We start from the raw sequence: 57,180 nt of genomic DNA on the forward strand, positions 1-57,180 counted from the left end.
GGCGTCCTGGCGCTTGAGGCGCGCCGTGGCCCGGGCCCGGGACTGGGCGTCGAGCTCGACCTTGCGGATCCGGACGGCGTCGGGGGTGACCTCGACGCACTCGTCCTCGCGCGCGAACTCGAGGCACTCCTCGAGCGAGAGCTGCCGGGACGGCGTCATCGACTCGAACGTGTCGGCCGTGGACGACCGCATGTTCGTGAGCTTCTTCTCCTTGGTGATGTTGACGTCCATGTCGTCGGCGCGCGAGTTCTCGCCGATGACCATGCCCTCGTAGACCTCCTCGGTCGGGTTGACGAAGAACGTCATCCGCTCCTGGAGGTTCGTGATCGCGAACGGGGTCACGACGCCGGCGCGGTCGGAGACGATCGAGCCGTTGACGCGCGTCTGGATGGGGCCGGCCCACTCGCCGTACCCGTGCGAGATCGCGTTCGCGATGCCCGTGCCGCGGGTCTCGGTGAGGAAGGCGGTGCGGAAGCCGATGAGCCCACGCGACGGGACGATGAACTCCATGCGCACCCAGCCCGTGCCGTGGTTCGTCATGTTCTCCATGCGACCCTTGCGCGCGGCCATGAGCTGCGTGATCGCGCCGAGGTACTCCTCGGGCGTGTCGATCGTCATGTGCTCGTACGGCTCCTGGAGCTTGCCGTTCTCGTCACGCCGGGTGACGACCTGCGGCTTGCCGACCGTGAGCTCGTAGCCCTCGCGCCGCATCTGCTCGACGAGGATCGCCAGGGCGAGCTCGCCGCGGCCCTGGACCTCCCACGCGTCGGGACGGCCAATGTCGACGACCCGGAGCGAGACGTTGCCGACGAGCTCGCGGTCGAGGCGGTCCTTGACCATGCGCGCGGTGAGCTTGTGCCCCTTGACCTTCCCGACGAGCGGGCTCGTGTTCGTGCCGATCGTCATGGAGATCGCGGGATCGTCGACCGTGATGGTCGGCAGCGGGCGGACGTCCTCGGGGTCGGTCAAGGTCTCGCCGATGGTGATGGTGTCGAACCCGGCGACGGCGACGATGTCACCCGGGCCGGCCGACTCGGCGGGGAACCGGTCGAGCGCCTTCGTGATGAGGAGCTCCGTGATGCGGGCGTTCACGACCGAGCCGTCGTGCTTGACCCACGCGACGGTCTGCCCCTTCTTCATGGTGCCGTGGAAGATGCGGAGCAGCGCGAGACGACCGAGGAACGGCGAGGCGTCGAGGTTCGTGACGTGCGCCTGCAGCGGGTGGGTGTCGTCGAACGTCGGCGCCGGGACGTGCTGGAGGATCGCCTCGAACAGCGGCTCGAGGTCGTCGTTGTCGGGCAGGGTGCCGTCGGCGGGCTTGTTGCGGCTCGCGGCACCGTTCCGGCCGGACGCGTAGACGACCGGGACGTCGAGGATGGCGTCGAGGTCGAGGTCGTCGACCTCGTCCGAGAGGTCCGACGCCAGCCCGAGCAGGAGGTCCTGGGACTCGGCGACGACCTCGTCGATGCGCGAGTCGGGACGGTCCGTCTTGTTGACCAGCAGGATCACGGGGAGCTTCGCCGCGAGCGCCTTGCGGAGCACGAAGCGCGTCTGGGGCAGCGGGCCCTCGGACGCGTCCACGAGCAGGACGACGCCGTCGACCATCGAGAGGCCGCGCTCGACCTCGCCACCGAAGTCGGCGTGGCCCGGGGTGTCGATCACGTTGATCGTGATGCGTCCGCCGTCGTTGAACTCGGCCGCGTGGATCCCGTTGTAGAGCACCGAGGTGTTCTTCGCGAGGATGGTGATGCCCTTCTCGCGCTCGAGGTCGTTCGAGTCCATCATCCGGTCCTCGCCCTCGAAGTGGGCGTCGAACGAGTTGGTCTGCGTGAGCATGGCATCGACCAGGGTGGTCTTGCCGTGATCGACGTGTGCCACGATGGCGACGTTGCGCAGGTCGGACCGGGTGGCGAGCGCCATACAGGACTTCCTTAGAGCGTGAGGGAGAGGATCGGGCAGAATGCCCGGCGTCCGAGTCTACCGGGCGCGGACGACCCGGAGGGACCTTGGACGAGGACGTCGACACGCCCACCGCGAACACCGCTCCGCCGACGTCCCGCGGCCGGCTCGCCGCCGAGGTCGTCATCGTCCTCGCCCTGTCACTCGGGGCGAGCGCCGTGTACTCGATCGTCGAGATCGTCGACGACCTGACGAAGACCACGGCGCTGGCGTCGCAGACGACGACGCTGAACACGTCGCAGGACGACCGCTCGCTCTTCGACCTGCTCGACCAGCTCATCGGCGTCGCCGTGGACCTGGCGCCGGTCGCGCTCGTCGCGTTCCTGCTCTGGCGGAGCGCGCGACCACACCTGGCGCGGCTGGGGATCGACCGCTTCCGCCCGCGTGCGGACCTCGGGGGCGCCGCAGGTCTGGCCCTGCTCATCGGCGTCCCGGGGCTCGGCCTGTACTTCGCCGGACGGGCGCTCGGCATCACGGTCGACGTCGTGCCCACCGCGCTCGGCACGTACTGGTGGACGGTCCCGGTGCTCCTGCTGTCGGCGATCCGCTCCGGCCTGCAAGAGGAGGTGATCGTCGTCGGTTACCTGTACGAGCGCCTCGGCCGGCTCGGGTGGGGCCGCTGGACGGTGATCACGTCGACGGCGGTCCTCCGCGGCAGCTACCACCTGTACCAGGGCTTCGGCGCGTTCGTCGGCAACGCCGTGATGGGCATCGTGTTCGGCTGGGTGTACACGCGGTGGGGGCGGCTCCTGCCGCTCGTGATCACGCACTGCCTGCTCGACGCCGCGGTGTTCGTCGGCTACCCGTACGTCGCGTCGGCGTTCCCACACCTCTTCGGTGCGCACTGACCGCTCCGTCGATCGGTTCGGCGCCCACCGACCGCGCATCGGATCGGCCGAGACACCGGCGACGGCCCCAGATCGAGGGGGTTTCGCAGGTCAGCGGTCCAGTGAGCGCCCGAGGACGCCTACCGTGGAGGCATGGCGATCCCCGGCGTCGGCGAGCTGGCTCCCGACTTCACCCTCCCCGGCACGCTCCTGCGCCGCGGAGAGCGGACCGACGACGCCTACTCGCTGCGCGCGCAGATCGGCCGGACCGTCGTGCTCGCCTTCTACCCCGGGGACGCGACGCCCGTGTGCACGGCGCAGATGTGCAGCTACGAGCGTGACCTCGACGAGTTCCTGGAGCTCGGGGCCATCGTCTGGGGGGTCAGTCGCCAGGGACTCGACTCGCACGAGTCGTTCGCCCGCGGGGCTTCGCTGTCGTTCCCGCTGCTCGCCGACACCGCGGGCGAGGTCGTCCGTGCGTACGGTGTCCGAGCCCCGGGCGTCGGTGTCCGGCGCTCGGTGTTCGTGATCGGCCCGGACGGGGTCGTGCGGTGGCGCCACGTCGGCCTCGTCGGCATGCGGTTCCCGAAGGCCTCGACCATCCGCGAGCACGTCGAGGCGCTCGTCGCCTGAGGGCCAGGACCGGAACCCGCGACCCCCGTTCCGGCGCCCACCGCTCCGCCGGGGCGGCACCGCCGACGCGCGGTGTTCCACTGGACACGGCGCGCCCGGGATGACGTCTTCGACCGGGGGGCTTGACACCCGAACGGGGGGTACCCGTTAATTGGTATCGGAGAGTCATCCTCCTTCAGGACTGTCTCCCCGGGGAATCGGGTCTTTCTCCGGTTCGCGGTGCGTGTCACGCCCGCTCGGCAGAATGTCCCCGGGGAGACCTCTCCCCACTCAGGGACCCGCACCGCATGCTCCACCGCAACACGCAGCACTGCAAGGAGGAATCCGCAGACCGCTGCGGCCCCCGCCGACGGGTACGGCAGGAACCGCAGCTGTCGGCTCCGTTCCCACGACGACCACGGGTAGGTCGTCCGGGAGCGTCCGGCGCAGCACCGGCGATGACGACGGGTACGTCATCGCCGGTGCAGCGGCCACTCGTGTCTGCGACCATGGGAGCGTGAGCGTGCCGCACGACGACCCCGTCCCGTTCCGGCTCGTCGCGCCCGGGATGCGCCGCTTCGCCGTCGCCCTCTGGATCGTCGCCATCGCCCTCGTGCCCATCGGGCTCATCACCGACGGCCCCCGCGCACTGCTGCTCGTCCCCGCCCCGTCCGCGTTCACGGCGTGGTTCGCCTGGACCGCTCTCTGGCGTCCCCGCGTGCTCGCGACCGCCGACGGCGTCGTGGTCGTCGACGTCCGTCGCACGACGCGGATCGCGTGGGGCCGTGTGCTCGAGGTCCGATCACGGTTCGGCCTGGAGGTCGTCACGAGCGAGGGTGACCGCCGCACGTGGATCGCCCCGCGGCCCACCGCGCGTCTCCGCCTGACCCCCGTCGCACCGCTCGGACCGGGAGGCCCGGCGCAGGCCGCGGAGACCACCCTCACCGTCGCCGAGGCGGCGGACCGCCTCCGGGCCTTCGTCCCGTCCCCGGCGCCCCTCGAGGGCCCGCCGCCCGCCGAGGTCACGCCCGCTCGGATCGAGCACCGCGTGCACGGCTGGAGCGTGGTGGCGCTCATCGCGCTCGGCCTGCTCGGGTCGATGGCTGGCGCGCGCATCTGAACCGGGCCTCCCGGTCCGGCCCGGTGCGCCACCGGAACCGGCCGGGGAGGCCCGACCAGGGCCTCCCGTCAGGCGTCCGCGCCGGCCGCCAGGATCGCCCGGCGCAGCTCGCGACGCTCGCGCTGGACCTCCGGGTCCGGCAGCGGGACGGCGGCGATGAGGCGCTGCGTATACGGGTCCTGCGGGTCACGCAGGATCTGGTCACGCGTGCCGAACTCCGCGAGCTTGCCGTGGTGCATCACCGCGATCCGGTCCGCCAGCACGTCGATGACGGCGAGGTCGTGCGTGATGAAGAGGCACGCGAAGCGGAACTCGCGCTGCAGGTCCTTGAGGAGCTCGAGGACGGTCGCCTGCACGGACACGTCGAGCGCGCTCGTCGGTTCGTCGGCGATGAGGAGTGCGGGCTTCAGCGCCAGTGCCCGGGCGATGCCGATGCGCTGCTTCTGCCCACCCGACAGCTCGTGCGGGAAGCGGGTCGCGTAGGCGCGCGGCAGCCGGACGCTGTCGAGCAGGGACTCGACCTCGCGGTTGAGCGCGCCGCCCTTGATGCCCTTCGCGAGCAGCAGCGGCTCACCGATCGACTGCCCGATGGTCATCCGCGGGTTGAGCGACGACGCCGGGTCCTGGAACACGATGCCGGCGTTCTTGTGCACCTGACGGACGAGCGACCGCGTGGACTTCGACAGGTCCACGCCCGTGACGTCGAGACGGCCCGAGGTGATCGGCAGCAGCCCGATCGCCGCGCGACCGAGCGTCGTCTTGCCCGAGCCGGACTCGCCCACGAGACCGACGACCTCGCCCTCGTGCACCGTGAGGTCGACGTGGTCCACCGCACGGAACGCCTTGACGCGCCCGCGGCCCGGGTACTCGATCACGACGTCGTCGAACGCGAGGACCGGCTTGCCGACCTCGGGCACGTCGTGGTGCACGGGGTGCACGACGGCGACCGGCTCGTCCGACTCGACGACGTGTTCGAGCGTCTCGGTCACGTCGATGGCCTCGCCACCGGCCTGCCCGAGCCGCGGCACGGCGTCGAGCAGCGTCCGGGTGTACTCGTGGCGGGGGTCCGCGAAGACCGTGGCGACCGTGCCGGTCTCGACGGCCTCCCCCTGACGCATGACGACGATGCGGTCCGCCAGGTCGGCGACGACGCCCATGTCGTGCGTGATGAGCAGGACCGCGCTGCCGAGCTTGCCCGCGAGGTCACGGATCAGGTCGAGGATCTCGGCCTGCACCGTCACGTCGAGCGCGGTCGTGGGCTCGTCGGCGATGAGGAGCTTCGGATCGCACGAGATCGACTGCGCGATCATCGCCCGCTGACGCTGACCGCCGGAGAGCTGGTGCGGGTACGAGTCGAACGCCTTCTGCGGGTCGGGCATCTCGACCATGGCGAGGAGCTCGATCGCGCGGTCGCGTGCCTCGTTCGGCGAGATCCCGTAGTGGATCCGCAGCGTCTCGACGATCTGCGAGCCCACCGTGAACACGGGGTTCAGCGCGGTCATCGGCTCCTGGAAGATCACCGCGATCTCCTTGCCCCGGTAGTCCCGCATCTGCGCCGGACGGAGCCCGAGCAGTTCGGTGCCCTGGAAGCGGACCGAGCCGTTGACGCGGGCGTTCCTGGGCAGCAGCCCCAGGATGGACATGGAGCTGACCGACTTGCCCGAACCGGACTCGCCGACGAGCGCCAGGACCTCCCCCGAGCGGATCTCGTAGCTGAGGTGCTTGACCGCGGGGGTCCAGTAGTCGTCGACGGCGAAGTCGACGTCGAGGTCGGTGACCTCGACGATCGGCGCACCGACCGTGGTCCGGGTGGCAGTCGCGGAGGCGGGCGTGCTCGTGCTCATCGACGTCCGGTCCTTTCCCGGCCGCACGAGGCGACCGCGTGGTTGGTGTTGACGATGTGCGGAGCGCTGTGGCGACCTGCGACGATGGCCGCATGGTCTCCCCCGCGCCGGATCCGCGCACCGTGTTCGTCTCGAGGTTCAACCGCGTGCTGGCGATCGCCCTCTGGGTCATCGTGGCGGCGCTGCTCGCCGCTGGCGTGGCGAACGGCCACGACTGGCACCGCTGGCTCGGCCTCGTGCCCGCGGCGTTCGGCGGACTGCTCGGCTGGACCGCGCTCTGGCACCCGCGCCTGGTCGTCGACGACGACGGCGTCGAGGTGGTCAACGTGTTCCACACCGCCGACGTCCCGTGGGCGGCGCTCGTGCACGTCGACACCCGCTTCGCCCTGACGCTCGTCACGCCGCACCGCAAGGTCGCCGCCTGGGCGGCCCCCGCGCCCGGCCGAGCGGGCGTCGCCCTCGCGCGGCGCCGCAACCAGCGCCACGGCCGAGTCGGACTGACCCCGACCACCGCGCCCGGCGAACGCAGCGCCGGTGACCTGCTGTCGACGGAGTCCGGCGACGCGGCGTACCTGGTGCGTGAGCACTGGGACGGCCTGCGCGAGTCCGGTCGGATCGAACTCGGCGTCGCCGACACGGTCGCCGTACCCGTGCGCCTGCACGTCGTGACGATCGCCCTGCTCGTGGCGACGGGCGTCGGCGGCTGGTTCGCGATCGCCGCGCAGTGACACTCGCGCGGCTCCGCGCCCGCTGACGGTCAGGACCAGGGCGGTCACGCGCTGATCATCTCCGACTCGGAGGAGTTGTGGAGCTCGCGCTCCTTGGTGCGACGGATGCTGAACCGCTTCGAGCGCGGGTCGAACGCGTCGCGCAGGCCGTCACCGACGAAGTTCACGCACAGGGCGAGCAGCACGATGAACGAGGCCGGCCACCAGAACAGGTACGGCCGCGTCTGGAACGCCGACTGGTTCTGGCTGATGAGGAGACCGAGCGACGAGTCCGGCGCCTTGATGCCGTAGCCGAGGTAGCTCAGGGCGGTCTCGAGCAGGATCGCGGTGGCGATGAGCAGGGTCGCGGAGACGATGATCACGCCGATCGCGTTCGGCAGGATGTGCCGGAAGATGATCCGGATGTCGGACGCGCCGGCGACGCGGGCCGCCTCGACGAACTCACGCTCGCGGAGCGACAGGAACTCGGCGCGCACGAGTCGGGCGATGACCATCCACGACACGAGTCCGAGCAGCAGCGCGAGACCCCACGCCCCGAGGCCGTTCGCCGTCTTGCCGACGACGGCGCCGATGACGATCGCCGGGATCACGATGAAGATGTCGGTGATGCGCATGAGGATCGCGTCGGTCTTGCCGCGGAAGTACCCCGCGACCGCGCCGACGACCACGCCGATGAAGGTCGCGAAGACGCCGATCACGATCATGACGAGCACCGAGTTCTGGATGCCCCGCATGGTGAGCGCGAAGTAGTCCTTGCCGATGCGGTCCTGGCCGAACGGGTGGTCACTGCTCGGGGCGCCGCCGCCGACGAGCGGGTTGAGCGCCTTGTACGAGTAGTGCCACCACCCCGGGATGGGACCGAGTCCGATCGCCGAGATGCTGAACAGGATCACGAGCACGTAGACGACCAGCGAGATCACCGCGAGCTTGTTGCCGAGGAACCGACGCAGGATGATGCGGCCCTGGCTCTCGCCGGGCTCGTGTTCCTGACCGGAGGCCGCGTCGTCGAAGCCGTCGCTGATGTTCGGCTCGAGCGGGGCGCCGCCCTGCAGGGTGCTCATCGCATGTCCTCCGTGTTGGTCGTTGCCGTGCTCATCGGACGCGCACCCGCGGGTCGAGCACCGAGTAGGCGAGGTCGGCGAGGAAGTTGAAGACGATCGCGGTGATGGCGATCACGAGGAAGTACCCCATCACCGGATTGACGTCCGTGATCGACAGCCCGCTGTTGAACAGGGCGCCCATGCCGGAGATCGCGAACACGGTCTCGGTGATGATCGCGCCACCGAGCAGGGCGCCGATGTCCGTCGCGACGAGCGTCGCGATCGGGATGAGCATGTTCCGCAGCGCATGCCGGACGATGACGGTCCGCTCCGGGAGGCCCTTCGCACGGGCCGTCCGCACGTAGTCCTGCTCGAGGACCTCGAGCATGCCGGACCGCGAGTAGCGCGTGTACGACGCGAAGCTGATGAGCAGGAGGCTGATCGACGGCAGCAGCAGGTGCGTGTAGGTGTCGAGACCCGTGATCCAGAAGTCGGCCTGGAGGCCCGGGGTGCCCGATCCGACGGTCGCGATCGGTCGGCCGCCCACGAAGTTGATCGAGTAGTTGTGCCACGAGCGCATGAAGCGGTCGAGCACAATCACCCCGGCCGTCAGGAACGCGGTCAGCGCACCGATGCGCATCATCAGGCCGCGGTCGTGCCCACCGACGAAGTACCCGGAAGCGAGACCGACGACCACCGCCGCGACCGCGAGGATGAAGATCGTGCCGCCGGACGAGACGTTGAGCAGGCCCTGCAGCGTGAAGTAGCAGATGATCGCGATGAGGACGTTGATGCCGCCGACGAGCCAGGCACGGTTGTTCCTGGTGCCGGCGAGCATCGTCACCATCGCGAGTCCGAGACCCGCGCTGAACAGGATCACGAACACCGGACCCAGCGACGGGTCGTTGAACCAGCCGGTGGCCTCCATGAGCAGGAGCATGCCCGCGGTCACCACGGCCGTCAGGCCGAAGACGATGGCGCGGCGGCGGGCGTCGCCTCCGACGACGAGTTGCACGATCGCCCCGAGCACGACGGCGATGACGATGAGCGTCGTGACGGCGATGTGCGGCTTCGCGAGGAAGTTGTTGTAGTCGAGCGCGACGAACGACTTGAGCAGGACCGCCATGAGGAACGACGGCAGGGAGTACAGGAAGAAGCTGACGAGCGTGACGCCGTAGTCGAAGCCCGAGTAAGCGCGGAGCGCGGTGACGATCCCGAGCCCGATGCCGAAGATGATCGCGAGCACGAACGAGAAGGTGACGAGCTGGAGCGTCGACTGCATCGCCTGGGGCAGGAGCTGGGTCACCGGCTGGTTGTGGAACGTCGTGCCGAGGTCGCACTGTCCGATGACGCACTTGCCCACGCCACCGATCCAGATCCCCCAGCGGAGCGGCGGGATGACGTCGAGGTGCTGCGTCGCGACGCGCGCGGCGATGAGCGCTGCGCGGTTCGGGGAGTTGCTCCCCTGGAGGTCCTGCAGGGGGTTCCCCGCGATCGCCGCCAGGTTGTACATGATGAACGAGGCGGCGATGAGGATGAGGACCGAGACGAGGATCCGTCTCGCGATGAAGCTCACCATGGGCGAAGGGGCCTCTCCGGTGTGGGAAGGGTGCAACGGTCGATCACGTTCGTGACGCGCCGACCAAGGGTAACGGGTGCCGCTGAGCCCGACGAGCCCGGTTGGGGCGCCGGACGGGGCGGTGCTGCAGGGTCGCTCAGGCGGGGGGCCGCCGGAGTGACCGACGGGGCGGGGCGGGGATCGCAGGGCGTCCCCGCCCGCCCACACGGGAGGGCGCCGGACTCGTCGAGCCCGGCGCCCCCGCCGCGGTGGTGCTCAGGATGCGGTGGTCCTGGGGATCAGCCCTTGGTCCAGTCCCACACGTTCCAGAAGATCCCGTTCTGGCCGCCGAAGTACTTCACGCCGTGGAGCGTGGAGTTCGTGGCGAAGATGCCGGGGAGCTGGAACAGCGGCAGACCGTAGGCGTCGTTGAACGAGATCTTGTCGATGTCGACCTTCATGGACTGCAGCTTCGACGCGTCGAGGGTCGTCTGCGTGTCGACCGCGAGCTTCGAGGCCTTCTCGTCCGCGAACCGGTTGTAGTTGCCGGAGTTGCCGGTCTGGAACAGCTGCGGGACCGCCGCGTTGCCCGCACCCGGGTTCACCCAACCGAACAGCGAGGCGTCGTAGTTGCCGCCGGTGAGGAGCGAGCTCCAGTCGGGCGAGCCACCGTCGACCACCTTGAAGCCGGCCTTCGCCGCCGAGGCCTGGATGGCCTGGAACGTGTCGACACGGTTCGGGTTCTCGGTGTTGTAGAGGATCTTGACCGTCGGCGTCGCGCCGTTGAGGAGCTTCTTGGCGCCGGCGATGTCGACCTTGTTGTACTCGTCGGAGTTGTTGTTCTTGACCGCCTCGTCGTAGCCCTTCTGACCCGGCAGGAACAGCTGCGAGTTCAGGACCTTGGCGCTCTTGTTGATCGGGGTGACGATCGAGTCGAGGATCTGCTGACGCGGGATGGTCATGAGGAACGCCTTGCGGACGTTCTCGTCCTTGAACACGCTCGAACCGAAGTTGAGGTCGAGGTGGTCGTAGGCGACCTGGCTGCCCTGCTGGATCGTGATGCCGGACGCCTGCTTCAGCGCCTTGACCGTGTCGGCCGAGGCCTGCGGCTGGATCGCGTCGACCTCGCCGTTCTGCAGGGCCGTGACCTGGGCGTTGGCGTCACCGATGAAGCGCATGACGAGCTTGTTGAACTGGACCTCGTGCTTGCCCTTGTAGTACGGGTTCTTGCTGAAGGTCATCGACTGCTTCGGCGTCCAGGCGCTGACCTGGAGCGGGCCGCCCGAGACGAGGAGCTTCTTGTCGCTCGGCAGGCTCGTCTGGTCGTAACCGGTGTTGATGAAGCTCGCGACCTTCTTGAGGGTGTCGTTCGCCGGGGCCGGGCTCGCCGTGTTGCCGGCGGGGGTGTCCTTGAGCGCCTTGACGAACGCGGACTCGGAGACACCGGCCTCCTGCGACACGACGTGCGCGGGGAACTGGATCGGGTTCACGAGGTTCCAGTCGACGTACGGCTTCTTGTACGTGATGGTGATCGACTGCTTCGTGATGTTCGTCGGGTAGTCCGTCTGGAACGGGTAGCCGGCGGCGGACGCGAAGTACTGCGTGCCCTTGGTGACGTTGCCGTCCGCGTCGGTGGTGGCGGACTCGTAGTAGCCCGACGACTGCGCCCATCCGAGGAGGAGGTCGTCCGAGGTCATCGGCTTGCCGTCCGACCACTTGGCGTTCTTGTTCAGCGTGTACCGGACCTTCAGCGGGGAGCTGCTGATCTTCTTGTACGTGCCGAGGTCGGTGTTCGGCTCGACCTTGTAGTTCGTGCCGAGGGTCATGAACTGGGGCTGCGTGAGCTGCCAGATGAACCCGTTGGTGTCCAGGTTGCCCTGCGGGGTGTTGTAGTTGAACGAGGTCGCCTCGTTCACCTCAGCGACCGTCACGGTGCCGCCCGAGCTCGACGTCTCGCTGTCGCTCGACGTCGAGGTGGTGCAACCGGCAAGCACGACGGCAGCCGAGCCCGCGATCGCGACGGATCCGATGACCTGTCGCCACCGCCTCTTGGTGATGTTCACTCTGTGATCCTCCTGGATGGAATGTGATCGAACCGCTGGCGGCAGGGCGCACCGGCGCGTTCGCAAAGAACCATAGGTGGGCCTCGCGAGCACCTCAAAATCCAGCGGGAACTTGTTACACACCGGAAATGACGGCGCAGGATCCATGCACCGGCCGCCGTTTTGTTGCTTCTGGTTCACCGATTCGCAATGATTCTGCTTGCGCTCACGCGTCCGCGCGGCACGTCGCAGGACCGATCCGCACGAACCGCACCGCACGCCGTCCGTCTCCTGCCGTCCGGGAGGACCGGGGTACGCCCCCACCCCCCCCCTCCCGCCGACCGGTGATTAGCGTTGCACCATGCACCCCTCCGACATCGCCCACCTCGTCATGCCGTCCCGCGCCGCCGCCGTCGCCGACCCACGCTCCGGGGCCCCGCTGCTCGTGGGCCTCACCCGTCCCGACCTCGACGCGGACGAGAACGTCGGCCACGTCGTGCGTCTCGCGGCCGCCGACGGGCGGTGGACCACGACCGACTGGACCCACGGCCCGCACGACGGCGCCCCGTCCATCTCGCCCGACGGCCGGTGGGTCACGTTCCTCCGTCGCGTCGGCGGCACCGGCCCGGACGCTCACCCGCAACTCGTCGTGATGCCCACGGCCGGCGGGGAGGGCCGGGTGGTCACGGCCCTGCCGCTCGGCGCCGAGGCCCCGGTGTGGTCCCCCGACTCCACACGGATCGCCACGACGGCCCGGATCCCCGAACCCGGCCGTTACGGCACCCCGACCGCGAACGGCACCGCCGCGGACGCCTCGGCCGAGCCACCGCGGCACATCACCCGGCTCGACTACCGCCAGGACGGCGTCGGGTTCCTCCGCGACCGTCTGCGGCGTCTCGTGGTCGTCGACGTGGCCGCCGCCCTCACGGGAGACCCCGTCGACACCGCGATCACCGATGACACCACCGCGGTGAGCGACCCCACGTGGACGCCGGACGGCACCGCGCTCGTGGTGAGCGCCCCGCGTGACGCCGGCGCCGCCGAGACGACCGAGAGCGACCTCTACCGGGTCGACGCGGTCTCGGGCGCGATCACGCTGCTCGTCGAGTCCGACGGCACCGCAGCCGCACCGCAGTTCGGACCCGACGGCACCCTCTTCTTCCTCGGGACCGACCGGACGCAGGGGATCGTCGCGGTCCCGACCGGGCTGTACGCGGCGCGGACCACGGACGACGACCCCGTCCGTGCCCGCCGCCTGACGGATCACCGCACCGTCGACCTCGAGGTGGGTCCGGGCCTCCTCGTCCCGCGCAGCGGTGACGTGCTCGTCGGGGTGCTGCACCGCGGGGCGGTCGAGCTCCGTGCCGTCCCGTGGACCACGGACGTCACCGCGAGCGCCGCGGACGACGACGCGAGCACCGGCGCGGAGCCGCTGCCCCTCGACGCCCTCCCCGTGCTGCACGGCGGCGAGGTCGTGGTGCGGGCGATCACCGCGATCGGCGAGGACGTCGTCATCGCCACGGTCGGCCTGCCGGACAGCGCCGGGGAGGTCGTGCTCATCGACACCGCGGCGGGCTCCGTCGAGACCCTGAGCGATCTCGGCGCCGGCCTCCGCGCTGTGGGACTGCGGCCCGTCGAGGAACTCGTCGGCACCGCTCCCGACGGACACGAGGTGCACGGCTGGCTCGTCCTGCCCGAGGGCGAGGGCCCCCACCCCGTGCTCCGCGTCGTGCACGGCGGCCCGTTCGCGCAGCAGGACCGGGCAGTGTTCGACGAGGCGCAGGTCTACGCCGCAGCCGGGTACGCGGTCGTCCTCGGCAACCCACGCGGGTCGGCCGGGTACGGCTTCGACCACGGCCAGGCGATCATCGGACGCCTCGGCACCGTCGACGTCGACGACGTCCTGGCGCTGCTCGACGTGGCGCTCGAGCGGAACGACCTCGACGCCTCGCGGGTCGGGATCATGGGTGGCTCGTACGGCGGGTTCATGACGAGCTGGATCGCCGCCCGCGAGCCCGAGCGGTTCACGGCTGCCTGGAGCGAGCGGGCCGTCAACGCCTGGGACTCGTTCGCCGGCAGCTCGGACATCGGATGGTTCTTCGCCGAGGCGTACGTCGGCGCGGACCCGGAGGACCAGCGCCGCCAGAGCCCCCTGACCTACGCCGCGGACGTGACGATGCCGTTCATGGTCGCGCACTCCGAGCAGGACTGGCGGTGCCCGCTCGAGCAGGGGCAGCGCCAGTTCGTCGCCCTGCGCCGGGCAGGGGTGGAGGCCGAGTTCCTGCTGTTCCCGGGCGAGGGCCACGAGCTGTCCCGGTCCGGGCGCCCGAGCCACCGGGTGCAGCGGTTCGACCACGTCCTCCGCTGGTGGAACACGCACCTGCCGGTCGTCTGACGGCCGCCCCTGTCCGGCGAGAGCGCAGAACACGCCGCTCACCTCGCGAGGTGAGCGGCGTGTTCTGCACTCTCGGCGCCGAGCCGAGCCGGGCCAGACCGGCCGACCGGACGGGCCGGACGGCCGGCCGGGCTGATCAGGCCTGCGCGAACGCCTCGATCGGCGGGCAGGCGCACACGAGGTTGCGGTCCCCGTACGCCTGGTCGATCCGGCGCACGGGCGGCCAGTACTTGCGACCGGCGATGCCCGGCAGCGGGTAGACGGCCTGCTCACGCGTGTAGGCGTGCGCCCACTCCCCCGCGATGACGCTCGACGCGGTGTGCGGCGCCCCGACGAGCGGGTTGTCGTCGGCCGGCCAGGTGCCCGCGGCGACCTCGTCGGCCTCGGCACGGATCGCGAGCATGGCGTCGACGAACCGGTCGAGCTCCGCCAGGTCCTCGCTCTCGGTCGGCTCGACCATGAGCGTGCCCGCGACCGGGAACGACATCGTCGGTGCGTGGAACCCGTAGTCGATCAGGCGCTTCGCGACGTCGTCCACGGTGATGCCGGTCGCCTCGCGCAACGGCCGGAGGTCGAGGATGCACTCGTGCGCGACGAGGCCGTCGTCGCCCGTGTAGAGGACGGGGAACGCGTCGCGCAGCTTCGCGGCCAGGTAGTTCGCGCCGAGCACGGCCGACTCGGTGGCGCGCGTGAGCCCCTCGACGCCCATCATGCGGACGTAGGTCCACGTGATGGGCAGGATGCTCGGGCTGCCGTACGGCGCCGCCGAGACGGGTCCGCCACCGTGCGCGAGCCGGTCCGCGCCGTCCGGCGTGACCGAGCCGGGGCGACGGTCGGCGTCCTGCGCGAACGGATGGCCGGGGAGGAACGGGGCCAGGTGTGCCCTGGCGGCCACCGGTCCGACACCGGGTCCGCCGCCGCCGTGCGGGATGCAGAACGTCTTGTGCAGGTTGAGGTGCGAGACGTCGCCGCCGAAGTCGCCGAAGCGCGCGTGCCCGAGCAGCGCGTTGAGGTTCGCGCCGTCGACGTAGACCTGCCCACCCGCGTCGTGCACGGCGTCGCAGATCGCACGGATCTCGTGCTCGTACACACCGTGGGTCGACGGGTAGGTGATCATGAGCGCGGCGAGGTCGTCCCGGTGCTGCTCCGTCTTGGCGCGGAGGTCGGCGAGGTCGACGTTGCCGTCCTCGTCGCACGCCACGACGACCACGCGCATGCCCGCGAGCACGGCGCTCGCGGCGTTCGTCCCGTGCGCGCTCTGCGGGATGAGGCAGACCGTGCGTGCGGTGTCCCCGTTGGCGCGGTGGTACCCGCGGATGGCCAGGAGTCCGGCGAGCTCACCCTGGCTCCCGGCGTTCGGCTGCACCGAGACGGTGTCGTACCCGGTGACCTCGGCGAGCCACGACTCCAGGTCGGCGATCATCGACAGGTACCCGGCGACGTCCTCACGCGGCGCGAACGGGTGGATCCCCGCGAACTCCGGCCAGGTGACGGCGGCCATCTCGGTCGCGGCGTTGAGCTTCATCGTGCAGCTGCCGAGCGGGATCATGCCGCGGTCGAGCGCGTAGTCCTTGTCGGCGAGGTGCTTGAGGTAACGCATCATCCGGGTCTCGCTGCGGTGTGCCTGGAACACGGGGTGCGTCAGGTAGGCCGACTCGCGCCGCAGCGCGGCCGGGAGGCCCGGGGCGGCGTCACGCACGGCGGCCTCCGCCATCGGGACGGTCATGGTCGACGCGGCCGACTCGGAGGCCTCCGAGTCGGCTGCGGCGACGTCGCGGAACACGGCGGCGAGCGCTGCGACGTCCTCGGGCGTGGTCGTCTCGTCCGCCGAGAGCTGGAGGGTGTCCGCGTCGACGAGGTGCAGGAGGTACCCGCGGTCGCGCGCCGCGTCGACGATCGCGGCGGCCCGGCCGGGGGCGCGGAGCGTCAGTGTGTCGAACCAGGCATCGACGGGCACGCCGATCCCGGCGGCACGAGCCGCGTCGGCGATCGCGGCGGTGGTGCGGGCGACCCGGTCGGCGATGAACCGCAGGCCCTCGGGGCCGTGGTAGACGGCGTACATCGAGGCCATGACGGCGAGGAGCACCTGCGCGGTGCAGATGTTGCTCGTCGCCTTCTCGCGCCGGATGTGCTGCTCGCGGGTCTGCAGGCTGAGGCGGTAGGCCATGCCACCGTCCGCGTCGAAGGACACCCCGACGAGGCGACCGGGCAGCTGCCGCTCGAGGCCCGCGCGGACGGCGAGGTAGCCGGCGTGCGGTCCACCGAAGCCGAGCGGCACGCCGAAGCGCTGGGTCGTGCCGACGGCGACGTCCGCGCCGAGGTCACCGGGCGACGCGAGGAGCGTCATCGCGAGCAGGTCCGCCGCGACGACGGCGATGCCGCCCCCGTCGTGGATCCGCTCGATCACCGACGCGGGGTCGACGACCCGGCCGGACGCGCCCGGGTACTGCACGACGAGTCCGAAGGCGCCCTCGACGTCGACCTGGTCCGGTCCCCCGGCGACGTCGAACGTGCGCAGGGTGATGCCGACGGCCTCGGCCCGGTGCTCGAGCAGCGCCATGGTCTGCGGCAGGACGTCCCGGTCGACGAGGAACACGTCCCCGCGGACCTTCGAGGCCCGGCGGGCGAGCAGCATGCCCTCGACGACCGCGGTGCCCTCGTCGAGCATCGAGGCGCCCGCGGTGGCCATGCCCGTCAGGTCGGCGACCATCGTCTGGAAGTTGATGAGCGCCTCCAGCCGGCCCTGCGAGATCTCCGGCTGGTACGGCGTGTAGGCCGTGTACCAGCTCGGGTTCTCGAGCACGTTCCGCTGGATGACGGCGGGCGTGTGGGTGCCGTGGTAGCCGAGTCCGATCATCGGGCGGCGCACGGTGTTCCGTGCCGTCATCCGACGGAGTTCCGCGAGCGCCTCGGTCTCGCCGACGGCACCGGGGATCACCGAGTCGACGACGGGCTCGGCGTGGATCGCGGCGGGGACGGCCGCGCGGACGAGCGCGTCGAGGGAGTCGTACCCGACGGTCTCGAGCATGAGGCGCTGGTCGGCCGCGCCCGTGCCGATGTGGCGGTCGGCGAAGGTGGTCTGCAGGTTCTGGTCGGCCTGCGGGGTCCGGTCGTGCTGGGTCATGTCCTCGTCCATCCGATCAGCCCGCGAAGGCGGCGTACGCCTCGTGGTCCATGAGGTCCTCGGGGAAGCTGGTGCCGTCGACCTGGATCTTGACGAGCCAGGCTCCACCGAAGGGGTCCTGGTTGACGAGGTCCGGGGTGTCCACGACGGCGTCGTTGCGCTCGACGACGGTGCCCTCGATCGGCGAGAACAGCTCGCCGACGCTCTTCGTCGACTCGATCTCGCCGAGGGTCTGTCCGGCCGTCGCGGCGGTGCCGACCTCGGGGAGCTCGACGAACACGACGTCGCCGAGCTGGTCCGCGGCGAACTGGGTGATGCCGAGGGTGACGACGTCACCCTCGACGAGGAGCCACTCGTGGTCCTTGGTGTAGCGGAGCGCGGTGATGTCGGTCATGGTCAGCCTTTCTGGCCTGGGGCGGCGCTGGCGGGGCGGCGGTAGAAGGGGAGTTCGGAGACGGTCGCCGGGACGGCGGTGCCGCGCACGTCGACGCGCAGGACGGTGCCCGGGGTGGCGACCGCAGGGTCGACGTACGCCATGGCGACAGGGTGCCCGAGCGTCGGTGACAGGGCGCCCGAGGTGACCGTGCCGACGGTCTGGCCGCCGTCGAGCACCGGGTAACCGGCACGGGCGGCACGGCGACCCTCCATGACGAGCCCGACGAGGAGCGGGGCGTCGGTGGCGGGCGTGACCCCGGCCCTCCCGACGAATTCCGTGTCCATCGCGACGACGCGACCGAGTCCGGCCTGCGCGGGACGCACGGTGGTGTCGAGTTCGTGGCCGTACAGCGGCATCCCGGCCTCGAGCCGGAGCGTGTCGCGTGCGGCGAGCCCGGCGGGGACGACGCCGCGGTCGGCACCGGCGTCGAGCAGGGCGTCCCAGAGCACGGGCGCCAGGTCCGTGGGGCAGTAGATCTCGAAGCCGTCCTCGCCCGTGTAGCCGGTGCGGGCGATGAGGACGTCCTGCAGGTCGAACGAGGCGTGCAGGACGCGGTAGTAGCGGAGCTCGTCGAGCGGCGTCTCGGGCTGCAGGCGATCGGCGACGACGAGCGCGTCCAGCGTGCCCGCGGCGGCCGGGCCCTGGATTGCGACGAGGGCCGTGGTGTCGCTGTCGTCCGTGACCTCGACGTCGTGGCCCACCGCGCGGTCGCGCAGCGCGGCGACGGCGACGTCGCGGTTGGCGGCGTTCGCGACGACGAGGAACGCGTCGTCCTCGGTGCGGTACACGACGACGTCGTCGAGCACGCCGCCGTCGTCGGTCAGGAGCAGCGAGTACTTCGCCCGACCGACGGGCATCGTGGCGTGCTTGCCCGCGAGCGCGGCGTCGAGGTACGCGCCGGCGTCGGGCCCCTGGACACCGATCTCCGCCATGTGCGAGAGGTCGAACAGCCCCGCCGCGCTGCGCACGGCGTGGTGTTCGGCGAGGTCGGAGCTGTACCGGACGGGCATCTGCCAGCCCGCGAAGTCCGTGAACGTGGCGCCGGCGGCGGCATGGGCCTCGTGGAGTGGGGATCGGCGGTGCACCGATGGTCCGGCACTGCCCGACGGGGTCGGATCGGTCATGGGGTGGAGTTCTCCTGCGTCGACGCGTCCCGGCGGGGACGCCGGTCGGAACTCCCCCTCTGTCATGTGCCTGAGAGTTTCGCCGACCGGTCGGAGGCGGTCGGCTTTCACCGTGGGCGAGGGCACGCCGTGACGGCGCCCTGCTTTTCAGAGTGGCCTGACCCCTGCGGTCGTACGACCTGAGAGATTGACGGGGAGGTTGCTCCTTCGGTGTCCGGTCTCGCGGTCGCCGGCTCGGCGCGCTCGTGATCGGACTCTCCCGCAGGGTGTGGTCGGCCCGGTGTGCTGTTGTGGCCCCGATCGTACCAACGCCGTGTTACGGCCTCGTGACGAGGCCGGCCGGTCGTTCGACATCTCGTAGGATCACCGCGTGGCCGGACAGCGATCGCGCCCGCGTGGGCAGCTCGAGCAGGCGGTGCTCGACGTGCTCTGGTCCGCGGGCCCCGACGGCCTCACCGCGCGTGAGGTCCTCGACCGCTGCGACGAACCACGACCCGCGCTGACCACCGTGCTGACGGTGCTCGAGCGCCTCGGGCGGAAGGGCGGGGTGCTCCGCGACGAACAGGCCGACGCCCCCCTGCGGTTCCGCGCGAGCCGCTCCCGCGCCGACCACGCGGCGTCCCTCATGGAGTCCGCGCTCGCCGCGTCGAGCGACCGCGAGGCCGCGCTGCTCCGCTTCACCGGCTCCCTGGCGTCGGACGACCTCGAGGCCCTGCGTCGCGCGATCGACGCGCGCGCCCGGTCCTGACGGGAACGACCGTGATCGTCTGGGGCGTCGCCCTCGTCGTGGCCGCGGTCGTCGTGGCCGCCGCCGCTCCCCGGCTGCTCACCCGGTGGGCGTGGACGATCGACCACCCTCGGACCGCGCTCGTCAGCTGGTGCGCCGCGGTCCTGATCGGGGTCGGCGGCTCCGTGTCGGGCGTCACGCTCGTCGCGCTCGGGGGTCGACACGGCGAGGACCCGTTCCGGCTGGCGGCCTCGCCGACCCACGGCGCGCACCTCGTGGTGGCCGTCGCCGCGGTGCTCGCGTTCGTGGTCGCCGTCCGCGTCCCTCCCGGGCCGGAGCACGCGGCCGTCCGCGCGGCCCTGCGAACCGGGGCGGCGGAACGTCGTCGGGTCGCCGGGACCGAGATCGCGGTGGTCGCGGGCGAGCGCGCCCTGGCGTGCGCCGTGCCCGGACGCGACCGCACCGTGCTCGTCAGCACCGGACTGGCAGCGCGCCTCCGTCCCGACGAACTCGATGCCGTCGTCGCACACGAGGCGGCGCACCTGACGGGGCACCACGCGGCCGTGGTCGGCGTCGCGGAGTCGATCGAGCGGGCGGTGCCGTGGGTGCCCGGCGCGCGCGCCATGGCGAGTGCGACCCGGGTCCTGGTCGAGTTCGCCGCCGACGACACCGCCGCCAGACGCGTCGGTGCCGAGGTGGTGGCCCGAGCGATCGAGCGCAGTGACGTCGGTGGTGCGGCGCCCCTGACCGGCGTCCGGGTCGCTCGACTCCGGAGGCCGGCCACACCGGGTCAGCGCCGGTGGCGGGCAGCTCCGGTGACGTCGCGGAAGAAGTCGGCGTAGAGCACGGGCTCGAGGTCCCCGTCGACCGGGTACCCCCAACGGCGCTCGCGGCGCTGCTGTCGGAACGTCTTGATGCGAGCCGGGGGGACGCCCGGCTCGGACTCGTACAGACTCATCTGATCCCCTGGTGCCTGATCGCTTGGGTGTCGGTGGTCGGTCGTCGCCCGTCGAGGACGACGTCGGCGCTCGCTGCGCTCGGTGTGCACGCGGTGCGCTTCTGGTCCTTCGAGAGTACGTGCAGCGTTCTCGGCGAGTCAGGGGTTGACCTGGCCCCTGGACAGGGGTAGTACCAGGGCGCCGTGTCCGGCCCGCGCGGTAGGATCGGGTACCACCACCATGAGGGGGACCGTGAAGGCACTCACCGAGTCCGACATCCGATCGTCGTTCGTCAACGCGACCCCGGAGGAGCTCGACCACCTGCCGATCCCGGGTCTGCACGAGATGCTCTGGGACGAGCGCGAGTACCTCGGTTGGCGCGACCCGCAGGCCGCCCGTCGCGGCTACATGGTCCACTGGATGGACGGCCGCCCCACCGGGATCGTCGTCCGCGCGGCCGGCGGTTCGCTCCGGCCGGGCATCGCGGCGATGTGCTCCTTCTGCCACTCACCCCAGCCGGCCACGCAGGTCCGGTTGTTCTCGGCTGCGCGTGCCGGCGAGTCCGGCCGGAACGGCAACACCATCGGGTCCTACATCTGCGAGGACCTGGCGTGCTCGCTCCTCATCCGCGTGGCGCCCCCGCACCTCAACCCGCCCGAGACGATCGCAGCCCGGTCCGCGGCCCTGCTCCAGCGCGTGCAGAACTTCACCGCGGACGTCATGAAGACCGCGTGACCACGGGTGCTCCCGACCGGTTCGCCGCGGCGCGCTGGGTCACCGTCGAACGCCACGACGCCGGGCGGTGGTCCGTCACGGTCCTCGATGAGGCCGACGACGAGATCGCCTCGTTCGGCATGGGGGTCGAGGGCGAGTGGGAACCCGACGTCGTGGACCACGTGGCGTTCGCGCTGACCCGGCTCGGATTGCGGACCGTCGGCGCCCGCCCCTGGCGTGAGGACGAGCTGGGCCTGACCCGCGCAGCCGTCCTGCCCGCCTGACACCGCGCCCCGGTCGCGTTCAGCGCGCCCCGTTACGGTTCGGGAGGCACGGGTGCGGCCCGCACCGCGCCTCCAGACCGGAAGGACCACCGCAGCATGTCCGTCGTCAAGATCAACGCCATCCACGTCCCCGCCGGTGCCGGCGCCGAGCTCGAGCAGCGGTTCGCTGCCCGCAGACACGCGGTCGACGGGGCTCCCGGCTTCGAGGGCTTCCAGCTGCTCCGCCCGGTGAAGGGCGACGACCGGTACTTCGTCGTCACGACGTGGGCGGACGAGGCGTCGTTCCAGGCGTGGGCTGCCGACGGCGCGAAGGCGGCGCACGGCGGTGGGTCCGAGGGTGCGCACGGTCGGCATGCGGCGGCGGCCGGCGAGCACGGCGCTCCTGCCGGACACGGTGCTCCTGCCGAGCACGGGGCCGCCGCCGGACACGGCGACGCGCAGGACGGCGCCCGACGCCCCGTCGCGACCGGCGCGGATCTGCTCGAGTTCGAGGTCGTCGAGCTCTGAGCCCCGCTACGCCGTGACGGACCGCACGCGGTCGAGCACCACCTCGGCCACGAGCGCGGCCGCGTTCTCGGGCAGCCAGTGGTCCTCGTCGACGGCCACGAACCGGTAGGGCGCCGCGACGTACCGCTCGGTCGCCTCGGCCGCGACCCGACCGAGTGCCGCGTCCCGGGAGCCCCACAGGTACGACGTCGGGACACGGACCAGCGGGTCGACGCGCGGCGTGCCGGCCGGAGTGGGCAGCGCCAGTGCGCGGTACCAGTCGATCGCCGCGCGCAGTGCTCCCGGCTCGCGCATCCGACGGTCGTACCGCTCGGCGGTGGCGCGTGCGAGGCCCATGCTCTCGAGCACCGGGACGAGACGCCCCCGGAGCAGCCGTTCGGGGAGCCAGGGCACCTGGAACGCCGCGATGTACCACGACCGCAGGGCCTGGTCGGAGCGGACCGCCGCGAGCGCCATCGCCCGTGGGTGCGGGGTCGCCAGGACCGTGAGCGACGCGAGCCGGTCGGGAGCCCGCTGCGCGAGCCGCCAGGCGACCAGCCCGCCCCAGTCGTGGCCGACGAGGTGGACCCGCTCTGCGCCGAGTCGGTCGGCGAGCGCCAGGACGTCGTCGACGAGCCAGTCGCGCCGGTACGCGCGGCGTCCCTCCGGTCGCGCCCCGACCGCGTACCCGCGTTGGTCCGGCGCGACGACGCGGAGGCCCTCGGCCGTCAGGAGCGGCGTGACCGCCCGCCAGGTGCTCCGGTCGGCGGGGAACCCGTGGAGGAGGACCGCGACCGGACCGCCTTCTGGGCCGCTGTCGTCGACGTCGAGGACGAGGCCGCCGCGGCGGAGCTGGTCGATGCGGGTCATGCCGCCACGGTAGGCCGCCCACGAGTGGCGGTCCGGCCCAACGGGGTACGTGCGAACTGGGAGCGACGGTGCAGCGGCCCATCGGGCGGCCTGCTGTGGGAGCGGGAGGAAGATCCGACGCCCTCGACCTGCCGGGAAGACCGGATCGGGAGGGGTGGGGGCTCGACACCCGAAGCCGAGCCCACCACCGGCGGCACCCGAATCGCCGCTCGTAACCACGGGCCCCGAAGCCCGGATTGGTTGCGAGCATATTGGGACGGCCGTGTCCGCCGCAGCTCCCGCACGTCCCCAGACCAGAGGTAGAACGAGTGTTCTGTACCCCGCCAGAGGGTGCCGTTGGTCGGAACACGCGCCGTTCATCCGCCGAGCGGCGGCGGATGCGTCCCCCAGCCGCACGGTACGGATTCTGGACCGACACAGGTCGCACACGTCACCCCGGCACGCACGACCACGGCAACGACAGCGGCGGTCGCCCGGTCTCCTGACCGAGGCGGCCCTCGCTGGCGGGCCGTGCGCGCACTCGTCGCCGTCTTCACTGACGAACCCCGCCACCGGCGCCGCCCCCTTCCAGTCCTGCCCCGATGGTGCTAGAGTTCGAAGCTGGCGTTCTGCCGCGGACCCATCTCATCCGCCCCGCCGCCTGCTCCGTACCGGCTCCATCGAGTCGCATTCCACCGGGGCCCCGTCCCGCCGATCATGGCCGGACAACCCACGCCGACCTCCGGCGTGTGCGATCCGAGTGCCCGCCCGGCCAGCGCCCTGTAGAAGGGATCGAGGCCAGCGCACCGCGCTCGTCGCCAACGAACCATCGGAAAAGACAGCACCATGACCAGCACCATCGACTTCATCCAGATCAGCGGGACCGTGCTCGACGCGCCCGTCCTGACCACCGACGACCTCGTCGAGTTCGTCGTCGCCGACGACGTCTCCCGTCGCGAGTTCCTCGTCCGCCTCCCCCGCACCGAGCTCGGCGCGCACGTCGTCGCCGGCGCCCACGTGCAGGCCGCCGGCGCCGCCGGCTGGGTCGTCCCGGGCCGTCCCTGGCGGCACGAGCCGAGCCGGACGATCCTGCAGGCGCACGACGTGCAGCTCGCGGCGCTCGCCTTCGCGGCCTGACGGCACCGTGCGGCCCGACGGCACCGTTCCGCCCGACGCCGCGGTACCGCCCGACGGCACCGTGACACGCGCCCGGCCCTGAGCGGGTTCAGTCGGCGCGGAGCACGCGTGCAGCGACGTCGGGTGGACACCGGTCCTCGACGCGGTACATCCCCCGGGCGTGCGCGACCGGCACCCACGGCAACCACCGACGGTTGAGGCCGAACCCCCGACGCGGGGCGAACGACCAGTGCTCCTGCTGCCACCCGACCCCGCGGAGGTCGAACGCGTGCTCGACCGTCGCGAACATCGTGGTCGTGCCGTGTGTGACCACGCGAGCGACGTCGAGCCAGTGGTCGTCGTGCGTCAGCGCGAACAGCCGGGCGAACACCGAGGCGTTCACGGCGAGGAACCCGTCCGTCATCGACACCCCGGACGCGATGAGCTGGTGTCCGATGGTCGAGACCCCGTGCTTCCAGTGGAGCAGCCCTGGATCGGCGTCCTCCGGCATGGGCACGTCCCAGACGTAGATCCACGTCTCGGCGACCGAGGCCGCGGAGGCGGCCCGGTCCAGCCATTCGGCCCCGCGGGTCGCGTCGTACAGGTCGAGGAACCCCTCGGCGGCCAGGACCGCGGCTTCCTTGTCCACCACGTCGGGATTGTCGAGGGTGCCGCCGGCGTACCACCCGCGGCGTCCGTACTCCCGCCAGACGAACTCGGCGGCACGCACGGCGCCGGCGAGCGCCTCCTCCGACCCCACGGCGACGAGGAACGGCACGACGGTGGCGGTCCCGGACGGCGAGTCGTCGAGCACCTCGCCGGTGCCGGCCACCCAGGCGCGCGGGAGGGAACCGTCGAGGGCCTGGTTCCGGAGCAACCAGCTCGCTGCCCTCGTGACCCAGGCGGCCCAGGGCGGGTGTTCCTCGCCGTGACGGCGTTCGAGCGCCAGGGCGTCGAGCACCGCGAGCGCTCCCTCGGCCACGGCGCGGGCGTACACCGCCGGCTGGTCCCGGAATGTGCGGTACGTGGTCGTCGCACCCGTCACGGTGTCGAACCCCTCGCCAGCGGGCGGGTCCAGGGCGAGCGTGACGAACGAGTCGATGATCGCCAGACCGCTCGCCCGGTACCGCTCGGCCACGGCTCCGTCATCGGTGCTGTCCGCCTCGCGGAGCAGGACGACGGCCGCGTCCGTGTTCGCCCCGACGAACCCCATCACCGCGGCGGTCGCCTCGTCCGTCCGCTGCGGAACGACCGCGTCCGCCTCGAGCGGGACCCCGGTCCGGCCGCCGACCGCCACGACCTGATCGGCCAGGACGGCCGCCGCGCTACGCACGACGTCCGCGATGTCCGCGCTGCGCACGGCCGGGGCGAAGCGGTCCCAGACCCAGCGCCAGGTCTGCCGGACGACGTCGGGGAAGTCGGTCGAGCCTCCCGTCCGCACCGCGACGGCGTACTCCTGGGTCGCGCCGTCGTCCAGGGGGTGGAAGCGGCGCCGCCACGCGTCGAGCTGGAGGAGCGGAAGACCGCCGCTGCTGTAGGTGACGGGTCCTTCGGTGCCGGGGAACCACACGCCGAGCTCCACGCGGTCGCCGGTGCTCCGCGCGCCGATGGACGCGAACGCGAGCCGCGGGTCGACGATCGTCTCGCCACCGTCCTCGACCATCCCGTCGGCGGCGATGGTGTCACCGCGCGGGTCGCGGTGGGCGATGGCCGCCCATCCTCCGTCCTCGAGTCGGATGCCGAACAGCGGTGCCGCGGCACGGTCCTCCCGGACGATCGCGGTGGTGACCCCGGCCCGCCGTGCGTGCACGCCGGCGATGGCGAGCGGCGCGACCTGTGGCGCGTTGCCGTAGGCGACGCCGGGGCAGAACGGCTCGACGCGCTCCCACGGCGCGGCCGCGTCGACCTCGACGACGACCGCCGTGCCGTAGCCGCGGGCGGGCCCCTGGCCGCCGAGGACCGTGACCCGGCGGGCCATGCGGACGTCGTCGCTGTCGGTGTCCCACCGGTCCTCGACCTGGAGGACCGTCCCGCCCCCGACGTCGATGCGTGCGGTGCCGACGAGGCCGTCCGCCGTGACCGTCAGCGACTCGTAGGGCGCGCGGTGCTCGGTCTCGACGCCGGTGTCCGTGTCCGCGTCCGTGTCCGTGTCCGCGTCCGTGTCCGTGTCCGTTCCGGGCTTCCACGTGAGCACCACGACGGGCGCCGCCGCCACGAGCGCCGGACCGCCCCCACCGGGGGTCGTGATGCGGACGCCGAGCCCGCCCGGGACGTCGGTGGCCTCGACGCGCGTGGTCATCCCTTGATGCCGCTCGACGCGATGCTCGGCACGATGAACCGCTGGAACACGAGGAACATCGCCACGACGGGCAGGGTGAGCAGCACCACGCCCGCCATCTGCACCGTCGGCAGCGTGTAGTTCTGCGACTGCAGGCTGTTGAGGCCGAGCGTCAGGACGTACATGTCCTTGTCGCTCGTCATCGTCACCGGGATGAGGAAGCTGTTCCACGTCCACGTGCCGGCGAGGATCGCCTGCGTGGCGATCGCCGTGACCGACAGTGGCAGCCCGATCCGCAGGAAGATCCGGAAGCGGTTCGCGCCGTCGAGCGCCGCGGCCTCCTCGAGGTCCTTCGGGATCGTGCCGAACGACTGCCGCATGAGGAAGATGAGGAGCGGGTTGACGATGAACGGGATGATGAGCGCCGCGTAGGTGTTCAGCCAGCCGAGCTTGACGATCTGCAGGTAGAGCGGGATGAGGTACGCCTGCAGCGGCACGAGCAGGATCACGATGATGCCCGTGAACACGACGCGCTTGCCGCGGAACTGCAGACGGGCCAGCGCCCAACCCGCCAGGGTGTTCACGATGACCGCGCCGGCGACGACGCAGCCCGTGACGATCGCGGTGTTCGCGTACCAGCGTCCGATCGGGGCGTGCGTGAACACGTACGTGTAGTTCGACAGGGTCAGGTGCGACGGCGGGACGATCGAGAAGAAGTCCGCTGGCGACAGGAACGAGCAGTACAGCACGAACAGCAGCGGGGCGACCATGATCAGTCCGAACACGATGAGGAACGTGTACCGGGCGGACCGGGCGACCGTCTGCTGGGTGCGGTGCGAGCGCATCGGGCGACCGGTGCCGCTGGTCGGTGTGCTCGGGCGGGTGACCGCGGTGCGCTGCGTCGAGGTGGCGCTCATGCGTCCTGCTCCTTCGGGCCGAGGAGCCGGCTGACGACGCCGGCGAGGATCACGATGGCGAGCAGGATCACGGTCGCCGCCGAGGCGTACCCGATGTTGCTCAAGCGGAACGCCTGCTGGTAGATGAAGATCACGATCGTCGAGGTCGCACCGGCCGGGCTCCCGAGCACGGTGCCGCCGGAGATGACGTACGCCTGGTCGAAGACCTGGATCGCCTGGATGATCCCGGTCAGCACCACGAACGCGGTGAACGGACGCACGCCCGGCAGCGTCACGCTGAGGAACTGACGGAAGGCGCCCGCACCGTCCATCTCGGCGGCCTCGTACAGGTCCGCCGGGATCGTCTCCATGCCCCCGACGAAGATCACGATGTACAGCCCGACGAACATGTACACGTACACGATCACGAGGAACCACAGCGCCAGGCCGGGGCTCGCGTACCAGGTCGCGTTCGGCAGGCCGAACAGCGACAGTGCGGTGGACGCGATGCCGCCCTTGACGAACAGCTGCATGAAGATCGTCGTGATCGCGACGGTCGATGTCATGTAGGGCACGAAGTACGCGGTGCGGAGTGCGCCCTTGCCGACGGTGGCACCGCGCAGGACGGCGGCGACGACGATCGCCAGGACCGTCTGGACCGGGACGACGCCCGCCACGAAGGTCGCCGTGATCCCGAGGGAGCGGCCGAACGCCGGGTCGGCGAACAGCTGCCCGAAGTTCTGCAGCCCGACGAAGCTGCGCTGGTCGAAGTCGAACTTGCCGACCTGCTGCACGCTGAGCACGACGGACTGCGCGATCGGGTAGGCGAACCACCACAGCAGCAGGACCACCGCGGGGGCGAGCATGAGCCACGCGGCCGGGTTGTCGGTCCGGAGCCAGGCGCGGCGGCGCGACGACGTGGGCCGTCGCGCCGCCCTGATGGAGCTCTTGATGGCACTCACGCCGCTCGGCTACTTCCCGTACTTCTGCTGGAGCTGGTGCAGCAGGGCCGTGGAGCTCGTCGCCTTCTTCGCGACGAGCTGCTGGAACCCGTTGACCAGGTCGTTGCCGAACTCGGTCGACTTGGTCGGGTAGTCGAGCGACTCGCCCTTCGCCAGCACCGAGTTCGTGAACGCCGCGTACTGCGGGGTGTCCTGGCGGTACTGGCTGATGTACTTCGTGGCGGCCGGGACGTACCCGAGCTTGGTCGTGATGATCGCCTTCTGCGAGTACGAGTCGGTCATCGCGGCGATGACGGCCATGTCGACCGCCTTGTCCTTCGACTTCTGGGCGATGCTGAAGCCACCGCCGTAGGTCGCCACCGTCGACGAGGACGCCGTCTTCCCGGGGAGCGTCGTCAGCGTGTACTTCGTCGACGGGTCACTCGTCTGCATGAAGCCGATGTACCAGGGGCCGGCGTCGGACATGGCGGCGTTCCCCTTGCCGAAGGCCTCGCCATCCCAGGTCGCCCCGAGCTGCTCGGCGCTCTCGGCGTCGCCGTTCTTGAACATGGTCAACAGTTGGTCGAGCGCCTGCACGTTCTGCTTCGAGTCGATCGTCGTGCCGCCGTGGTAGCCGCCACCGTTCGCGATCATGTACTGCGTCAGGTGGAACAGGTTCTCGAGCAGCACCACGCCGGGCTTGCCCGTCTTCGCCTTGACCTGCGCCGCGGCCGTCGCGATCTCGGCGAGGGTCTTCGGGGTCGAGGTGACGCCCGCCTCCGCGAGCACGTCCTGGTTGTAGGCGTAGCCCGAGTTCTGCAGGTACGACGGCACCGCGTAGAGCTTGCCGCCGATCTTCCAGCCGTTCACGAGCGCCTTCGGGAACGCGCTGAGCTGGACATCGGTCTTCCCGATCACGTCGTCCATCGACGCGATCGCCCCCTCGGTCGCGTACTCGGCGACCGGTGCCGAGTTGTCCCAGAGGGTGATGTCCGGGGCCGTGCCCGCGGCGAACTGCGTCGGCAGCTGGTTCAGCTGGTCGTCGTAGGTCGGGTAGACGTGCGTCTTGATCGTGACGCCGGGCAGTTCCTTCTCGGCGTGCTTGATGATGTCCGACATGTAGGTGTCGACGACGCCGCCGCCGGAGTACCCGACGGTGACGGTGCCCTTGAGGGACGAGCTCGAGCCGGAGCCCGAGCTGCCCGAGCTGCCCGAGCTGCTGCAGCCGGTGAGCACGAGCGCCGCGGCGATGCCGAGCGCTCCCACTCCGGTGACGGTTCGCGTTCGCTTGATCATGATGGGCCTCCTTGCCCTGGCGTGATGACGGGTGGTGCTGCTGGTTCGGGTTCGGGTCAGGCCTGCGCGGTGGCGGCGTCCGCCAGCGGGAGCCAGACGCGCATGGTCGACGGACCGCGCTCGGCCCACTGGTGGTACGGGCGGAGCCGGACGGTTCCGGGGCGCTGCGCGTCGTGCGCGGGCGAGGCGGCGTACGGCCAGTCCCGCTCGGGCGCGTCGACGGCGACCGCGTCGAGCGCCGCGTCGGTGGCGCCGTCCGCGGTCGGCTCGGCCCCCGGGAGGACCTGGATCGCGTCGACGCGATCGGCGTCCTGGTCGATCGACTCGGCGCAGAGCACGAGCGGCCCGCGCTCCACCGCGACCGTCCCGCGGAGCGCGTCGATCCGTTCGTCCGGGGCCACGAGCCTCGGCTGCGTCGGGAGGTCGAGGGTGACGACGTCGCCGGCACGCCAGGCGCGACGGATCGCGACGGACCCGCCGTCGACCGTCTCGGCTCCCTCGCCGGCGTCGACGGTGGCGCTGCCAGCGGCCCAGCCCGGCACGCGGAGGGTCAGGGTCCACGGCTCGGGCGCGTCCTCGGCGACGACGACCCGCACGCGGCCGTCGAGCGGGTAGTCCGTGGCGACCTCGAGGCGGACCGTGCGGCCGTCGGGCAGCGTCGTGTCGATCCGGCCCTCCGCGTACTGGTGCAGTTGCAGGCCGTCGTCGTCCACCGTCGCCACGTACGCGGTGAGGCTGGCGAGGGTGCGCGCGACGTTCGTCGGGCAGCACGACACCGCGAACCACGGCGCACGCTGGCTCGACGCGGCGCGCTCGCTCGGCTCGTCGACCGCGGCCGGGGTGCCGGGCACGTTCCGCTGCAGCGGGTTCACGTAGAAGAACGCGGTGCCCTGCTCGTCCGGGCTCGTCGCGATGACGTTGTACAGCGTCCGCTCGATGAGGTCGGCGTACCGCTCCTCACCGTCGGCGAGCAGGAGCCGCCAGCTGAACATGATCGACCCGACACCGGCGCAGGTCTCGGAGTAGGCCCGATCGGAGGGCAGTTCGAAGTCGTCGCCGAAGGACTCGCCCTCGTGCCGCGACCCCATGCCACCGGTCAGGTACGTGCGGTGCGCGACCGTGTTGTGCCACTGCGTCCGGAGCGCGTCCGACAGCTCGGCGTCGCCCCGGTCCACGGCGAGGTCGACCGCGCCGGCCGCCAGGTAGAGCGCGCGGACCGCGTGGCCACGGAGCACGTCTGCGTCGCGCACGTGCAGGTCGTCGAGGAAGTACGACGCGGGCACGTCGGGATCGTGCAGCGTGCCGTCCCCGCGGCGCTCGATGAACAGCGCCGCCTGCGTCCGGTACCGCTCGTCACCGGTCACGCGGGCGAGCTCCACGAGCGCGACCTCGATCTCCGGGTGGCCGCACACGCGCTGGTCGCCGTCCGCGCCGAAGACGTCACACACGTGGTCGGCCACGTGGATCGCCGCCTCGACGAACGCGTCGCGGCCGGCGGTGCGGGCGCGCGCCACAGCGGCCTGGATCATGTGCCCGGCGCAGTAGAGCTCGTGGCCCCACTCGAGGTCGGACCAGCGCGGCTGCTGCCCCGGGCCTCCGAAGCGCGTGTTGAGGTAGCCGTCCTCCTGCTGGGCTGCGACGACACGGGCCGACAGGTCCTGGAACGTCTGCTCCACCCAGGCATCACCCGAGCGTCCGGACTCCCACGCGAGCGCCTCGAGGAGCTTGTAGATCTCCGAGTCGGCGAACTCCCGACCTGCGGACGGAGCCTCTCGCCCCTCGGCGGCGCGGTCGAAGTTGCCGACCCAGCCGAGTCGCTCCATCCACTCGAGGCAGTGGCGGAGCGTGGCGCGGGCGTTCGTCGCCTGGCGGTCACCCCAGAAGCCGCCCGTGATCGTGACGTCGGTCATGGGGACGGGGCGGAGGCGGCCCGTCGTCGGCGCGACCACGAGGCCGCGCTGCGAAGTGGGGGTGGTGCTGATGTCGGTCATTCGTGCGTCCTTGCTGCAAATCTCCGGAAAGCTTTACGAACCGTAACTGCCGGGTCTCGATTGCGTCAAGCGGAAAGCTGCCGGTACTGTTTGCGGCAACGGGTTGCCGGTACTGTTCACGGCAGCGGGGTCGACGCCTGGGGCGGTCGGACACAAGAGGGGGCTGCGTGAAGGAACGGCAGAAGGCGGCCACGCTCACGGATGTCGCACGAGCCGCAGGGGTCTCGATCGCCACCGCCTCGCGCGCGCTGAACGGGCGGGGCGAGGTCCGCTCCGAGACCCGCGACCGCGTGTTCGCCGTCGCCGAGCGCCTGTCGTTCCGGCCGAACGTGCTCGCGCAGAACCTGCTCGCAGGGCGCACCGGCACCGTCGGCCTCATCACCTCGGACCTCGAGGGCCGCTTCTCGCTCCCGATCATGATGGGCGCCGAGGACGCGTTCGGCGCCGGTGCCACCCAGATCTTCCTGTGCGACGCCCGTGGCGACACGATCCGTGAACAGCACCACGTCCAGGCGCTGCTGTCGCGCCGGGTCGACGGCCTCATCGTCGTCGGGTCGAGCACCAACCCCCGTGCGTCGCTCGGCGACGACCTGCCGGTCCCCGTCGTCTATGCGTACGCACCGTCCGAGGACCCCGCGGCGCTCTCCGTCGTCAGCGACAACGTGCAGGGTGGCCGGGTCGGCATGCAGCACCTCATCGACGCCGGACGACGGCGCATCGCGCACATCACCGGCGAGATCGAGTACCACGCCGCCCGCGACCGCGCGCGCGGTGCCCTCGATGCGCTCGACGACGCGGGCCTCGAACTCGCGGGCGGACGCGTCCTGCACGGCACCTGGAACGAGGCCTGGGGTCGCGGTGCCGCCCGCATGCTCCTCGAGTCCACGCCCGACGTCGACGCGGTCTTCTGCGGCAGCGATCAGATCGCGCGCGGCGTCGTCGACGTGCTCCACGAGCTCGGGCGCGACGTCCCCACCGAGGTCGCCGTGCTCGGCTTCGACAACTGGGGCGTCGTCACACAGAGCTCACGCCCGGAGCTGAGCAGCGTCGACATGCAGCTCCAGGAACTCGGCCGCATCGCCGCGAACCGCCTGTTCGCCGCGATCGACGGCCAGGACGACGGCGGGCGCACCGAGGTGCCGTGCCGGCTCGTCGTGCGGGGGTCGACGGCGCCGATCGACTGAGCGAGTCCGCCGGCGTGCACAGCAGCTGCACACGCTGATGCGCGTGCAGACGACAAGTGCGCCATCGCGACGACGGCGCAGTTGTCGTCGACGCGCGCGGTCGCGGCGACATGCCGGACGGGAGGGACGGGGCGGGCTCGCCGCGGGCCTCCCGGCCGTGATCATGGGGACGTCAGTACTCGCCCTTGATCACGAAGAACGAGCCGCGGATCTCGCCCGCGAGCTTCGACCGCTGCCGGGCGAACTTGAACTTCGACGCGAGCTCATCGGGGACGTCCATGCCCTGCGAGAGCTTGAAGCCGACCGCCCGCTTGCCGCCGTCCTCGATGCTGTACATCACGTTGATCGCGAGGCCCGACTCGTAGATCACGTACGTCATCCGGAGGCCGTCGACCACGAAGTCGGTGGCCTCGAGCGGGCGGGACGCGATCACGATGTCGCGCTCTTCGGCGAGGATCCGCGTGACGCGGTCGACCGCGTCGGGGGCCTCGTCCGCCGGGGAGGTGACGAACTCGTGGTCGTACTTGTTCTTGTAGTACCGGGCCTCGTTCGCGCGGAGGCCGGCGAGCGCCTCGGCCACCGGCGAGGACTCGAGACCGGCCGTGCTGACGTCCACGAAGTCGACGACGTTCGACATGCGTTCCTCCTCGTTCGGGTGGGTGGGCACCACGGTAGTGCTGATCCACCAGCGTCGGGGATCATCCACAGACGCAGTAGGGCTCTCCGCGACCGACACCCCATGGACGTCCGGGTGTGGGCGGTGATCGAGCACCGCATCCCCGCGGTGATCATCGCGCTCGTGGACTGAGCGGCACCGCGGCGCCCACCCGGATGGTCTCAGCCCCGCTCGCTCCACAGCAGCCAGACCCGGGCGGCGAGCGCGCGGTAGCGGAGGGCCGGACCGGCCGTCGAGGCATCGAACCAGGCGACGAACTCCTCGTGGATGATCCGCTGGACGTCGTCCACCGACGTCGCGTCCGGCAGGCGCAGCGCGATCGTCTCCGCCTCGGGCCGGTACTCGTCGGTGTTCGTCTCGAACGCGATGCCGACCGGATCGGCAGAGAACAGGATCGACTCGAGCTCGGGCACGAACGCCGCCGGGTCCGGAGTGGGCTGGGGGTGCGACGACCGGGAGGCCCGGAACAGTCCGGCGAGCCCGGACCGCGGGCGGCGTGCGGCTTCCGGCCCGGCTCCTGGCACAGTGGCGGTCGTCGCCTGACGTTCGGGGTCACCCGCCACGGTGTCGGGCGCGAGCGGGTCGCTCGTGCCCGCGATCCGCAGAGCATCGTCCCGCAGCGCAAGCTCGGCGACGAGCAGCAGGTGTACGTAGTACACCCGGGCAGCCTCGGGGAACGCGATGAGCGATGCCGACAGTCCGTCAGCGCACTGCCGGAGCCCGCGGGCGGCCTCCGGCGCGAGGACACCCCCAGCGGACACCTCGGTCGCCCAGCCGACGATGTCCGAGTCGATCATGACGGCGTCCACGAGACCGTACTGTTCGCCGCGTTCCACCGCGTCGGGGAACGGCGCTGCTCGGTGCGCGGCGAGTGCGACATCCAGGTCAGTGCTCATCCGGAGGAGCCTAGTGCGGCGAGCGCACCACGCCACGCCTCACCGTGCGCTTGGCCGTGGGGCCCGAGTCGCGGGTCACGACTCGTTGTTGAAGCGGAACGTCTCAGACCAGAGCGCCGCTCGGTGAACACGTCAATACCCGCGAAACTACAACGATCGACGCGTCAGTCTGCGGGGGGGGTGGGACCAACCGTATGAGCATCTGCCACGGACTGACGACGGACTGAGATTCGGAACAACGGATAGATCAGCCGCAGCGACGCAGCGCCCGCCGGAGCGGGGATGAGCGACCGGCAGAGGGTCGCCTATCTGCACCCACCGTCCGTATGCCAACTGGCGATGCGTCTTCGTCCTCGCGCCCGCCCCGCTCCGCGCCCTCCCTCTGCCCCTGGACCCCATAGGATCACAGCAGATTTCAGTGAGGAGAACTCGTGGACGACCTTCGAGACCTGCTCGGCGCTCAGTCGGGAGCCGCCGCGGTTGCCGCCCGAAGCGGCGACTATCAGCTCTTACTTGGTGCGGGAGCCAGCTTTGGCGCTCGAAACAGCAGGGGCGCGTTACTGCCGATGGCACCCGGCCTGGTTACGATGCTGCAGCGTCAGTATCCGGACGCGGTGATTGAGGACGATGTCCCGCTGCAACGCGCTTACCAGCGCGCAGTGAACGAAGTTGGCGCAGACAAGGTCTGGCGCTTCCTCAAGGGAATTTTCGGGTCGACCAATCACGACCCCTGGTTCACCCACCTCGCGGCGCTGCCGTGGGGTCGAATCTGGACACTAAATGTAGACGATGCTTTCGAGCGTGCCTTCCGAAAGGGTGAGCGCAACCGAATTACGGAACTACAGGTAATCGATTGGTCCGACGAATACTCAGAATCGGATTACGTCCAAATTGTCCACCTACATGGGTCCATACTCGGCAACGCACCTTCCCCCCTCGTTTTCTCTTTCTCTGAGTACGCATCGCTCGCACAGAAACGACCCGTTTGGGACTCTATGCTCAAGGGCAGTGTCTCTAGCAAGCCGTTCATCATCGTCGGTGCAAAGGGATTGGGCGAGCCAGACATGGAAGCAACGCTGGTCAATAACAAACCAGCAGCCACTGCCCCCTCAATCATCGTTGATCCGCACGTAACCCCTGGCCAACGTAAGGAGTTCGCCGGTCTCGGCTATCTTGTATTTGAAGGCACCGCTGAACAGTTCACAGAACAATGGACGCAGCTCGTCGAACTCGACAACGCTAATCTTGCACGCCTGTATGAGACGACAGCAATTTCCATCCCTCAGTTCACCGAACTTAAACTCGAGAGCGCACCAGTCCCCTCCCGTAACCACGATCTACTCGGCGGCAGCGAGCCGCTGTGGAACGACGCGCGGATAGGGTCAATAGCCCAATTCGATTGGATGAAGCAGGTTTTGCGTCCGGCCCGTGAATGGGTACTGAACTCTAGTCGAGAATCCTCGCTTCACGTGGTTTTCGGGGAACGCCTCACTGGCCTTTCGTCGGGCCTTCTTTTCGTCGCGGCGGAACTCCGTAGGCTAGGAGCCACGGTTCTGCAGTTCGATCGAGTAGCCAGGTTCGAGCGGAAGCGCGTCATCGACTTCTGCACCGGGCGAGGTCCAGTCGTGGTTGTCTGCGATGCTTCGCACGAGTTCGCGGTCTTCTTCAACGATCTACTGAAGGACGCCGCACGAACGCCGGACTGCGATCTGCTAATTCTCTTTGGCGAAAAGCGCTTCCACGAATTACAGGTTGATAATCACTTCAAGTCGAACGAGATTCGTCGAACCACGACCGACATCTTCAGCCGACGAAACAAGGCCGATGCCCATCAAATCGTCGGCCTCCTCGATAGGCGCGGGCGATTGGGCCAGTTGGAACAGCAATCCCCCGAATCCCGTCGCTCGCACTTCAACGGTCGAGACATTTTCTCGGCCATGGCTGAAGTTGAGCGAGGCCAGGGCTTTCAGCAACGCCTCGGCACCGAACTTCGCTCGTTGAAGACAACTTGGCACCGGGATCTACTTCTTATGCTCGCAATAGCTTCCTTTGGGAGCCATCAAGTTAGCGTACAAGAAGCTGCTTTCGGCGTTCAGGTGAGCACGCAGCAGCTCCTGAAGGAATGCGCAGAGAACCCGAGCTTGAATGCGCTCGTGGAAGTGGCAGGAGATCTGATCTTCGCCAGGCAACGCAGTTCAAGCCTGGAGCGACTCTTCGAAGGGACTGAGTCCGACGAACGACTGACTGCTTTATCTCAAGTCACTCGAGCTCTCTCGGGTCTAGCGACCAGTCAGGGGTTGAAGGAGAAAAACCGCGCCTCGTCCCTTGTGGGGGGACTAATGGTGGCGCGGACTCTCCGCACCGTCTTCCCCGGAGCCATCATCGATCGATATTATGAGGCGCTGTTCCCCGAGTTCGCACATTGGAATGCTCGCTACTGGGAGCAGAGAGCCATCAACGCGAAGCTGGAGGGCAAATGGGGGCCTGCAGAGAGCTGGGCAAGCCGTGCCGTCACGCTCAAAGATGACCCATATACGCGCACAACCCTGGGTACAATTCTGATTAACAAAGCGTCCGTGCTGGCGGAGTATGGCGACGCGACGTGGATCGATCTATACAGGCGGGGCAAGGACGAACTTGACGTCGCCCTTCAAATGGACGCAGGGAATAGAGTCGCGGCCGTCTCGTTCCTCGAAAACACACTTCAACTACTCCGCTCGACGTTGAGAGCATCGCCGGAGCTGGCCTCTTCCGAAGAGCTCTCCGTGATCCGAGCGGACTGGACCATGGGGTATGCCAACGTTCAACTCGTTGGCTCGGTCGAAGACTCCGCTCGCAGGAGAGCTACGGAGCTTCGGAGGGCCTTCGATGCGCTCGATGTGCAACTCTCTGACGGGCGGACGACTCACTCAGAGCGACACGCGAACACCACGGGGGCCGCTGGGAGGTCGCGACGAGGCAGAGGTCGGAGCAGCGGGCATAACCGCGGGCAGAACGGTGACGCGACGCGACGTCGCGGCCAACACTGACGCGTTGTCTGTCAGTGCTAGCCCATCCCCCAGACCCGCGCGCACAGTGAAATGCAGCACGGGTACCGATCGATGAGGGGGGCCGGGGGAAGGGTGCCCCGGCCCCCCGTGTCGAAGACGCTGGGCCGACATGAGCGCCGAGCGTGACGAAACGGGCATGGCGTGGTGCACCTTGATCGCTGTAGACCCGGACGGAAGGCTGGGGTGGCCCGAGTGGCAACACTCGGGCCACCGGCTTAAGCAGCAGCGAGTCGCATACGCGCGTGATCTGAATCTTGACGCGGGCACAGGCCGTAGGGCGTGTCCGAGTCGATCGGGTCAAGGCAAGCGCGACAGGGTACTGGGACGCGTGCGACCGGCCAGTCTCTGCTGGTTGACCGGAGGTGTAGGTCCGTTTCGCCCTCCGTCGTCAAGACTTCTTCCCCTCCTGTCCTTGCCTGTCCTTTCCTCTCCTTTCCTAGAGCGTGACCGGTCACGTCACCAGTCACGGCGGTTGATGGTGGCAGTCGTTCCTTGCCTGCCCGATGCTTGCGGCTCGTCTGACGACTTCGCTCTCGCTGCGCTGCAAGCGCCGCAGCGGTCGTCTGCGTCTCAGCCCAGCGCAGTACGCGGTACCCCGTTCCCTCGGACGCCCAGAGCGCAGCCCTCACCAGCTCCTCCACCGCTAAGTCGCTTACGCCCTCCGGGTGCAGAAAGCGCAGTTGCGACCGCGCGATGAAGCCGTCGCTTTGTTGTTTGTTGGCGAGCATCAGGGAGTAGGTGAAGATGCGCCAGGCAGGATCGGAGACCAAATCCATCCGAGGGTCATGCAACCATCGCGATGGGAGGCGGGAGTCCACCATGTCTCGGCGACCACGGGAACCCTCCACACCAGAACACGATCCATTACTGGTGGACGAAGACGCTCCGCGCTGCCGATGCCGAACCGACGCGCCTGCACGACCTGCGGCACTTCTATGCGTCCGGACTTATCGCTGCGGGCTGCGACGTTGCCACGGTCCAGCGAGCCCTCGGGCATGCGAAGGCGACGACCACATTGCAGACGTACACCCACCTCTGGCCGACGGCCGAGGACCGGGCTCGAACAGCGGCCGCGGGGATCATGAGCACAGTTTTCGCGGCTCCGACGGACCAGATCCGGACTAAACGGGCCGGAAGCGCCTAGATCGCACTGTTTACCTAGGGTGTCAGTTGTTGAACCGGAACTCCACCACGTCGCCGTCCTGCATGACGTAGTCCTTGCCCTCGATGCGGGCGACCCCACGGGACCGTGCCTCGGCGATCGACCCCGCGGCGATGAGGTCGTCGAACGAGATCACCTCGGCCTTGATGAAGCCCTTCTCGAAGTCGGTGTGGATGACGCCCGCGGCCTGCGGCGCCTTCCAGCCCTTGCCGATCGTCCAGGCGCGGGACTCCTTGGGACCGGCGGTCAGGAACGTCTGCAGCCCGAGGGTGTCGAACCCGATACGGGCGAGCTGGTCGAGCCCGGACTCCGGCTGCCCGGTGGCCTCGAGGAGCTCCTGCGCCTCGTCCGGCTCGAGGTCGATGAGCTCGGACTCGATCTTGGCGTCGAGGAACACGGCCTGCGCGGGGGCGACGAGCGCGGCGAGCTCCGCCTTGCGGGCGTCGTCGGTGAGCACGGCCTCGTCGACGTTGAACACGAAGATGAACGGCTTGGCCGACAGGAGCCCGAGCTCCTTGATCGGGGCCAGGTCGATGGACGTGGCGGACAGGAGCGTGCCCTGCTCGAGCGCGGCACGGGCCTCCCGGGCGGTCTCGAGGACCGCGGGCTCCGCCTGCTTGAGCTTCACCGTCTTCTCGTACCGGGGCAGGGCGCGGTCGATGGTCTCGATGTCAGCGAGGATGAGCTCGGTGTTGATGACCTCGAGGTCGTCGCGCGGCGAGACCTGGCCGGACACGTGCACGACGTCGTCGTCCGCGAAGCCGCGGACGACCTGCGCGATGGCGTCGGCCTCGCGGATGTTCGCGAGGAACTTGTTGCCGAGACCCTCGCCCTCGCTCGCGCCCTTGACGATGCCCGCGATGTCGACGAACGACACGGGAGCCGGCAGGACCTTCTCCGAGTGGAAGAGGTCCGCGAGCTGCTGCAGGCGCGGGTCCGGCAGGCTGACGACGCCGACGTTCGGCTCGATGGTCGCGAACGGGTAGTTCGCCGCCAGGACCTGGTTCTTCGTCAGGGCGTTGAACAGGGTCGACTTGCCGACGTTCGGGAGTCCGACGATCGCGATGGTGAGTGCCACGACGGACAAGCCTAACGGCGGCGGCAGGGAGGAACGGTGCGGGCCCGCCCCGCACTTCCGGTCCGGCGGCGGCCGGGAGGGACGGTGCGGGCCCGCCCCGCACCTCCCGGTCCGGCGGCGGGCGACGGACGCGGCGTGTGACACGAGGGGATGTCGGAGCGTCGTGCGAGCATGGCGACGTGCCCCTGGACTTCACCGCGATCGACTTCGAGACGGCCAACGGATCGAGCGCCTCGGCGTGTTCGGTCGGACTCGTCAAGGTGCGCGACGGCGTGGTCGTGGAACGGGCCTCCTGGTACATCCGGCCGCCGGTCGGGCACGACGCGTTCCTCGAGTGGAACACGCGGATCCACGGCATCGTCGCCGAGGACGTCATCGACGCCCTCGGCTGGGCAGAACAGTACGTCGAGCTGTGTGCCTTCGCCGGCGAGGACGTCCTGACGGCCCACAACGCCCGGTTCGACATGGGCGTGATCGCGGGCGGGTGCGCGGCCACGGGGATCGACGTCGTGGCCCACCGGCACCTCTGCAGCCTGCAGGTCGCTCGACGCACCTACCAGCTCGAGTCCTACCGGCTCCCGATGGCTGCGGGCGCGGCCGGGTTCGACGGCTTCCGCCACCACGACGCCCTCGCCGACGCCGAGGCCTGCGCCGCGATCATCGTGCACGCTGCCGCGCAGCACGGCGTCGACTCGCTCGAGGGGCTGTCGACGGCCACGAACGCCAAGCTCGGGACGGTCCAGGCGCGGACGTCCGAGCCCCGCGGCGACCGCGCGATGGCCTTCGCCGACTGAGTTCCCGCTCGGGTCACCCGCCCGCAGCATGGGCCCGCGGGCGGTGTCGGGGGTCGCTGCCACGCTCGGGGACATGGACGCTCTCCTGCTCGTCGTCGGACTGCTCGTCGGGGCCGCGCTCGGCGCCCTCGTGGCGTGGTCGGTGGTGCGTGGCCGCACCGGCGCCGACCTCGCGACCGCCCGGGCGACGGCCGACGGTCTCCGCGCCCAGCTGGACCGTGCCGTCGCCGACGCTGCCGCGCACGACGCCGAGCGGGCCCAGGAGCACGCCGACCGCCTGGCCATGCAGGACGCCCAGTACCGCCGGCAGGTCGAGTCGCTCGAGCGCCGGGCCGCCGAGCTCGAGCACATCGTCTCCCGCATGCACGGTGCCGACACGACGCGGACCGAGCAGGAGTCCCGCGTCCTCACGGCGCTCGGGCCGGTCGCGGCCACGCTCGAGCAGATGCAGCGGACGGTGACGGCGCTCGAGCGCAGCCGCGGGGAGCAGTACGGCGCGCTGTCGGCACAGCTCCGTGCCGCGGTCGAGTCCGAGGAGCGACTGCGCGCCACCGCCGAGACCCTCGCGAGCGCGTTGTCGTCGAACAGCACCCGCGGCGTGTGGGGCGAGACCCAGCTGCGGAACGTGGTCGAGGCCGCGGGGCTGCTGGAACGCGTCGACTTCGACGTCCAGTCGAGCGTCACCACCACCGCGGGGGCCGCCCGTCCGGACATGGTCGTGCACCTGCCGGGCGGCAAGTCGATCGCCGTCGACGCGAAAGTCCCGTTCAGCGCCTACCTCGAGGCCACGAGCATCCCCGAGACCGCCACGGGTGAGGCCGCCGCCCGACGCCGGGCACTGCTCGACCAGCACGTGCGCGCCGTCCGCGCCCACGTCGACGCTCTGGCCGCGCGTGAGTACTGGTCCGGGTACGACGCCTCACCGGAGCTGACGATCGCGTTCATCCCGTCCGAGTCCCTGGTGTCGAGTGCACTGGCCGCGGATCCGGGGCTGCTCGACCACGCGTTCCGGAAGCGGATCGCACTCGCCTCGCCGGTGACGCTGTGGTCGGTCCTGAAGACCGTCGCGTTCAGCTGGCAGCAGGACGTCGTCACCCTGGAGGCCCGCGAGCTGTTCCGCGTGTCCCGCGAGCTGTACGGGCGGCTCGCGACGATGGCCGGGCACGTGGACAAGCTCGGTCGGACGATCCGCGGGACCGTGGTCGACTACAACCGCTTCGTCGGTTCGCTCGAGCGGCAGGTGCTGCCGTCGGCCCGTCGCCTGTCGCTGCTCGACGAGGCCAAGGTGATCGCCGAACCCACCCCCGTCGAGGACGAGCCCCGCCTGCTCACCGCGCCGGAGCTCGTCGCCGCGGTCGACGACGACTGACAGCGACCGGCCACCGGCGACGGCGACGGGTCGCTGAGCTCGGTGAGATCGCAGTTGTTGCCGTTCCGACGGTGGTCAGAACGGCAACAGGTGCGATCTCGCGAGGGGGGTGGGGGTCAGAACCACTTCTCGACGCGGTGGTCGGCCTGGATCCGGCGGACGGTGCCGGAGTGCGAGCGGAGCACGATCGAGTCGGTGTGGATGACACCGCGCGAGCGCCGGACGCCGTCGACGAGCACGCCGTCGGTCACACCCGTCGCCACGAAGAACGTGTTGTCGCCCGTGACCAGGTCGTCCTGGTCGAGCACGCGGTCGAGGTCGTGCCCGGCGTCCATGGCCTTCTGCCGCTCGTCGTCGTCCTTGGGCTGCAGCTGCCCCAGGATCACGCCGCCGAGCGCCTTGATCGCGCAGGCGGTGATGATGCCCTCGGGCGTCCCGCCGACACCGACGCACATGTCGATCTTCGATCCGGGCATCGCCGCCGAGATCCCGCCGGCGACGTCACCGTCGAGCAACAGCCGCGTGCCGGCACCCGCCGCGCGGATCTGCCGGATGAGCTCCTCGTGCCGGGGACGGTCCAGGACGGCGATCTGCATGTCCTCGATGTCCTTGTGCTTCGCCTTCGCCAGCGCACGGATGTTCTCGCCGACGGGCTTGTGCAGGTCGAGGACCCCGCGCCCCTCGGGGCCGGCCGCGATCTTGTTCATGTAGAACACCGCCGACGGGTCGTACATCGACCCGCGGTCCGACACCGCCATCACCGAGATCGCGTTCTGCCGCCCGGCCGCGGTGAGCGAGGTGCCGTCGATCGGGTCCACCGCGATGTCACACGCGGGTCCGTGCCCGTTGCCGACGTGCTCGCCGTTGAACAGCATGGGCGCCTGGTCCTTCTCGCCCTCACCGATCACGACCACGCCGTCGAAGTTGACCGTGCCGAGGAACTTGCGCATCGCGTCGACCGCGGCACCGTCGGCGAGGTTCTTCTCACCCCGCCCCACCCACGGCTGCGCGCGGATCGCCGCCGCCTCGGTCGCACGCACGAGCTCGAGCGCCAGGTTGCGGTCGGGCTGGAGGAACAGGGCACCGGTGTCAGTCGCATTCACCCGTCCAGCGTACCGAGCCGCTTCCCAGTGGACGTTCGGGCGTCCCAGAGCTGAGCGACAGCTGTAGTCCGGAGCCGGACGGCGCGCCGGGCGGGAGGCCGCCCTCGACCACCTGTGACCGGCCTCCCGGCCCCTGGCTACGATCGTGGACGGATCGACACGTCGAAGGAGAGCCGAGATGCCCATCGCAACCCCCGAGCAGTACGCCGAGATGATCGACCGCGCGAAGGCCGGCAAGTTCGCGTACCCGGCCGTGAACGTCTCGTCGTCGCAGACGATCAACGCCGTCCTGCAGGGCCTGACCGAGGCGGGGTCGGACGGCATCATCCAGGTGACGACGGGCGGTGCCGACTACTTCGCCGGCCACACGGTCAAGAACCGGGCCGCTGGCGCGCTGGCCATGGCGGCGTTCGCCCACGAGGTCGCCAAGAACTACCCGATCACGGTGGCGCTCCACACCGACCACTGCCCCAAGGACGCGCTCGACTCGTTCGTCCTGCCGCTCATCCAGGCGAGCGAGGACGAGATTCGGCAGGGCCGCGACCCGATCTTCCAGTCCCACATGTGGGACGGTTCCGCGATCCCCCTCGACGAGAACCTCGAGATCGCGAAGACGATGATCCAGAAGACCCGCAACATCAACGCGATCCTCGAGGTCGAGATCGGCGTCGTCGGCGGCGAGGAGGACGGCGTCAAGCACGAGGGCACGAACGAGGCCCTGTACACGACGCTCGGCGATGTCGAGAAGGCCGTCGAGGCGCTCGGCATGGGCGACGAGGGCCGGTGGATCGCCGCGCTGACGTTCGGCAACGTGCACGGCGTCTACAAGCCGGGCAACGTCAAGCTCCGTCCGGAGCTCCTCGGCGAGATCCAGCGCGGCATCGCCGAGCACCACGGCACCGGTCAGAACCCGCTCGACCTCGTGTTCCACGGCGGCTCCGGGTCGTCCGACGACGAGATTCACGAGGCCGTGTCGAACGGCGTCATCAAGATGAACATCGACACCGACACGCAATACGCGTTCACGCGCGACATCGCCGACTCGATGTTCACGAACTACACCGGCGTGCTCAAGGTCGACGGCGAGGTCGGGAACAAGAAGCAGTACGACCCGCGGGCCTGGGGCAAGAAGGCCGAGACCGCCATGGCCGCCCGCGTCGTCCAGGCGGCGAAGGTGCTCGGGTCGGCCGGACAGTCCCAGAGCTGAGCGTGACCGACCCCGACGCCCTCGCCCCAGACTTCGCGTCGTTCGTCGTCGACGCGCCCACGGCCCTCCACGCCGCGGACGCTGCGGCCCGCCGGCTCGTGGCGGCCGGGTTCACACAGCTCGACGAGCTCGACGACTGGCCGACCGACGCCGGCGCGTACCTCGTCGTGCGCGACGGCGCCGTCATCGCATGGCGACTGCCGGCGAGCGCGACGCCCACCACCCCGTTCCGGATCGTCGGCGCCCACACGGACTCCCCCGGGTTCCGCGTCAAGCCGAACCCGGTGGTCCGGAACGCGGGGTGGGAGCAACTCGACGTCGAGGTGTACGGCGGACCGATCCTCTCGACCTGGTTCGACCGCGACCTCCGCATCGCCGGTCGCGCGGTCCTCGCCGACGGCAGCACGACCCTCGTGGCGACCGAGGCCGTCGCGCGCATCCCCAACCTGGCCATCCACCTGGACCGCGGGGTGAACGAGGGTGCGGCGATCGACCGACAGCGACATGTGCTGCCCGTGGTCGGTACCGACGGCGGCACCCTCGGCGGGCCGGACGTCGTCGAGTGGCTCCGCGCCCGGATCCCCGGCGACGTCGTGGCCTGGGACCTGTTCCTCGCCGACACGCAGGCCCCGGCCCGCATCGGGATCGACGGCGCGTTCCTGGCGTCCGGGCGCATGGACAACCTGACGAGCGTGCACGCCGGGCTCCGTGGGGTCATCGCGGCGCCCGGGGACGCCGACCACGTCCCCGTGTTCGCGGCGTTCGACCACGAGGAAGTGGGCTCCGCCACCCCGTCGGGTGCGTCCGGACCCTTCCTCGAGGACGTCCTGCGCCGTGTCCAGGCCGGACTCGGCGCGACGGTCGGCGAGGCGGCGCGGGCGTTCCGCGCGTCGTGGCTGCTCTCGAGCGACGCCGGACACCTGGTGCACCCGAACCACGGCGAGAAGCACGACCCGGCGAACCGGCCCCGACCGGGCGCGGGTCCGTTGCTCAAGATCAGCGCGAACCAGCGGTACATGACCGACGCCCGGGGCGAGGCCGTGTTCGCCGCCGCATGCGCCGCGGCCGGCGTCGCGTACCAGCCCTTCGTCAACCACAACGGCATCCCCGGCGGCTCGACCATCGGTCCACTCGCCGCGACCCGGCTCGGGATCCCCACCGTGGACATCGGCGTCGGGCTGCTGTCCATGCACTCGGCGCGGGAGCTCGTGCACGTGGACGACCTCGCGGCCCTCCACGCGGCGGTGGGCGCGTTCCTGGTCGGTTGAGCCCGGCTCGGTCCGGCCGCTGATCGGCGCGGTGCGGCCACCGGATCGGTGACGCTCGGCCGCCGCTCCGTGGCGCTCGGTCAGAGCCCGCTGTGCGTGACCATCCAGGTGACGTACGCGGGGTCGTGCGCGAGCACGACGACGTAGACGACGACCGAGAACGCCCCGGCGACCGCACCACCGACGAGCGGCACCCAGAACGTGACCCGGCGACGGCGGAGGCGCGCCACCGACCACCACACCGTGCCGATCAACAACACGAGGTCCACGACCGCGCACAGCGCGCTCGCAGGCACGAGCGCCTCCGGGTGGGCGAGCTCGGTGTAGCGCGCGGCGATCTGGTCGGCGATGGTCGCGGCGGTGTGACTGATGCCGAAGAGCTGCTGCACGACGGTCGTGAACCCGAACGCCAGCAGCAGCACCGTCAGGAGCAGGTCTCCGGGGGACGCACCGAACCGGCCGGACGTCGGCACCGCGGGACGGGATCGCCCCGGTGCACGGCCGGGAGGCCCGACCCGGCCCACCGGAACCGGCCTTCGTTGGTCGTCGGCCTCGGCCCGGCGCCGTTCCGCCGCCTCGCGTTCACCGCGTGCGCGCTCGACCTCGACCGGATTGACCCAGCCCTCGGGCGCGTACTCGCCGTACTGCGGGGCGGGCCGACCGACGGTGCGGCCGGCAGCGTCGGCCGGATCCGGACGGCGTTCGGGAGTGGGACCATCGCCGGACGCGGGAGGGGCCTCCCGGCCGACGGGATCGGAGGGCCGACCGCCGGACGCGGGAGGGGCCTCCCGGCCGTCGGTCGCGTCGCTCACCGGGTACGGCCACCCAGGGCGCGCGCGTCGCGCTGTCCCGTCGCGTCCGTGCGGAGCTCCTTCGGCAGCGAGAACATGAGGTCCTCGTGCGCGGTGACGACCTCGTCCACCGTGCCGAAGCCGGCGTCCGCGAGCTGTTCGAGCACCTCGCGCACCAGGACCTCGGGGACGGAGGCGCCGGAGGTGACGCCCACGGTCTGCACGCCGTCGAGCCACTCCTGTTGGATCTCCTCGGCGTAGTCGACGCGGTGCGCGGCCTTGGCACCGTGCTCGAGCGCGACCTCGACCAGGCGGACGCTGTTCGACGAGTTCGCGGAACCGACGACGATCACCAGGTCGGCGTCGGCCGCCACCTTCTTGATCGCGACCTGGCGGTTCTGCGTGGCGTAGCAGATGTCGTCGGACGGCGGGTTCTCGATGAGCGGGAACTTCTCGCGCAGCAGGCGGACGGTCTCCATCGTCTCGTCGACGCTCAGCGTGGTCTGCGAGAGCCAGACGAGGTTCGTCGGGTCCGGGACCTCGAGCGCGGCGACGTCCTCGGGGCCGTTGACGAGGATCGTGCGCTCCGGGGCGTGCCCCATCGTGCCCTCGACCTCTTCGTGCCCGGCGTGACCGATGAGGATGATCGTGCGGTCGGCCTTGGCGAACCGCAGGGCCTCGCGGTGGACCTTCGTGACGAGCGGGCAGGTCGCGTCGATCGCGTGGAGGTCGCGGTCGGCCGCCCCCTGCACGACCGCGGGCGAGACCCCGTGGGCGCTGAAGACGACGTGCGCGCCGTGCGGGACCTCGGCGACGTCGTCGACGAACACGGCGCCCGCCTGTTCGAGCGTCGACACGACGTGGACGTTGTGGACGATCTGCTTGCGGACGTACACGGGCTGCCCGTACTGCTCGAGCGCCTTCTCGACCGCGATGACGGCACGGTCGACCCCGGCGCAGTACCCACGAGGGGCGGCGAGGAGGACCTTCTTGGTGCCGGCGACCGGTTCGTCCCGGAGTCGGCCGCGAGCCGCCGGGACGCGGGGCGGCGCGAGCTGCACGGTGCGTCCGTTGGTGATCGTCACGCATCGATCCTAGGTGCCGACGCTGACACGTCCCCTGGGCGTCCGCCCTGGGCGGAACCGCTGTGGAGGAACGCCCCGGACGACCGGGACCGTCCGGGGCACGGGGGATGATGGAGACCCCTCCCAGGACCGACGGCACGACGTCGGCGCACGACGACAGGAGCAGTGCATGGCGATCGACCAGGGCCCCCCGACCGCGGACAACCCGTGGCCGGTCGCGCTGCTCGGCGCGAAGCTCCGGGACTGGATCGACCGGCTCGGCACCGCGTGGGTCGAGGGCGAGATCACGCAGTGGAACGTGGCCGGCGGCAACGTCTACGGCAAGCTCAAGGACTGCGAGGTCGACGCCACCGTGTCGTTCTCGATCTGGTCGAGCGTCCGTGCGCGGGTCCCGTCCGACCTCGGGCAGGGCGACCGTGTCGTCGCCGCGATCAAGCCCAACTACTGGGTCAAGGGCGGCTCCCTGACGATGCAGGTCGTCGAGATGAAGCACGTCGGACTCGGGGACCTGCTCGAACGCCTCGAGCGGCTCCGCGCCACCCTGCTCGCCGAGGGGCTGTTCGACGCCGCGCGGAAGCGCCCGCTGCCGTTCCTGCCCCGGCGGATCGGACTCGTGACGGGCAAGGACTCCGACGCCGAGAAGGACGTGCTCCGCAACGCGCAGCTCCGCTGGCCGCAGGTCGCGTTCCGCACCGTGCACGCCGCCGTGCAGGGCGACCGCACCGTGGCCGAGGTGATCGCGGCGATCCAGACCCTCGACGCCGACCCGGAGGTCGACGTCATCGTCGTCGCGCGTGGTGGCGGTGACTTCCAGAACCTGCTCGGCTTCAGCGACGAGGGTCTGGTCCGCGCCGCCGCCGCGTGCACGACACCGATCGTCTCGGCCATCGGGCACGAGGCCGACCGCCCGCTGCTCGACGAGGTCGCGGACCTCCGTGCGTCGACCCCCACCGACGCCGCCAAGCGCGTCGTGCCCGACGTGGCCGAGGAGCTCGCGAACGTCCGCCAGGCCCGCGCCCGGATCGGACTCCGCCTGTCGCACACGCTCTCGGTGGAGGCGGACCGGATCGCCGCGCTCCGGTCCCGTCCCGCGCTCGCGTCCACCGCGTGGCTCGTCGACACCCTGGCCGAGGAGGTCGCGCGCGACCTGTCCCGCAGCCGCGAGCTCCTCGAGCGGACGATCGAGCGCTCCCACCACGAGGTCGGGCACCTCACCGGTCGGCTGCGGGCGCTGTCGCCGCGGGACACCCTCCGGCGCGGCTACGCGATCGTCCAGACCGACGACGGCGCGGTGGTGCGCTCGTCCGCCGAGGTCGCGACGCCGACCTCGGTACGGGTGACGCTCGGCGACGGCACGGCGGTCGGCACCATCACCGCCGACGGACCCGGGCCGCAGGGCGTGCGTCCGGCGCCCGGCGATGCCACGGAGTCCGACGCCGTGGCGTCCGACGGGGCGGAGTCCGACGGGGCCGAGTCCGACGGGGCCGAGTCCGACGGGGTGGGTCGGGACGATCCCCAGCTCGACGCCGACGACGCCGTGCTGTCACCGGGTGCTCGGTAGGATCGGACGGTGCCAGCACCAGCCGCTTCCGGAGCCGACCAGGGGTCGGACGTCGCCTCGCTGAGCTACGAGGCCGCTCGCGACGAACTCGTCCGCGTCGTGTCCGAGCTCGAGCAGGGCTCCGCGACACTCGAACGGTCGCTCGCGCTGTGGGAGCGGGGCGAGGCCCTGGCTGCTCGGTGCGAGGAGTGGCTCGTCGGCGCCCGGGCACGACTCGACGCGGCACGCAACGGCGTGGCGCCCGAGGACGACCGATGAGCGACCAACACCCGCAGGGCGCGCCGGTCGTCGCCGAGCTCGGACGCCCCGAGACCGCCGAGGAGACCCGGATCCGCAAGGAGGACGCCCGTCGCGTCCGCCGGCAGCACCAGACGGCGCTCAACCTCGTGCTGTCCCTCGCGGCGTCCCTGGCCGTCGTGCTCGCACTCGTCGCGATCGTCGCCCGGCCCGATCACCCGTCGAGCACGTCGACCCACGTCGACTACCGGTCGGTCGCGGCGCAGGCCGACGTCCCGCACGTGACCCTGGCCGCGCCACGACTGCCGTCGGGGTACTCGGCGAACCGCGCGGACTTCCAGGACGACACCGCCGACGGGGTCGACGTCTGGACCGTCGGACTCATCACCCCGGACGACCAGTACATCGGCGTGCACCAGGGCATCAGGGCGAACCAGACGTGGGTCGCCAACCAGCTCGACGAACACGCCGCCACCGGCTCACGCACCATCGACGGCACGAAGTGGACCGTGTACGACCGGCGCGACGAGGGCAAGGGCGCCGGGAACGAGGCCTACTCGCTCGTCGCGACCTTCGGTGCGAGCACGGTCGTCCTGGCCGGCACGGCGGACGACGCCTCGTTCCGCACCGTCGCACACCGCATCGCCATCCAACTGGAGGACCAGAACCGATGAACCGCGCCGCCAGCACCCCAGCCGAGGCCCTGCGCCTGCTCGTCGAGGGCAACGCTCGGTTCGCCTCCGACAAGCGTCGCGTCGGTCGCACCGACCCCGAGCGCCGGAGCGAGCTGGCCGCGTCCCAGTCGCCCTTCGCGACCGTCCTCGGCTGTTCGGACAGCCGCGTGCCGTTCGAGCACGTGTTCGACGCCGGCATCGGCGACGTGTTCGCCATCCGGAACGCCGGGCAGATCGCGGACGACGTCGTGCTCGGGTCGATCGAGTTCGCGGTGGTCGCGCTCGGCACGCCGCTGGTGGTCGTGCTCCGGCACACCCGCTGCGGAGCGGTCAACGCCGCGTGCTCGGGCGAACCCGTGCCGGCGCCGCACCTCCAGGCCCTCGTGGACGCGATCGCCCCCAGCGTCGAGCGGGTGCGGTCCACGGTCGGCGCCGCCGCGGGAGCCCCGGCGCCGGACGCTGCCGCCGACACCGCCCTCGCCGTCGACCCGGAGGCCGTGGGCGCGGCCCACCTCGAGGCCACCATGCGCACGGTCATCGAGCGCTCCGGCGCCGTGTCGGACGCCATCGCCGAGGGTAGATTGGCCGTCGTCGGTGCGACCTACGACCTCACGACGGGACTGGTCGACATCGACACCGTGGTCGGGAACGCCTGAGCCCTCCCGCCACGGACGGGCCCCGCGCCCGACGCCTCCGTCGACCGGCGCGCATCGCCGCGATCGGCACCGCAGCCGACCGGCCGACCGCCGGGGACCGGCACCACAGGAAGGACCACGACGACGTGACCGACACCACGACCTCCCCATCCGCCGACGGCAGCACGGCGGACAGCGGCGACTACCGCATCGAGCACGACACGATGGGCGAGGTCCGTGTACCGGCCTCGGCCCTGTACCGCGCACAGACCCAGCGGGCGGTCGAGAACTTCCCGATCTCGGGCAGCGGCCTCGAGCCGGCGCAGATCGTCGCCCTGGCCCGCATCAAGCGCGCGGCGGCGATCGTCAACGGGCAGCTCGGGGTCGTCGGGCCGGAGGTCGCCGAGGCGATCGTGGCGGCAGCCGACCGGATCATCGGCGGCGAGCACCACGACCAGTTCCCCGTGGACGTCTACCAGACCGGCAGCGGCACGTCGTCGAACATGAACATGAACGAGGTCCTCGCGACGCTCGCGTCGGACGCCTCGGGGACCGCGGTGCACCCGAACGACCACGTCAACGCGTCGCAGTCCTCGAACGACGTCTTCCCGACCTCGGTGCACATCGCGGTGACCGCGGCGCTCATCCACGACCTGGTCCCCGCGCTCGACCACCTGGCCTCCGCGCTCGAGGACAAGGCGGCGCTCTGGGCGACGGCCGTGAAGAGCGGCCGGACGCACCTCATGGACGCCACCCCGGTGACGCTCGGGCAGGAGTTCGGCGGGTACGCCCGGCAGATCCGACTCGGGATCGAGCGCGTGCAGGCGACCCTGCCGCGGGTGGCCGAGGTCCCCCTCGGCGGCACCGCGGTCGGCACCGGGATCAACACCCCCGCCGGGTTCCCGCAGCGCGTCATCGAGCAGCTCGCGTCCGACACCGGCCTGCCGATCACCGAGGCGGCCGACCACTTCGAGGCGCAGGGCGCTCGTGACGGCCTCGTCGAGGCATCGGGGGCGCTCCGGGTGCTCGCCGTGAGCCTGACGAAGATCAACAACGACCTGCGGTGGATGGGGTCGGGTCCGAACACCGGGCTCGGGGAGCTCCGGATCCCGGACCTGCAGCCCGGATCGTCGATCATGCCCGGCAAGGTCAACCCGGTGATCCCCGAGGCCACGCTCATGGTCGCCGCGCGCGTCATCGGCAACGACGCCACCGTGGCCTGGGCCGGAGCCTCCGGCGCGTTCGAGCTCAACGTGGCGATCCCGGTCATGGGCACCGCGCTGCTCGAGTCCATCCGGCTCCTGACGAACAGCACGCGCGCGCTCGCCGACAAGACCATCGTCGGGCTCGAGGCCGACCTCGACCGAGCTCGCGGGTTCGCCGAGTCGTCCCCGTCCATCGTCACACCCCTGAACCGGGTGATCGGGTACGAAGCCGCCGCGAAGGTCGCCAAGTACGCCGTCGCCGAATCGATCACGGTGCGCGAGGCCGTCGTCGCCCTCGGGTTCGTCGAGCGGGGCGAGGTCACCGAGGAGCAGCTCGACAGCGCGCTCGACGTGCTGAGCATGACGCACCCGAACTGACCCAGCTCGGACCGGACGAGGACCCGGGCGACCTCGACTCCCCCACCGGAGGCCGCCCGGGCTGCACACGCCGCGAGCCGGCGGAGGCCGTCCCCAGAGCCGGAACCGACCCGCGGCGTGTACGGATCCAGCATGGCGGGACGACCGACGCCGCCGACCCGTCCCTCCCGGATCTGTGGAGAGACGTGTCGGCGGCGCCGGTGTGGAGGAGGAGTCGGGCGCTCCGCCGGCTCGGCGCTCCGCCGGCGCGGCGCTACGCCAGCTCGGGCGAGTCGAGCATCTCGGTGACGAGCGCCGCGATGGCCGACCGTTCGGACCGCGTCAGCGTGACGTGCGCGAACAACGGGTGGCCCTTGAGCCGCTCGATGACGGAGGCGACGCCGTCGTACCGACCGACGCGCAGGTTGTCGCGCTGCGCGACGTCGTGGGTCAGGACCACGCGCGAGTTCTGCCCGATCCGGGACAGCATCGTGAGCAGCACGTTGCGCTCGAGGGACTGGGCCTCGTCGACGATCACGAACGCGTCGTGCAGGGAACGCCCGCGGATGTGGGTCAGGGGCAGGACCTCGAGCATCCCGCGCTCCTGGACCTCCTCGAGGACGTTGTCCGACACGAGGGCACCGAGTGTGTCGAAGACGGCCTGCGCCCACGGGTTCATCTTCTCGGCGGCGTCGCCCGGCAGGTAGCCGAGCTCCTGGCCACCCACCGCGTACAAGGGGCGGAAGACCATGACCTTCTTGTGCTGCTGCCGCTCGAGCACCGCCTCCAGACCGGCGCACAGCGCGAGCGCCGACTTGCCGGTGCCCGCGCTGCCGCCCAGGGACACGATCCCGATCTCGGGGTCGAGCAGGGCGTCGATCGCGAGGCGCTGTTCGGCCGACCGGCCGCGGAGGCCGAAGACCTCACGGTCGCCGCGGACGAGCGCCACCGCGCCCGGCGTGTGGACGCGTCCGAGTGCCGACCCGCGCTCCGAGTGGATCACCACGCCCGTGTTGACCGGCACGCCGTCGAGGCTGGCGGAGCGGACCTCCTCGTGCTCGTAGAGGCCCGCCATCTGGTCGCCCGAGATCTCGAGCGTCGTGACGCCCGTGTAGCCGCTGTCGACGGCGAGTTCCGCGCGGTACTCCTCGGCCGGCAGGCCGATCGACGCCGCCTTGACGCGGAGTGGGAGGTCCTTCGACACGACGACGACGTCGAGGCCGTCGTTCGCCAGGTTCATGGCGACCGCGAGGATCCGGGAGTCGTTGTCGCCGAGCTGCAGCCCCGACGGCAGCACGGTCATGTTGGAGTGGTTGAGCTCGACGCGGAGCGAACCGCCCTCGCCGACCGCGACGGGGAAGTCGAGGCGCTCGTGCTCGATGCGGAGCTCGTCGAGGATCCGCAGGGCCTGCCGAGCGAAGTACCCGATCTCGGGGTCGTTCCGCTTCGACTCGAGCTCGCTCACCACGACGACCGGCAGCACGACGGCGTGCTCGTCGAACCGGAACAGGGCGCGCGGATCGCTGAGCAGGACGGACGTGTCGAGCACGTAGGTCCGTTGCGCGATACCGGCGGACGCATCGGCGGCCCGTCCCGAGCGGGGTGCGGCCCCCGCTGTCGAGGACGTTCCACGCGAGGTGTTCTGAGAGGTCACGACCACTCCATCCCCGGGCCGCGTTCGACCCGGTCCTTGTCCTCGGAACGGCCACGACGCGGTCTCGAAGCTCCGCCGGTGGCCGCTTCGACCGGGCACGATGCCCGATGTCGCGAATCTACGTCCGCCCACCGACACGCTCCCGGGGACACGCGGCGGCTCCGGGTTACGAGGGCGTGAACGCTCGTCACTCGTGCCCCAGCCCGGCCGGGCCGGCCAGGGCCGGCCCGGCCAGGCCCGGCCCGTGCCATTCCGCGAGATCGCAGTAGTTGTCGTTGTGACGGGGCGAGAACGACACCTACTGCGATATCGCGGAGGTTCGGGGCCGGGCCGGAAGCCGGACGCCGGTCGCCGGAGGCCGGTCGCCGGACGCCGGACGCCGGAGCGGGTCAGACCATCGTCGCGAAGGACACGAGCGCGTCCCGCAGCATCGCCAGGGTCTCGTTGGTCGTCGAGACGAAGACCGACACACGCAGCGTCCCGGCGCGGGTCGTCGCGGTCACGCCGTGGTTGTGGAGCGACGCGGCGAGCGCGGTCAACCGCTCGGGTGCGGGCCGGAGCACGACGATGCCAGCGCGCTCACGGCGGTCGCGCGAGGACTCGACGACGACGCCGAACTCGTCCGCCAGGTCGAACACCCGCTCGGCCCGCTCGGCGACGGCGGCCTCGACCGCGGCGACACCGACGCCGGACAGGGACTCGAGGGAGACCGCGAGCCGCGCCTGCGCGACCGGGTCGATGCGCGTCATCTGGTACGCGGCGGCGCCCGGCGCGACGGTCGGGACCTCGCCGGGCTCGCCGACGGTGCCGGCGGGCCCGGAGAGCGCGGGCTGCAGCCGCTCGAGCGCGCGGTCGCTGAACGACACGAACCCGGTCCCCCAGCCGGCGTGCAACCACTTCTGGCCGCCGGTGGCGATGACGTCCGCGACCTCGTACGGCTCGTCGACGGCGCCGAAGCCCTGGATCGCGTCGACGATGAGCAGGCGGTCCCCGATCACGTCGCGGATCGCCGCGAGGTCGGCTCGGTACCCCGTCCGCCAGTCGACGAGGCTGAGCGCGACCGCGGCGACGTCGTCGCTGAGGCGCGAGGCGATGAGGTCCGGCGTCATCCACCCCGCGCCGGACTCGATGACGAGCGGCTGCACGCGCCCCGTGGCGGCGGCGGCGCTCGCGAGTGCGAGCGGCAACGACGGGTACTCGTCCGCGGCGACGAGGACACCGCCGGTCAAGCCGAACGCGGTGTGCAGGAGTCCGGGCGTCGTCGCGGTCTGCGAGACGACCTGGTCGTCGCGACGGCGGACGAGGCGCGCGGCGACGGTGCGCACCCGCGCGTCCTGCTCGTCGAGCACCTCCATGGCGCCGAAGCGGACGTGCTCCTGGATGGTGCCGAGCACGCGCTGCTCCTCGAGCACCGCGGTCTGGACCGGGCCGAACGCCGCGTGGTCGAGGTACCCCGGCTCCTCCTGGAACCCGGCGGCGTACTCGTCGATGGTGGTCACGTCCGGTGGTCTCCTGGTTCTGATCCGCCGACCGTCCCCATCCCCGGTCGATGCGTCCTCATGGACGCGAGCGCTGTGAGTGTACCGAGAACGCGCTGGTGCCGCTGCACCGGAGCCGCAGAGCGCACGCACCGGCGATCCGGCAGGGTCGGGAGGACCGTGGCCGGGCCGACGCGATCCGGCCGGACCGCGGTCGGGAGGCCCGCAGCCGTCAGCCGCCGAACCGGCGCGACCGCCGCCCGAAGTCCCGCACCGCGCGGAGGAAGTCGACCTCGCGCAGGTCCGGGTAGAACGCCTCGACGAAGTAGAACTCGCTGTGTGCGCTCTGCCAGAGCATGAAGTCGGACAGACGCTGTTCGCCCGACGTCCTGATGACGAGGTCCGGGTCGGGCTGTCCCTGCGTGTAGAGGTGGTCGCCGATGAGCTCGGGCGTCAGCACCTCGGCGAGGTCGTCGAGCGTCCCACCGCCCGCACCGTGCGCCCGGACGATGCTGCGCATGGCGTCCGCGATCTCGCGCCGGCCGCCGTACCCGACGGCGAGGTTGACGTGCAGCCCCGTGTGCTCGGCGGTCTCTGCCTCGGCACCCTCGAGCGCGCGGACGAGTTCCGGCGGCAGTCCCTCGTTCGACCCGACGTGCTGCACCCGCCACGTGGGATGGGCCGCCAGGTTCGCGGCGAGTTCGGCGATGATCCCGGTGAGTTGCCGGAGCTCGTCCGAGTGCCGCCCCGTCAGGTTGTCGGCGGACAGCAGGTACAGCGTGACGACCTGGACGCCGAGGTCGTCACACCAACCGAGGAACTCCGGGATCTTCGCGGCTCCGGCCCGGTGGCCGTGCGCGGCCGTCTCGAGCCCGAGCTGCTTCGCCCATCGGCGGTTGCCGTCGACGATCATCGCGACGTGACGTGGGGTGGCGGCGATCTGCGCGCGGATGCGGCGCTGGTAGGCGCGGTAGACCAGGCCTCGCCCTGTCCATCCCGCCCTGGCGCTCACGCGACAACGCTAGTGCACGGACCTGCACCCGGGATCCGGCCGACGCACGCACGACAGCCGGGTCGCCTACCGTTGGACCATGACCGATCCCAGCCCGGACGCGCTCCCGCACGTGCCGTTCGTCGAGGAAGCCGAGGAGGCCCGGGACGCGTCGGTCGCGTCGGCGCCGGTCCCGCCACCCGCCTGGCGTGGGTGGATCCACCTCGGGGCGTTCCCCGTCGCGGCCGCGCTCGGCATCGTGCTCGTCTGCCTGGCTGCGACCCCGGCGGCGAAGGCCGCGAGCGCCGTGTTCACGGCGGCGTCCCTCGTGCTGTTCGGTGTCTCGGCGACCTACCACCGGTTCCGGTGGAGCCCACGCGTCAAGGTCGTCCTCAAGCGGATCGACCACACGAACATCTTCTTGCTCATCGCCGGCACGTACACGCCCGTCGCGGTCTGTGCGCTCGGCGACCGCGACGCGACCGTGCTGCTCGTCGTGATGTGGAGCGGCGCGGCCCTCGGGATGGCGTTCCGGGTGTTCTGGGTCGGAGCCCCGCGCTGGCTCTACGTGCCGCTGTACGTCCTGCTCGGGTGCTCCGCGCTGTTCTACCTGCCGCAGCTGTTCGCCGCCGACACGGCGATGATGGTCCTCGTCCTGACGGGCGGGCTGGCGTACGTGCTCGGTGCGGCCGTGTACGGGTTCAAGCGGCCCGACCCCGCGCCGCGCGTCTTCGGGTTCCACGAGGTGTTCCACGCCTTGACCGTCGTGGCGTTCGTCGCGCAGTGGGCGGGCGTGCTCGTCGTCGCGCTCCATCCGGTGCGCTGACCGCGATCCGGCCGGAGGCCTCAGCCGCGCTCGGTGTCGTCCCCGACGTCCGCGCGTCCGCCGTCACCGGTCCCGCGGACGTCTCCGCGGCCTCCCGGGCCCCGGCGGTCGTCCTGACCGCCGCGGCCGTCGAGGTCCCCGACGCCGTCGGCGTCCTCGCCCGGGAGCTCGCCGCGGGCCTCGGCCTCGAGCCGTTCCCGGATCTCCGACCGGTACCGGGTCCGGCGGATGCGCCGGGTCATGTCGACGACGAGCGCGATCGTCGCGACCGCGACGATCGCGATGACGACGAACCCCCACACGCCGGGCGTGACGTCGACGTCGGGGACTGTGGAGGCGGGCGTGGTCGGTGACGTGGCGGCCGCGAGCACGAGGGCCCCGGTCAGGACGGTGGCGCTCATCAGGCGGACTCCTCGTGGATCCCCGCGAACAGGTCGGTCTCCGGCAGCGTGGTCGGCACACGGGACTCGACGAGCTGGAAGTCCTCGGTCGGCCAGATGGCGGCGACGACGTCCGGGGGCCAGAAGAAGAAGCGGCTGTCGGTGGGCACCTGGCTGGCGTGGGCCCGCAGCGC

At 70.9% G+C, this 57,180-nt stretch carries 49 protein-coding genes, 1 pseudogene and 1 riboswitch (2 of these 51 running past the window's edge); of the genes and pseudogenes, 24 read left to right on the forward strand and 26 right to left on the reverse strand.

Going from position 1 to position 57,180, the window contains the following annotated elements; translation table 11 throughout:
- Positions 1-1,920: the 5' portion of a translational GTPase TypA gene (typA, locus tag DEI81_RS11530; protein ID WP_111010860.1), read on the reverse strand. 3 nt of this gene lie to the left of the window's left edge; only the first 1,920 of its 1,923 coding nucleotides appear in the window; it begins with the start codon at positions 1,918-1,920; its stop codon lies off the left edge, out of view.
- Between the two features lie 86 nt (positions 1,921-2,006).
- Here typA and DEI81_RS11535 point away from each other — a divergent pair, with 86 nt between their 5' ends.
- The 3 genes from DEI81_RS11535 (at position 2,007) to DEI81_RS11545 (ending at position 4,518) form a co-directional block, all read left to right on the forward strand.
- Positions 2,007-2,807: a CPBP family intramembrane glutamic endopeptidase gene (locus DEI81_RS11535; RefSeq protein WP_111010861.1), complete on the forward strand. Its 801-nt coding sequence runs from the start codon at positions 2,007-2,009 to the stop codon at positions 2,805-2,807.
- 132 nt (positions 2,808-2,939) lie between these two features.
- Positions 2,940-3,419 carry a peroxiredoxin gene (locus tag DEI81_RS11540; RefSeq protein WP_111010862.1) on the forward strand — a complete coding sequence of 160 codons (480 nt, stop codon included), beginning with the start codon at positions 2,940-2,942 and terminating at the stop codon, positions 3,417-3,419.
- 496 nt (positions 3,420-3,915) lie between these two features.
- A complete protein-coding gene (locus DEI81_RS11545; RefSeq protein WP_111010863.1) occupies positions 3,916-4,518 on the forward strand; it encodes a hypothetical protein in 603 nt (200 codons plus the stop codon).
- Between the two features lie 68 nt (positions 4,519-4,586).
- Here DEI81_RS11545 and DEI81_RS11550 read toward each other — a convergent pair whose 3' ends face one another.
- Positions 4,587-6,362 carry an ABC transporter ATP-binding protein gene (locus DEI81_RS11550; RefSeq protein WP_111010864.1) on the reverse strand — a complete coding sequence of 592 codons (1,776 nt, stop codon included), beginning with the start codon at positions 6,360-6,362 and terminating at the stop codon, positions 4,587-4,589.
- 92 nt (positions 6,363-6,454) lie between these two features.
- On the opposite strand from DEI81_RS11550, the gene DEI81_RS11555 reads away from it, so the two are divergent.
- Complete coding sequence (locus tag DEI81_RS11555; RefSeq protein ID WP_111010865.1) at positions 6,455-7,090, forward strand: PH domain-containing protein; 636 nt, start codon at positions 6,455-6,457, stop codon at positions 7,088-7,090.
- 44 nt (positions 7,091-7,134) lie between these two features.
- Here the strand turns inward: DEI81_RS11555 and DEI81_RS11560 are convergent, their stop codons facing one another.
- The 3 genes from DEI81_RS11560 to DEI81_RS11570 all read right to left on the reverse strand — a co-directional run bounded on the left by DEI81_RS11560 (position 7,135) and on the right by DEI81_RS11570 (position 11,751).
- The gene (locus DEI81_RS11560) at positions 7,135-8,151 is read right to left on the reverse strand and encodes an ABC transporter permease (RefSeq protein ID WP_111010866.1); all 1,017 of its coding nucleotides are present in this window, start codon (positions 8,149-8,151) and stop codon (positions 7,135-7,137) included.
- 31 nt (positions 8,152-8,182) lie between these two features.
- On the reverse strand, positions 8,183-9,709 hold the full coding sequence (locus tag DEI81_RS11565) for an ABC transporter permease (protein ID WP_111010867.1): 1,527 nt from the start codon (positions 9,707-9,709) through the stop codon (positions 8,183-8,185).
- A gap of 278 nt (positions 9,710-9,987) precedes the next feature.
- Positions 9,988-11,751 carry an ABC transporter family substrate-binding protein gene (locus DEI81_RS11570; protein WP_111010868.1) on the reverse strand — a complete coding sequence of 588 codons (1,764 nt, stop codon included), beginning with the start codon at positions 11,749-11,751 and terminating at the stop codon, positions 9,988-9,990.
- Positions 11,752-12,091: 340 nt separating this feature from the next.
- Here DEI81_RS11570 and DEI81_RS11575 point away from each other — a divergent pair, with 340 nt between their 5' ends.
- Positions 12,092-14,125 (forward strand): S9 family peptidase, encoded by a 2,034-nt coding sequence (locus DEI81_RS11575; protein ID WP_111010869.1) that lies wholly within the window; start codon positions 12,092-12,094, stop codon positions 14,123-14,125.
- A gap of 136 nt (positions 14,126-14,261) precedes the next feature.
- Here the strand turns inward: DEI81_RS11575 and gcvP are convergent, their stop codons facing one another.
- From gcvP to gcvT, 3 genes are read right to left on the reverse strand one after another with little or no spacing between them, the layout of a single operon-like run.
- Positions 14,262-17,249 carry an aminomethyl-transferring glycine dehydrogenase gene (gene gcvP / locus DEI81_RS11580; RefSeq protein WP_181435403.1) on the reverse strand — a complete coding sequence of 996 codons (2,988 nt, stop codon included), beginning with the start codon at positions 17,247-17,249 and terminating at the stop codon, positions 14,262-14,264.
- Positions 17,250-17,265: 16 nt separating this feature from the next.
- Positions 17,266-17,643, reverse strand: a complete 378-nt coding sequence (gene gcvH / locus DEI81_RS11585) for a glycine cleavage system protein GcvH (RefSeq protein WP_111010871.1) — start codon at positions 17,641-17,643, stop codon at positions 17,266-17,268.
- 2 nt (positions 17,644-17,645) lie between these two features.
- Positions 17,646-18,809: a glycine cleavage system aminomethyltransferase GcvT gene (gcvT, locus tag DEI81_RS11590; RefSeq protein WP_111010872.1), complete on the reverse strand. Its 1,164-nt coding sequence runs from the start codon at positions 18,807-18,809 to the stop codon at positions 17,646-17,648.
- Positions 18,810-18,966: 157 nt separating this feature from the next.
- Positions 18,967-19,081, reverse strand: a riboswitch (glycine riboswitch).
- 98 nt (positions 19,082-19,179) lie between these two features.
- Between gcvT and DEI81_RS11595 the strand changes: the two genes are divergently transcribed.
- Together DEI81_RS11595 and DEI81_RS11600 are read left to right on the forward strand one after the other, a co-directional pair.
- The gene (locus DEI81_RS11595; RefSeq protein WP_111010873.1) at positions 19,180-19,557 is read left to right on the forward strand and encodes a BlaI/MecI/CopY family transcriptional regulator; all 378 of its coding nucleotides are present in this window, start codon (positions 19,180-19,182) and stop codon (positions 19,555-19,557) included.
- 11 nt (positions 19,558-19,568) lie between these two features.
- Positions 19,569-20,378 carry a M56 family metallopeptidase gene (locus tag DEI81_RS11600; protein WP_181435404.1) on the forward strand — a complete coding sequence of 270 codons (810 nt, stop codon included), beginning with the start codon at positions 19,569-19,571 and terminating at the stop codon, positions 20,376-20,378.
- On the opposite strand, the gene DEI81_RS16270 is transcribed toward DEI81_RS11600, so the two are convergent.
- Positions 20,327-20,494: a hypothetical protein gene (locus DEI81_RS16270; RefSeq protein ID WP_181434884.1), complete on the reverse strand. Its 168-nt coding sequence runs from the start codon at positions 20,492-20,494 to the stop codon at positions 20,327-20,329. The genes DEI81_RS11600 and DEI81_RS16270 overlap by 52 nt on opposite strands.
- A gap of 220 nt (positions 20,495-20,714) precedes the next feature.
- On the opposite strand from DEI81_RS16270, the gene DEI81_RS11605 reads away from it, so the two are divergent.
- The 3 genes from DEI81_RS11605 to DEI81_RS16775 all read left to right on the forward strand — a co-directional run bounded on the left by DEI81_RS11605 (position 20,715) and on the right by DEI81_RS16775 (position 21,979).
- Positions 20,715-21,209 (forward strand): FBP domain-containing protein, encoded by a 495-nt coding sequence (locus tag DEI81_RS11605; RefSeq protein WP_111010875.1) that lies wholly within the window; start codon positions 20,715-20,717, stop codon positions 21,207-21,209.
- Positions 21,206-21,472, forward strand: a complete 267-nt coding sequence (locus DEI81_RS11610; protein ID WP_111010876.1) for a hypothetical protein — start codon at positions 21,206-21,208, stop codon at positions 21,470-21,472. The genes DEI81_RS11605 and DEI81_RS11610 overlap by 4 nt, the downstream gene beginning before the upstream one ends.
- Positions 21,473-21,568: 96 nt before the next feature.
- On the forward strand, positions 21,569-21,979 hold the full coding sequence (locus tag DEI81_RS16775) for an antibiotic biosynthesis monooxygenase (protein ID WP_111010877.1): 411 nt from the start codon (positions 21,569-21,571) through the stop codon (positions 21,977-21,979).
- 6 nt (positions 21,980-21,985) lie between these two features.
- Here DEI81_RS16775 and DEI81_RS11620 read toward each other — a convergent pair whose 3' ends face one another.
- The gene (locus DEI81_RS11620; protein WP_111010878.1) at positions 21,986-22,828 is read right to left on the reverse strand and encodes an alpha/beta fold hydrolase; all 843 of its coding nucleotides are present in this window, start codon (positions 22,826-22,828) and stop codon (positions 21,986-21,988) included.
- Between the two features lie 825 nt (positions 22,829-23,653).
- Between DEI81_RS11620 and DEI81_RS11625 the strand changes: the two genes are divergently transcribed.
- Positions 23,654-23,944: a hypothetical protein gene (locus DEI81_RS11625; RefSeq protein WP_111010879.1), complete on the forward strand. Its 291-nt coding sequence runs from the start codon at positions 23,654-23,656 to the stop codon at positions 23,942-23,944.
- Between the two features lie 88 nt (positions 23,945-24,032).
- Here DEI81_RS11625 and DEI81_RS11630 read toward each other — a convergent pair whose 3' ends face one another.
- Genes DEI81_RS11630 through DEI81_RS11650 form a run of 5 tightly spaced genes read right to left on the reverse strand, consistent with a single transcriptional unit; the run spans position 24,033 to position 31,325 of the window.
- Positions 24,033-26,222, reverse strand: a complete 2,190-nt coding sequence (locus DEI81_RS11630) for a hypothetical protein (RefSeq protein WP_111010880.1) — start codon at positions 26,220-26,222, stop codon at positions 24,033-24,035.
- On the reverse strand, positions 26,219-27,118 hold the full coding sequence (locus DEI81_RS11635; RefSeq protein ID WP_111010881.1) for a carbohydrate ABC transporter permease: 900 nt from the start codon (positions 27,116-27,118) through the stop codon (positions 26,219-26,221). Before DEI81_RS11635 ends, DEI81_RS11630 begins: the two co-directional genes overlap by 4 nt.
- Positions 27,115-28,059, reverse strand: a complete 945-nt coding sequence (locus tag DEI81_RS11640; RefSeq protein WP_111010882.1) for a carbohydrate ABC transporter permease — start codon at positions 28,057-28,059, stop codon at positions 27,115-27,117. Before DEI81_RS11640 ends, DEI81_RS11635 begins: the two co-directional genes overlap by 4 nt.
- A 9-nt stretch (positions 28,060-28,068) precedes the next feature.
- On the reverse strand, positions 28,069-29,334 hold the full coding sequence (locus DEI81_RS11645) for an ABC transporter substrate-binding protein (RefSeq protein WP_111010883.1): 1,266 nt from the start codon (positions 29,332-29,334) through the stop codon (positions 28,069-28,071).
- 56 nt (positions 29,335-29,390) lie between these two features.
- The gene (locus DEI81_RS11650; RefSeq protein WP_111010884.1) at positions 29,391-31,325 is read right to left on the reverse strand and encodes a glycoside hydrolase family 127 protein; all 1,935 of its coding nucleotides are present in this window, start codon (positions 31,323-31,325) and stop codon (positions 29,391-29,393) included.
- Between the two features lie 167 nt (positions 31,326-31,492).
- Between DEI81_RS11650 and DEI81_RS11655 the strand changes: the two genes are divergently transcribed.
- Positions 31,493-32,509, forward strand: coding sequence for a LacI family DNA-binding transcriptional regulator (locus DEI81_RS11655; RefSeq protein ID WP_111010885.1), 1,017 nt, complete (start codon positions 31,493-31,495; stop codon positions 32,507-32,509).
- 172 nt (positions 32,510-32,681) lie between these two features.
- Here the strand turns inward: DEI81_RS11655 and DEI81_RS11660 are convergent, their stop codons facing one another.
- Entirely contained in the window at positions 32,682-33,146 is a 465-nt protein-coding gene (locus DEI81_RS11660; protein WP_111010913.1) for a phage tail protein, read from the reverse strand.
- A gap of 200 nt (positions 33,147-33,346) precedes the next feature.
- On the reverse strand, positions 33,347-34,081 hold the full coding sequence (locus DEI81_RS16430) for a hypothetical protein (protein ID WP_220035681.1): 735 nt from the start codon (positions 34,079-34,081) through the stop codon (positions 33,347-33,349).
- Between the two features lie 431 nt (positions 34,082-34,512).
- Here DEI81_RS16430 and DEI81_RS11670 point away from each other — a divergent pair, with 431 nt between their 5' ends.
- Both DEI81_RS11670 and DEI81_RS11675 read left to right on the forward strand, forming a co-directional pair.
- A complete protein-coding gene (locus tag DEI81_RS11670; RefSeq protein WP_111010886.1) occupies positions 34,513-37,110 on the forward strand; it encodes an SIR2 family protein in 2,598 nt (865 codons plus the stop codon).
- A gap of 820 nt (positions 37,111-37,930) precedes the next feature.
- Positions 37,931-38,275, forward strand: coding sequence for a tyrosine-type recombinase/integrase (locus DEI81_RS11675; protein WP_258368675.1), 345 nt, complete (start codon positions 37,931-37,933; stop codon positions 38,273-38,275).
- A gap of 22 nt (positions 38,276-38,297) precedes the next feature.
- Here the strand turns inward: DEI81_RS11675 and ychF are convergent, their stop codons facing one another.
- Positions 38,298-39,371 carry a redox-regulated ATPase YchF gene (ychF, locus tag DEI81_RS11680; RefSeq protein ID WP_111010887.1) on the reverse strand — a complete coding sequence of 358 codons (1,074 nt, stop codon included), beginning with the start codon at positions 39,369-39,371 and terminating at the stop codon, positions 38,298-38,300.
- Between the two features lie 179 nt (positions 39,372-39,550).
- On the opposite strand from ychF, the gene DEI81_RS11685 reads away from it, so the two are divergent.
- Both DEI81_RS11685 and DEI81_RS11690 read left to right on the forward strand, forming a co-directional pair.
- Entirely contained in the window at positions 39,551-40,165 is a 615-nt protein-coding gene (locus DEI81_RS11685) for an exonuclease domain-containing protein (RefSeq protein ID WP_111010888.1), read from the forward strand.
- 73 nt (positions 40,166-40,238) lie between these two features.
- Positions 40,239-41,534 (forward strand): DNA recombination protein RmuC, encoded by a 1,296-nt coding sequence (locus DEI81_RS11690; protein WP_111010915.1) that lies wholly within the window; start codon positions 40,239-40,241, stop codon positions 41,532-41,534.
- Positions 41,535-41,650: 116 nt separating this feature from the next.
- Here the strand turns inward: DEI81_RS11690 and glpX are convergent, their stop codons facing one another.
- Positions 41,651-42,637, reverse strand: coding sequence for a class II fructose-bisphosphatase (glpX, locus tag DEI81_RS11695; RefSeq protein WP_111010889.1), 987 nt, complete (start codon positions 42,635-42,637; stop codon positions 41,651-41,653).
- Positions 42,638-42,815: 178 nt separating this feature from the next.
- Here glpX and fbaA point away from each other — a divergent pair, with 178 nt between their 5' ends.
- Together fbaA and DEI81_RS11705 are read left to right on the forward strand one after the other, a co-directional pair.
- Entirely contained in the window at positions 42,816-43,844 is a 1,029-nt protein-coding gene (fbaA, locus tag DEI81_RS11700) for a class II fructose-bisphosphate aldolase (RefSeq protein WP_111010890.1), read from the forward strand.
- A gap of 2 nt (positions 43,845-43,846) precedes the next feature.
- A complete protein-coding gene (locus DEI81_RS11705) occupies positions 43,847-45,112 on the forward strand; it encodes a M18 family aminopeptidase (RefSeq protein WP_111010891.1) in 1,266 nt (421 codons plus the stop codon).
- Positions 45,113-45,192: 80 nt separating this feature from the next.
- On the opposite strand, the gene DEI81_RS16435 is transcribed toward DEI81_RS11705, so the two are convergent.
- Positions 45,193-45,924 (reverse strand): DUF6264 family protein, encoded by a 732-nt coding sequence (locus DEI81_RS16435; protein WP_111010892.1) that lies wholly within the window; start codon positions 45,922-45,924, stop codon positions 45,193-45,195.
- Entirely contained in the window at positions 45,921-46,988 is a 1,068-nt protein-coding gene (locus tag DEI81_RS11715; protein WP_111010893.1) for a 4-hydroxy-3-methylbut-2-enyl diphosphate reductase, read from the reverse strand. The genes DEI81_RS16435 and DEI81_RS11715 overlap by 4 nt, the downstream gene beginning before the upstream one ends.
- 169 nt (positions 46,989-47,157) lie before the next feature.
- On the opposite strand from DEI81_RS11715, the pseudogene xseA reads away from it, so the two are divergent.
- The 5 genes and pseudogenes from xseA to DEI81_RS11740 all read left to right on the forward strand — a co-directional run.
- A pseudogene (xseA, locus tag DEI81_RS11720) lies at positions 47,158-48,465 on the forward strand (exodeoxyribonuclease VII large subunit); the annotation flags it as partial.
- A gap of 93 nt (positions 48,466-48,558) precedes the next feature.
- Positions 48,559-48,807: an exodeoxyribonuclease VII small subunit gene (locus DEI81_RS11725; protein WP_111010894.1), complete on the forward strand. Its 249-nt coding sequence runs from the start codon at positions 48,559-48,561 to the stop codon at positions 48,805-48,807.
- Positions 48,804-49,460: a DUF4245 domain-containing protein gene (locus tag DEI81_RS11730; protein ID WP_111010895.1), complete on the forward strand. Its 657-nt coding sequence runs from the start codon at positions 48,804-48,806 to the stop codon at positions 49,458-49,460. The genes DEI81_RS11725 and DEI81_RS11730 overlap by 4 nt, the downstream gene beginning before the upstream one ends.
- Complete coding sequence (locus DEI81_RS11735; RefSeq protein ID WP_111010896.1) at positions 49,457-50,116, forward strand: carbonic anhydrase; 660 nt, start codon at positions 49,457-49,459, stop codon at positions 50,114-50,116. The genes DEI81_RS11730 and DEI81_RS11735 overlap by 4 nt, the downstream gene beginning before the upstream one ends.
- 125 nt (positions 50,117-50,241) lie before the next feature.
- Positions 50,242-51,678, forward strand: coding sequence for an aspartate ammonia-lyase (locus tag DEI81_RS11740; protein WP_111010897.1), 1,437 nt, complete (start codon positions 50,242-50,244; stop codon positions 51,676-51,678).
- A 253-nt stretch (positions 51,679-51,931) separates the two neighbouring features.
- On the opposite strand, the gene DEI81_RS11745 is transcribed toward DEI81_RS11740, so the two are convergent.
- The 3 genes from DEI81_RS11745 to DEI81_RS11755 form a co-directional block, all read right to left on the reverse strand.
- A complete protein-coding gene (locus DEI81_RS11745) occupies positions 51,932-53,224 on the reverse strand; it encodes a PhoH family protein (RefSeq protein WP_258368679.1) in 1,293 nt (430 codons plus the stop codon).
- A gap of 476 nt (positions 53,225-53,700) precedes the next feature.
- Positions 53,701-54,810: an aminotransferase class V-fold PLP-dependent enzyme gene (locus tag DEI81_RS11750; protein ID WP_111010898.1), complete on the reverse strand. Its 1,110-nt coding sequence runs from the start codon at positions 54,808-54,810 to the stop codon at positions 53,701-53,703.
- Between the two features lie 211 nt (positions 54,811-55,021).
- Positions 55,022-55,801, reverse strand: coding sequence for an isoprenyl transferase (locus DEI81_RS11755; protein WP_111010899.1), 780 nt, complete (start codon positions 55,799-55,801; stop codon positions 55,022-55,024).
- Between the two features lie 79 nt (positions 55,802-55,880).
- Here DEI81_RS11755 and DEI81_RS11760 point away from each other — a divergent pair, with 79 nt between their 5' ends.
- The gene (locus DEI81_RS11760) at positions 55,881-56,606 is read left to right on the forward strand and encodes a hemolysin III family protein (RefSeq protein WP_111010900.1); all 726 of its coding nucleotides are present in this window, start codon (positions 55,881-55,883) and stop codon (positions 56,604-56,606) included.
- A 20-nt stretch (positions 56,607-56,626) separates the two neighbouring features.
- On the opposite strand, the gene DEI81_RS16610 is transcribed toward DEI81_RS11760, so the two are convergent.
- Both DEI81_RS16610 and mca read right to left on the reverse strand, forming a co-directional pair.
- On the reverse strand, positions 56,627-57,007 hold the full coding sequence (locus DEI81_RS16610) for a hypothetical protein (protein ID WP_258368676.1): 381 nt from the start codon (positions 57,005-57,007) through the stop codon (positions 56,627-56,629).
- Positions 57,007-57,180, reverse strand: the final stretch of a protein-coding gene (mca, locus tag DEI81_RS11770; RefSeq protein ID WP_181435405.1) for a mycothiol conjugate amidase Mca. Its footprint extends 708 nt past the window's final position; only the last 174 of its 882 coding nucleotides appear in the window; its start codon lies off the right edge, out of view — the gene reads right to left on this strand; it ends in the stop codon at positions 57,007-57,009. Before mca ends, DEI81_RS16610 begins: the two co-directional genes overlap by 1 nt.

It is taken from the genome of Curtobacterium sp. MCBD17_013 (assembly GCF_003234565.1).
Classification (GTDB): domain Bacteria; phylum Actinomycetota; class Actinomycetes; order Actinomycetales; family Microbacteriaceae; genus Curtobacterium.

What these genes read in the sequence shown, in the direction of transcription:
- DEI81_RS11540 (WP_111010862.1), top strand. Translation starts at nt 2,940, where the DNA reads ATGGCGATCCCCGGCGTCGGCGAGCTGGCTCCCGACTTCACCCTCCCC.
- DEI81_RS11550 (WP_111010864.1), bottom strand. Translation starts at nt 6,362, where the DNA reads ATGAGCACGAGCACGCCCGCCTCCGCGACTGCCACCCGGACCACGGTC.
- DEI81_RS11555 (WP_111010865.1), top strand. Translation starts at nt 6,455, where the DNA reads ATGGTCTCCCCCGCGCCGGATCCGCGCACCGTGTTCGTCTCGAGGTTC.
- DEI81_RS11560 (WP_111010866.1), bottom strand. Translation starts at nt 8,151, where the DNA reads ATGAGCACCCTGCAGGGCGGCGCCCCGCTCGAGCCGAACATCAGCGAC.
- DEI81_RS11565 (WP_111010867.1), bottom strand. Translation starts at nt 9,709, where the DNA reads ATGGTGAGCTTCATCGCGAGACGGATCCTCGTCTCGGTCCTCATCCTC.
- DEI81_RS11575 (WP_111010869.1), top strand. Translation starts at nt 12,092, where the DNA reads ATGCACCCCTCCGACATCGCCCACCTCGTCATGCCGTCCCGCGCCGCC.
- gcvP (WP_181435403.1), bottom strand. Translation starts at nt 17,249, where the DNA reads ATGACCCAGCACGACCGGACCCCGCAGGCCGACCAGAACCTGCAGACC.
- gcvH (WP_111010871.1), bottom strand. Translation starts at nt 17,643, where the DNA reads ATGACCGACATCACCGCGCTCCGCTACACCAAGGACCACGAGTGGCTC.
- gcvT (WP_111010872.1), bottom strand. Translation starts at nt 18,809, where the DNA reads ATGACCGATCCGACCCCGTCGGGCAGTGCCGGACCATCGGTGCACCGC.
- DEI81_RS16270 (WP_181434884.1), bottom strand. Translation starts at nt 20,494, where the DNA reads ATGAGTCTGTACGAGTCCGAGCCGGGCGTCCCCCCGGCTCGCATCAAG.
- DEI81_RS11605 (WP_111010875.1), top strand. Translation starts at nt 20,715, where the DNA reads ATGAGGGGGACCGTGAAGGCACTCACCGAGTCCGACATCCGATCGTCG.
- DEI81_RS16775 (WP_111010877.1), top strand. Translation starts at nt 21,569, where the DNA reads ATGTCCGTCGTCAAGATCAACGCCATCCACGTCCCCGCCGGTGCCGGC.
- DEI81_RS11620 (WP_111010878.1), bottom strand. Translation starts at nt 22,828, where the DNA reads ATGACCCGCATCGACCAGCTCCGCCGCGGCGGCCTCGTCCTCGACGTC.
- DEI81_RS11625 (WP_111010879.1), top strand. Translation starts at nt 23,654, where the DNA reads ATGACCAGCACCATCGACTTCATCCAGATCAGCGGGACCGTGCTCGAC.
- DEI81_RS11630 (WP_111010880.1), bottom strand. Translation starts at nt 26,222, where the DNA reads ATGACCACGCGCGTCGAGGCCACCGACGTCCCGGGCGGGCTCGGCGTC.
- DEI81_RS11635 (WP_111010881.1), bottom strand. Translation starts at nt 27,118, where the DNA reads ATGAGCGCCACCTCGACGCAGCGCACCGCGGTCACCCGCCCGAGCACA.
- DEI81_RS11645 (WP_111010883.1), bottom strand. Translation starts at nt 29,334, where the DNA reads ATGATCAAGCGAACGCGAACCGTCACCGGAGTGGGAGCGCTCGGCATC.
- DEI81_RS11650 (WP_111010884.1), bottom strand. Translation starts at nt 31,325, where the DNA reads ATGACCGACATCAGCACCACCCCCACTTCGCAGCGCGGCCTCGTGGTC.
- DEI81_RS11660 (WP_111010913.1), bottom strand. Translation starts at nt 33,146, where the DNA reads ATGTCGAACGTCGTCGACTTCGTGGACGTCAGCACGGCCGGTCTCGAG.
- DEI81_RS16430 (WP_220035681.1), bottom strand. Translation starts at nt 34,081, where the DNA reads ATGAGCACTGACCTGGATGTCGCACTCGCCGCGCACCGAGCAGCGCCG.
- DEI81_RS11675 (WP_258368675.1), top strand. Translation starts at nt 37,931, where the DNA reads ATGGGAGGCGGGAGTCCACCATGTCTCGGCGACCACGGGAACCCTCCA.
- DEI81_RS11690 (WP_111010915.1), top strand. Translation starts at nt 40,239, where the DNA reads ATGGACGCTCTCCTGCTCGTCGTCGGACTGCTCGTCGGGGCCGCGCTC.
- fbaA (WP_111010890.1), top strand. Translation starts at nt 42,816, where the DNA reads ATGCCCATCGCAACCCCCGAGCAGTACGCCGAGATGATCGACCGCGCG.
- DEI81_RS11730 (WP_111010895.1), top strand. Translation starts at nt 48,804, where the DNA reads ATGAGCGACCAACACCCGCAGGGCGCGCCGGTCGTCGCCGAGCTCGGA.
- DEI81_RS11735 (WP_111010896.1), top strand. Translation starts at nt 49,457, where the DNA reads ATGAACCGCGCCGCCAGCACCCCAGCCGAGGCCCTGCGCCTGCTCGTC.
- DEI81_RS11760 (WP_111010900.1), top strand. Translation starts at nt 55,881, where the DNA reads ATGACCGATCCCAGCCCGGACGCGCTCCCGCACGTGCCGTTCGTCGAG.
- DEI81_RS16610 (WP_258368676.1), bottom strand. Translation starts at nt 57,007, where the DNA reads ATGAGCGCCACCGTCCTGACCGGGGCCCTCGTGCTCGCGGCCGCCACG.